General features: G+C 60.7%; 49 protein-coding genes, 1 tRNA gene and 1 riboswitch (1 of these 51 running past the window's edge). Of the genes, 11 read left to right on the top strand and 39 right to left on the bottom strand.

Annotated features, from left to right (window positions below):
* Together AAAX73_RS01995 and AAAX73_RS01990 are read right to left on the bottom strand one after the other, a co-directional pair.
* Positions 1-565, bottom strand: the 5' portion of a protein-coding gene (locus AAAX73_RS01995; protein WP_118081037.1) for an HAD family hydrolase. Its footprint begins 347 nt before the window's first position; only the first 565 of its 912 coding nucleotides appear in the window; its start codon is at positions 563-565; its stop codon lies off the left edge, out of view.
* A 30-nt stretch (positions 566-595) separates the two neighbouring features.
* Positions 596-2,080: a UDP-N-acetylmuramoyl-L-alanyl-D-glutamate--2,6-diaminopimelate ligase gene (locus tag AAAX73_RS01990; protein WP_349124886.1), complete on the bottom strand. Its 1,485-nt coding sequence runs from the start codon at positions 2,078-2,080 to the stop codon at positions 596-598.
* 432 nt (positions 2,081-2,512) lie between these two features.
* On the opposite strand from AAAX73_RS01990, the gene asnB reads away from it, so the two are divergent.
* Together asnB and AAAX73_RS01980 are read left to right on the top strand one after the other, a co-directional pair.
* Positions 2,513-4,381, top strand: coding sequence for an asparagine synthase (glutamine-hydrolyzing) (gene asnB / locus AAAX73_RS01985; RefSeq protein ID WP_215694626.1), 1,869 nt, complete (start codon positions 2,513-2,515; stop codon positions 4,379-4,381).
* Positions 4,382-4,438: 57 nt separating this feature from the next.
* Positions 4,439-4,514: transfer RNA gene (locus tag AAAX73_RS01980), tRNA-Val, on the top strand.
* 696 nt (positions 4,515-5,210) lie between these two features.
* Here AAAX73_RS01980 and AAAX73_RS01975 read toward each other — a convergent pair.
* The 12 genes from AAAX73_RS01975 to AAAX73_RS01920 form a co-directional block, all read right to left on the bottom strand.
* Positions 5,211-6,494, bottom strand: a complete 1,284-nt coding sequence (locus AAAX73_RS01975) for an aminotransferase class III-fold pyridoxal phosphate-dependent enzyme (protein ID WP_118081043.1) — start codon at positions 6,492-6,494, stop codon at positions 5,211-5,213.
* Positions 6,495-6,562: 68 nt separating this feature from the next.
* Positions 6,563-7,543, bottom strand: coding sequence for an acetylglutamate kinase (argB, locus tag AAAX73_RS01970; protein WP_118081045.1), 981 nt, complete (start codon positions 7,541-7,543; stop codon positions 6,563-6,565).
* An 80-nt stretch (positions 7,544-7,623) separates the two neighbouring features.
* A complete protein-coding gene (argJ, locus tag AAAX73_RS01965) occupies positions 7,624-8,892 on the bottom strand; it encodes a bifunctional glutamate N-acetyltransferase/amino-acid acetyltransferase ArgJ (RefSeq protein WP_118081047.1) in 1,269 nt (422 codons plus the stop codon).
* 135 nt (positions 8,893-9,027) lie between these two features.
* On the bottom strand, positions 9,028-10,098 hold the full coding sequence (gene argC / locus AAAX73_RS01960) for an N-acetyl-gamma-glutamyl-phosphate reductase (protein WP_118081049.1): 1,071 nt from the start codon (positions 10,096-10,098) through the stop codon (positions 9,028-9,030).
* Between the two features lie 257 nt (positions 10,099-10,355).
* Entirely contained in the window at positions 10,356-10,766 is a 411-nt protein-coding gene (locus AAAX73_RS01955; protein WP_118081051.1) for a pyridoxamine 5'-phosphate oxidase family protein, read from the bottom strand.
* Between the two features lie 54 nt (positions 10,767-10,820).
* Positions 10,821-11,267, bottom strand: a complete 447-nt coding sequence (locus AAAX73_RS01950; protein WP_118081053.1) for a pyridoxamine 5'-phosphate oxidase family protein — start codon at positions 11,265-11,267, stop codon at positions 10,821-10,823.
* Between the two features lie 30 nt (positions 11,268-11,297).
* Positions 11,298-12,098 (bottom strand): energy-coupling factor transporter transmembrane component T, encoded by an 801-nt coding sequence (locus tag AAAX73_RS01945; protein WP_118081055.1) that lies wholly within the window; start codon positions 12,096-12,098, stop codon positions 11,298-11,300.
* Positions 12,098-14,002 (bottom strand): energy-coupling factor transporter ATPase, encoded by a 1,905-nt coding sequence (locus AAAX73_RS01940; protein ID WP_118081057.1) that lies wholly within the window; start codon positions 14,000-14,002, stop codon positions 12,098-12,100. Before AAAX73_RS01940 ends, AAAX73_RS01945 begins: the two co-directional genes overlap by 1 nt.
* A complete protein-coding gene (locus AAAX73_RS01935; protein ID WP_349124885.1) occupies positions 13,999-14,589 on the bottom strand; it encodes an ECF transporter S component in 591 nt (196 codons plus the stop codon). The genes AAAX73_RS01940 and AAAX73_RS01935 overlap by 4 nt, the downstream gene beginning before the upstream one ends.
* Before the next feature lie 5 nt (positions 14,590-14,594).
* A riboswitch (FMN riboswitch) is annotated at positions 14,595-14,787 on the bottom strand.
* 369 nt (positions 14,788-15,156) lie between these two features.
* The gene (gene groL / locus AAAX73_RS01930; RefSeq protein WP_349124884.1) at positions 15,157-16,794 is read right to left on the bottom strand and encodes a chaperonin GroEL; all 1,638 of its coding nucleotides are present in this window, start codon (positions 16,792-16,794) and stop codon (positions 15,157-15,159) included.
* A gap of 96 nt (positions 16,795-16,890) precedes the next feature.
* The gene (gene groES, locus AAAX73_RS01925; RefSeq protein ID WP_022094351.1) at positions 16,891-17,184 is read right to left on the bottom strand and encodes a co-chaperone GroES; all 294 of its coding nucleotides are present in this window, start codon (positions 17,182-17,184) and stop codon (positions 16,891-16,893) included.
* A gap of 423 nt (positions 17,185-17,607) precedes the next feature.
* Positions 17,608-19,251, bottom strand: a complete 1,644-nt coding sequence (locus AAAX73_RS01920; protein WP_349124883.1) for an amidohydrolase — start codon at positions 19,249-19,251, stop codon at positions 17,608-17,610.
* 162 nt (positions 19,252-19,413) lie between these two features.
* On the opposite strand from AAAX73_RS01920, the gene AAAX73_RS01915 reads away from it, so the two are divergent.
* Positions 19,414-20,877: a M20 family metallopeptidase gene (locus tag AAAX73_RS01915; RefSeq protein ID WP_195403850.1), complete on the top strand. Its 1,464-nt coding sequence runs from the start codon at positions 19,414-19,416 to the stop codon at positions 20,875-20,877.
* Positions 20,878-20,983: 106 nt separating this feature from the next.
* On the opposite strand, the gene AAAX73_RS01910 is transcribed toward AAAX73_RS01915, so the two are convergent.
* From AAAX73_RS01910 to AAAX73_RS01850, 13 genes are all read right to left on the bottom strand, one after another.
* On the bottom strand, positions 20,984-21,481 hold the full coding sequence (locus tag AAAX73_RS01910) for a DUF2752 domain-containing protein (RefSeq protein ID WP_158550119.1): 498 nt from the start codon (positions 21,479-21,481) through the stop codon (positions 20,984-20,986).
* On the bottom strand, positions 21,474-22,082 hold the full coding sequence (locus AAAX73_RS01905) for a DUF4234 domain-containing protein (protein ID WP_118081062.1): 609 nt from the start codon (positions 22,080-22,082) through the stop codon (positions 21,474-21,476). Before AAAX73_RS01905 ends, AAAX73_RS01910 begins: the two co-directional genes overlap by 8 nt.
* Positions 22,083-22,277: 195 nt before the next feature.
* Positions 22,278-23,618, bottom strand: coding sequence for a zinc-ribbon domain-containing protein (locus AAAX73_RS01900; RefSeq protein ID WP_349124882.1), 1,341 nt, complete (start codon positions 23,616-23,618; stop codon positions 22,278-22,280).
* Positions 23,619-23,768: 150 nt separating this feature from the next.
* Entirely contained in the window at positions 23,769-24,791 is a 1,023-nt protein-coding gene (locus AAAX73_RS01895; RefSeq protein ID WP_118081066.1) for a YitT family protein, read from the bottom strand.
* Between the two features lie 223 nt (positions 24,792-25,014).
* Positions 25,015-25,536 (bottom strand): Asp23/Gls24 family envelope stress response protein, encoded by a 522-nt coding sequence (locus tag AAAX73_RS01890; protein ID WP_349124881.1) that lies wholly within the window; start codon positions 25,534-25,536, stop codon positions 25,015-25,017.
* Between the two features lie 44 nt (positions 25,537-25,580).
* Positions 25,581-25,958, bottom strand: coding sequence for a DUF2273 domain-containing protein (locus tag AAAX73_RS01885; RefSeq protein ID WP_233502694.1), 378 nt, complete (start codon positions 25,956-25,958; stop codon positions 25,581-25,583).
* Positions 25,951-26,496 carry a hypothetical protein gene (locus tag AAAX73_RS01880; RefSeq protein ID WP_349124880.1) on the bottom strand — a complete coding sequence of 182 codons (546 nt, stop codon included), beginning with the start codon at positions 26,494-26,496 and terminating at the stop codon, positions 25,951-25,953. The genes AAAX73_RS01885 and AAAX73_RS01880 overlap by 8 nt, the downstream gene beginning before the upstream one ends.
* A 166-nt stretch (positions 26,497-26,662) precedes the next feature.
* A complete protein-coding gene (locus AAAX73_RS01875) occupies positions 26,663-27,469 on the bottom strand; it encodes a YebC/PmpR family DNA-binding transcriptional regulator (RefSeq protein ID WP_349124879.1) in 807 nt (268 codons plus the stop codon).
* 165 nt (positions 27,470-27,634) lie between these two features.
* Positions 27,635-29,818, bottom strand: a complete 2,184-nt coding sequence (locus tag AAAX73_RS01870; RefSeq protein WP_349124878.1) for a DUF6020 family protein — start codon at positions 29,816-29,818, stop codon at positions 27,635-27,637.
* Positions 29,819-29,898: 80 nt separating this feature from the next.
* Complete coding sequence (gene lgt, locus AAAX73_RS01865) at positions 29,899-30,720, bottom strand: prolipoprotein diacylglyceryl transferase (RefSeq protein WP_118081072.1); 822 nt, start codon at positions 30,718-30,720, stop codon at positions 29,899-29,901.
* Positions 30,721-30,829: 109 nt separating this feature from the next.
* The gene (locus tag AAAX73_RS01860; protein ID WP_099432127.1) at positions 30,830-31,108 is read right to left on the bottom strand and encodes a NifU family protein; all 279 of its coding nucleotides are present in this window, start codon (positions 31,106-31,108) and stop codon (positions 30,830-30,832) included.
* A gap of 177 nt (positions 31,109-31,285) precedes the next feature.
* Positions 31,286-31,810: a dCMP deaminase family protein gene (locus tag AAAX73_RS01855; protein WP_118081074.1), complete on the bottom strand. Its 525-nt coding sequence runs from the start codon at positions 31,808-31,810 to the stop codon at positions 31,286-31,288.
* Between the two features lie 83 nt (positions 31,811-31,893).
* The gene (locus AAAX73_RS01850) at positions 31,894-32,745 is read right to left on the bottom strand and encodes a type III pantothenate kinase (protein WP_118081076.1); all 852 of its coding nucleotides are present in this window, start codon (positions 32,743-32,745) and stop codon (positions 31,894-31,896) included.
* 202 nt (positions 32,746-32,947) lie between these two features.
* Here AAAX73_RS01850 and AAAX73_RS01845 point away from each other — a divergent pair, with 202 nt between their 5' ends.
* Both AAAX73_RS01845 and AAAX73_RS01840 read left to right on the top strand, forming a co-directional pair.
* On the top strand, positions 32,948-34,651 hold the full coding sequence (locus tag AAAX73_RS01845) for an OPT/YSL family transporter (RefSeq protein ID WP_349124877.1): 1,704 nt from the start codon (positions 32,948-32,950) through the stop codon (positions 34,649-34,651).
* A 215-nt stretch (positions 34,652-34,866) separates the two neighbouring features.
* Positions 34,867-36,006 carry a DUF389 domain-containing protein gene (locus AAAX73_RS01840; protein ID WP_349124876.1) on the top strand — a complete coding sequence of 380 codons (1,140 nt, stop codon included), beginning with the start codon at positions 34,867-34,869 and terminating at the stop codon, positions 36,004-36,006.
* Between the two features lie 125 nt (positions 36,007-36,131).
* Here AAAX73_RS01840 and AAAX73_RS01835 read toward each other — a convergent pair whose 3' ends face one another.
* The 12 genes from AAAX73_RS01835 to AAAX73_RS01780 form a co-directional block, all read right to left on the bottom strand.
* Entirely contained in the window at positions 36,132-36,482 is a 351-nt protein-coding gene (locus tag AAAX73_RS01835; protein WP_147350663.1) for a hypothetical protein, read from the bottom strand.
* 369 nt (positions 36,483-36,851) lie between these two features.
* Positions 36,852-37,811, bottom strand: coding sequence for a 3-hydroxyacyl-CoA dehydrogenase (locus AAAX73_RS01830; RefSeq protein WP_118081084.1), 960 nt, complete (start codon positions 37,809-37,811; stop codon positions 36,852-36,854).
* A gap of 210 nt (positions 37,812-38,021) precedes the next feature.
* Complete coding sequence (locus AAAX73_RS01825; RefSeq protein ID WP_118081086.1) at positions 38,022-42,803, bottom strand: 2-hydroxyacyl-CoA dehydratase; 4,782 nt, start codon at positions 42,801-42,803, stop codon at positions 38,022-38,024.
* Positions 42,804-42,814: 11 nt separating this feature from the next.
* Entirely contained in the window at positions 42,815-43,525 is a 711-nt protein-coding gene (locus AAAX73_RS01820) for a TetR-like C-terminal domain-containing protein (protein WP_040358972.1), read from the bottom strand.
* A 528-nt stretch (positions 43,526-44,053) separates the two neighbouring features.
* On the bottom strand, positions 44,054-44,911 hold the full coding sequence (locus AAAX73_RS01815; protein WP_349124875.1) for an HAD family hydrolase: 858 nt from the start codon (positions 44,909-44,911) through the stop codon (positions 44,054-44,056).
* Positions 44,912-45,013: 102 nt separating this feature from the next.
* On the bottom strand, positions 45,014-45,382 hold the full coding sequence (locus AAAX73_RS01810) for a hypothetical protein (RefSeq protein WP_349124874.1): 369 nt from the start codon (positions 45,380-45,382) through the stop codon (positions 45,014-45,016).
* Between the two features lie 38 nt (positions 45,383-45,420).
* The gene (locus tag AAAX73_RS01805; RefSeq protein WP_349124873.1) at positions 45,421-46,281 is read right to left on the bottom strand and encodes an MFS transporter; all 861 of its coding nucleotides are present in this window, start codon (positions 46,279-46,281) and stop codon (positions 45,421-45,423) included.
* A 107-nt stretch (positions 46,282-46,388) separates the two neighbouring features.
* On the bottom strand, positions 46,389-47,048 hold the full coding sequence (locus AAAX73_RS01800; RefSeq protein ID WP_118081090.1) for a TetR/AcrR family transcriptional regulator: 660 nt from the start codon (positions 47,046-47,048) through the stop codon (positions 46,389-46,391).
* Between the two features lie 74 nt (positions 47,049-47,122).
* Positions 47,123-47,461, bottom strand: a complete 339-nt coding sequence (locus AAAX73_RS01795; protein WP_118081092.1) for a P-II family nitrogen regulator — start codon at positions 47,459-47,461, stop codon at positions 47,123-47,125.
* A gap of 191 nt (positions 47,462-47,652) precedes the next feature.
* A complete protein-coding gene (locus AAAX73_RS01790; protein WP_118081094.1) occupies positions 47,653-48,930 on the bottom strand; it encodes an ammonium transporter in 1,278 nt (425 codons plus the stop codon).
* A 198-nt stretch (positions 48,931-49,128) separates the two neighbouring features.
* A complete protein-coding gene (locus tag AAAX73_RS01785) occupies positions 49,129-50,148 on the bottom strand; it encodes a putative ABC transporter permease (protein WP_233543017.1) in 1,020 nt (339 codons plus the stop codon).
* A gap of 3 nt (positions 50,149-50,151) precedes the next feature.
* Positions 50,152-50,709, bottom strand: coding sequence for an HD domain-containing protein (locus AAAX73_RS01780; protein WP_118081096.1), 558 nt, complete (start codon positions 50,707-50,709; stop codon positions 50,152-50,154).
* A gap of 228 nt (positions 50,710-50,937) precedes the next feature.
* Here AAAX73_RS01780 and AAAX73_RS01775 point away from each other — a divergent pair, with 228 nt between their 5' ends.
* From AAAX73_RS01775 to AAAX73_RS01750, 6 genes are all read left to right on the top strand, one after another.
* On the top strand, positions 50,938-52,719 hold the full coding sequence (locus AAAX73_RS01775) for a 1-deoxy-D-xylulose-5-phosphate synthase (protein ID WP_118081098.1): 1,782 nt from the start codon (positions 50,938-50,940) through the stop codon (positions 52,717-52,719).
* Between the two features lie 471 nt (positions 52,720-53,190).
* Positions 53,191-54,183 carry a glutamate ABC transporter substrate-binding protein gene (locus AAAX73_RS01770; RefSeq protein ID WP_118081100.1) on the top strand — a complete coding sequence of 331 codons (993 nt, stop codon included), beginning with the start codon at positions 53,191-53,193 and terminating at the stop codon, positions 54,181-54,183.
* Between the two features lie 138 nt (positions 54,184-54,321).
* Positions 54,322-54,981, top strand: a complete 660-nt coding sequence (locus tag AAAX73_RS01765) for an amino acid ABC transporter permease (protein WP_118081102.1) — start codon at positions 54,322-54,324, stop codon at positions 54,979-54,981.
* Positions 54,978-55,811 carry an amino acid ABC transporter permease gene (locus AAAX73_RS01760; RefSeq protein WP_118081104.1) on the top strand — a complete coding sequence of 278 codons (834 nt, stop codon included), beginning with the start codon at positions 54,978-54,980 and terminating at the stop codon, positions 55,809-55,811. The genes AAAX73_RS01765 and AAAX73_RS01760 overlap by 4 nt, the downstream gene beginning before the upstream one ends.
* Before the next feature lie 36 nt (positions 55,812-55,847).
* Positions 55,848-56,612: an amino acid ABC transporter ATP-binding protein gene (locus AAAX73_RS01755; protein ID WP_035137613.1), complete on the top strand. Its 765-nt coding sequence runs from the start codon at positions 55,848-55,850 to the stop codon at positions 56,610-56,612.
* Between the two features lie 87 nt (positions 56,613-56,699).
* Complete coding sequence (locus AAAX73_RS01750) at positions 56,700-57,509, top strand: gamma-glutamyl-gamma-aminobutyrate hydrolase family protein (RefSeq protein WP_349124872.1); 810 nt, start codon at positions 56,700-56,702, stop codon at positions 57,507-57,509.
* Positions 57,510-57,671: the final 162 nt, after the last annotated feature.

Raw genomic sequence — 57,671 nt, 5'->3', positions numbered from 1 at the left:
TGCAAGCCCAGACCAGACCGCAGCCGGCCTCGTCCAGGATGGCCTGGACCTCATCGTCGGGCACATCGCCGCGCATGCCGACGGTGACCTCACGGTACTTGTAGCCGGTCGACATGTCGTTGTGGTATTCGATCTTGTGCGGCCAGCGGGCAAGGATCTTCTCGCACACGCCGGTCTGCTCGATCACCTGGTGCGGCGTGAGACCGCAGGCGGGGTCGTAGGGCATGTCGCCCGTCAGGTACTCCCAGTCGTTGGCCTTGAGGTCGTACATGACCAGGCCGCCCATCTCGCCGATGTAGGAGTTGAGGCCGAGCACGCGGGCGTCCTCATGGATCATGGTGCGATTGCGACCCGAGGTGGGAACCACCTGGATGCCGGCACGGGCGAGCGCGACAACCGCCTCGACGAGCTTGGTCGAGGGATTGCCGTCGTTATCGCGCAGCACGCACGAGCCGGGGGCGAGCATCGTGGCGTCCAGATCGGTAAAGACATACTTGACCTTGGCAAGGCGCTCGCGCATCTCGCCCGAAAGCTCGGCAACGGTCGGCAGGATGTTGTGGGACATGGTCACTCCGTTTACATAGAAGGGGCTGGTCTAGGCGTCGTACGCCGCAAGGGTGCGCTTGAGAATCAAACCGTCGCGCTCACAAGGCTCGGGTCCGTTCTTGCGCAGCATACACTCTTCCTCGCCCTTACCGGTCACGATGACCACGGCAGGACGGACAGTTTCGCGCACGGCAGTCTCGATAGCGGCAACGCGATCAGTCACGATTTGCCAGTTATCATTTCCCTGCGCTTGAACGTTGCGCGCGATCTCGGCGCAGATGTCCTCGACATCCTCGGGGCCGGGGTCATCCTCGGTAATCACGATTCGGTCGGCATACTTGCCAGCGGCGATGCCCATCGTGGTGCGTCGATCGACACCCTTACCGCCCGTAGCGCCAAATACAACCGCCAGCTCGCGCTCGGGATAGTTCTCGCGCAAGTCGCGCAGGAGTGTCTCGAGGCTCATGCCGTTATGTGCAAAATCGACGATGCCCAGGATTTTGCCCGATACGGACGGATAGAGCTCCATACGACCGGGAACGAAGACGCCCTCAAAGCCATGGACGATACCCTCTTCGGAAATGCCCAGGGCCTCGGCGCAGGCAATAGCGGCAAGCGCGTTGGACACATTGAACTTAACCGGCGTGGGAATCACAATGTCACGCGTAAAACGGGGCGTGCGCACCGTTGCCACCACGCCGCAGTCGCCATTGCGAATCGCCAGCGCAAGCACGTCGGCACGCTCGTCGGTCAGGGAGAACGTCACCGTACGTTCGCAACGAGATGCCGCCTCGAGCACGCGATCGACCTTATCCATATCGAGATTGACCACGGCAAAACGGCTCTGCAAGAAGATTTTGAGCTTGCTGGCAAAGTAATCCTCGAGCGTCGGATGCTCAATCGGCGAAATGTGATCCTCGCCGATATTGGTAAAGGCGCCGACTTCAAAGTCAATCTTGCCCGTACGCTCGTATTTGAGGCCCTGACTCGATGCCTCCATAACCAGCCACGGGGCACCCGCCTCCGCAGCATGCGCGATGCGAGACTGCAGCAGGAAGGATTCGGGGGTCGTCAGCTTGGAAGGGCCCGTCTCGATGCCGTCGTCGAACTCAATGCCCGTATTAAGAGCGGGTCGATGACAGCCCGTAAGCTTGGCCTCGTTGGCGAGGATGCCGCGCAGATAAAAGCTGCAGGTCGACTTGCCCTTGGTGCCTGTAAAGGCGCAGACCTTCACCTTACCCGACGGGTGCCCATAAAAGGCATCTGCCACCACGGCGAGCGTGCGACGAATATCGCTCACAATCACCGCGGGAAGATCAACATCGTAATCGACCTCGGAAACGTAGGCCACGGCGCCATCGGCGATTGCCGAAAGCAGGTACTCGCGCTTAAACGCACGGCCTTTGCAGACAAACAACGTGCCCGGACGCACCTGGCGCGAGTCATCAGTCGCAAACTCAATGCGCTGGTCGCACGAAGCGCTCGGTCTGGAAACAACAAGGTCATCTTCCTCGAGCAACTCTATATAGCGCATCAGAGTTAGCTTCTCTTGTGTCGGACTCGACATACAAAGACCTCTCTCGCTAAATTCAGCCTTAAAGGGCAGAAGACGTCCCGCGGCAGAAACGATGAAACATTCTGTATTATCAACCATCCTAATATGCCACCTGACCTTGCGCGCATCACAGCCTTCTAAAAAATTGCATGGACTGTGCCGTGGTCTAATAAATGGCAACAGTGTTCACCCCGTGTAAAACCAAGGAAATCTGGGTGCTGTTCTTTAACATAGCGTTCGCAACCACGTCCCGCCGCTTCGCCTGAAGATCGGGACGTGGTTTTTTCGGTTCGCTCGGCGCTTATGCCCTATCACGAAACAAAAGATTGGCATGATAGTAAAGATTATTTGACATCAGCTGCCGCAATCCTTGCGGCAGTACACCTGAGCCGTCAGCAGAAAGGATCTTGCATGTGCGGTTTTGTCGGTTTTACCGGTACAGATGAACAGAGTGAGCTGGTTCTCACGGCCATGATGAATCGCATCATCCACCGTGGTCCCGATATGGGCGGCCAGCATATCGTCGACAACGTTGCCCTTGGTTTTCGTCGTCTTTCGATTCTCGATCTTTCCGAAGCTGGAGCCCAGCCCATGTCGAGCGACGACGGCAAGGTCACGATTGTCTTCAACGGAGAGATCTACAACTTCCAGGAGCTTCGCGCCGAGCTGGAGGCGGCCGGCTACGCCTTCCACTGCAACGCTGATACCGAAGTCCTGGTACACGGTTACGAGGAGTGGGGCGAGGACCTGGTCAACCGTCTGCGCGGCATGTACGCGTTCGTGATTCACGACCAGAACAAGAACAAACTCTTTGGTGCTCGTGACATCTTTGGTATCAAGCCGTTCTATTACTACCAGGCATCCGATGGCTCGCTGCTGTTTGGCTCCGAGATCAAGAGCTTCCTGGACCATCCCAAGTTTGAGAAGGCTGTCAACCACGACGCGCTGCGTCCCTACCTGACGCTGCAATTCCCCGCCACGGAGGAGACCTTCTTTAAGGGCGTGTTCAAGCTTGCCCCGGCGCATTGCTTTACGTATGACCTGACGACCAACACCATGGACATCAAGCGTTACTGGAGCTGTGACTTCACCGACGACAACTCCAAGACCTTCGAGGAGTACGTGGACGAGTGCGACAAGGTCGTGCACGAAAGCGTCGCTGCGCACCGAATCGCCGATGTTAAGGTGGGCTCGTTCCTTTCTGGCGGTGTGGACTCCAGCTACATTGCCGCCTGTCTCATGCCCGACACCACGTATTCTGTCGGCTTCGATTACAAGAACTTCAACGAGACCAACTACGCCGCCGAGCTTTCCGACAAGCTGGGCATCAAGAACGTGCGCAAGATGATTACCGCCGACGAGTTCTTTGATGCACTGCCCGATATCCAGTACCACATGGACGAGCCGCAATCGAACCTGTCCAGCGTGCCGCTGTACTATCTGGCGCAGATGGCTTCCAAGGAGGTCACCGTCGTCCTTTCGGGCGAGGGTGCCGACGAACTGTTTGCCGGCTATGAGTGGTACGAGGACACCCCCGAGATGCGCACCTTTAAGAAGCGCGTGCCGCTCGGCGTACGTCGCGCCCTGGGCTCACTCGTTCAGCATCTCCCCTACTTTAAGGGCCACAACTTCCTGACGAAATGCGCCGAGGTTCCCGAGCGCTGGTATGTGGGTCAGGCAAAGGTGTTCGATCCCTCCGAGGTCGACGAGGTGCTCAAGCCCGCTTATGACACCGGCAAGAACGCCGCCGAGATGTGCGCCGAGTACTACAAGCAGGTTCCCAACTGCTGCGAGCTTTCCAAGAAACAGTATCTGGATATGAACATGTGGCTGCCGGGCGACATTCTGCTCAAGGCCGACAAAATGTGTATGGCGCATTCTCTGGAGCTTCGCGTCCCGTTCCTGGACAAGAAGGTCATGGAGTTTGCCGAGCACATCCCCGCCAACTACCGTGTTAACGAAGAAGGCTGCAAGCTCGTCCTGCGTCACGCCGCCAACCGCACGCTGCCCGACGAGTGGGCAACGCGCAAGAAGGTGGGCTTCCCTGTACCGGTCAAGTTCTGGCTGCGCGAGCAAAAGTATTACGACTACGTAAAGGAATACTTCACCGCGCCGTGGGCTGCTGATTTCTTTGACACCGATGCGCTCATGAAACTGCTCGACGATCACTTTAAGGGTCGCGCGCTCAACCAGCGCAAGATCTATACCACGCTGACGTTCCTCATTTGGTACAAGCGCTTCTTTATCGACGAGGACAAGGGCGCTAAAGTCGCCGCTTAGTTTTCGTTATGAATTAGCGGTGAACAGCGCAGGGTTTCCGCTATACTCAATCCCTGCGGGCGATTGGCGCAACGGTTAGCGCAGGTGCTTTACACGCACAAGGCTGGGGGTTCGAATCCCTCATCGCCCACCACTGATTTGTTAGGCTCCCAGCTATGGGGGCCTTTCTTTTTTGGGCCCATCGCAGAGGGATTCGAACCCGACAGGGTGCGGAGCTGAGGAAACGCGAAGCGTTTTCCAGCGCAGCACGCGAGGAGCGGAGCGACGAAGCGGGGCGCGGACGGCGCCAGCCGCACGCGGACATCCCTCATCGCCCGCCATTGAATTGATAGGCCCCCAGCGATGGAGGCCTTTCTTTTTTGGGCCGGTGCATGGGATTCGAACCCGCAAGAGTGCGGAGCTGAGGAAACGCGAAGCGTTTTCCAGCGCAGCACGCGAGGAGCGGAGCGACGAAGCGGGGCTCGGGCGGCGAAATGGACCCTTGGCGAATACCCGTGTGCAAAAAATGCCAAATATGAGTACTGCTACCTTTTTAGTAGCAGCGTTTTCGAAGTCATAAAAGGCAAATCCGGCATTAGAACGACGATCGATAGTCCAGTTAAGCCAATTTGCCAACTACAAAACTGGACATATGTGGCCCAACTCATCTAAAAGTGCCTAATTTATATGTTACGAAGTTAGTGCCCGTACTCATATTTGCCACTTTTTGCACACGGCCTATCCCAGCCATGGTAAATCGATAGCAAAACGGGCTCCAGACCGCTGAATCGTGCCGCATATGGCACGTCCGCAGTCCGGAACCCGGTCCAAATTAAGTTATTGCGCCGTGTTAGGCCAAAACACCCGCCAGGATCTCGATCAGGTTGTCCACGTCGGCCTCTTCGCACACGAGCGGCGGAAGGAAGCGCAGCGTATGTGCGCCTGTAGCGTTGATCACGGCACCAGCCCCCAATGCACGGGCCACGACGTCGTGTGCATCACCCGCGGCAGCATCCAAATCGCAGCCGAGCATCAGGCCGCGACCACGCACCTCTACCACATGCGGAAGCTTAGCCAGCGCCTGCTCCATATAGGCGCCAACCTTGGCAGCATGCTCGGCATAATCGCCGTGCACAAGCGCGGAGAGCGTCGCGGCACACGCCGCGATGGCCAAGCAGCTGCCACCGAAGGTCGAACCATGATCGCCGGGCTTAAAGACGTCGGCGATTTCCTTCTTTGCCACCACGGCACCCATAGGCACACCGTCGGCAATGCCCTTGGCAAGGCTCATGATGTCGGGCTCCACGCCATAGGTCTGGAACGCAAACGGCTTACCCGTACGAAAGATTCCGCACTGGACCTCGTCGGCAATAAGCACGGCACCCACCTCGTGCGCCAAGTCGCGCGCCGTAGCCATAAACTCCTCGGTCATGGGGTGCACACCGCTCTCGCCCTGAATCGGCTCGAGCATCACGGCGCAAATTTCACTGCCCAACTGCTTAAAAATTGCACGCAGTTCATCTACATCGTTGGGTGTGCAGGCCACAAAGCCACCCGGCAGCGGACGGAAACTGTCCTGTAGCCAATCCTGCATGGTGGCGGCAATGGTCTCGAGCGTACGGCCGTGGAAGCCGCCACGCATGCATACGATGGTGTTGCCGCCGTTACCAGCACGCTTGGCGTACAGACGCGCAAGCTTCATCGAGCCCTCGTTGGCTTCGGCACCAGAATTGGCAAAGAACGTCTCCCACACCTGCTCGTCCGCAGCCGGGGCACCGAGCGCAGCGGCCGTGGTCTCATCGCCGGCGACAATGGCATCGGCCAGCACGCACGCACCATCTACGTCGTCGTTGGCAAGCTTGGACAGCAGCGCCGCGACCTGTCCACGCCGCTCGATGTAGAAGTAGTTAGACACATGCAGAAGCTTTTTGGTCTGAGCCTCGAGCGCCGACAGCACTGCCGGGTTGCCGTGGCCCAGGCTGCACACGCCGATGCCGGCAAGAAAATCGAGGTATTCGCGGCCATCGTCGCCGGTGAGCTTCATGCCGCGGCCTTCGACAAACTCGACCGGAGAGCGACCGAAGGTGTGCATGACGTAGTAGGATTCGAGCGATTGTTGTGCTGCAAGTGACATGAGATACCTTTCGTTAAGCGCCAAGTAGCGCGGAGTTTGGGCGTAATGGCGTAGCAATTTTGAGCCGGCTAGACCGTTTGAAGCTTCTCGACCTCGTCGAGATTCTCGGTCAGGCGCGCCGCAAAGGTCGAAAGCGGGTGCGGGTGCGTATCGAACTCGTAGGCCGTCTCGGTAGAATGGATCACGGTGCCGACGCCGGCATCGGTCAACAGCTCAAGCAGCAGCGAATGCGGCGTGGTACCGTTAATGATATGGGCGCGGAACACGCCACCGGCAAGCGCGTCGACGGCCGCACGTAGCTTGGGAATCATGCCCTTATCGACCTCGCCACCGTAGAGCATCTCGTTAACCTCGTCGAGCGTTAGGTTAGAGATAAGCGAATCCTTATCGCTAAAGTCCTTGTACAGGCCATCGACGTCGGTCAAAAAGATCGCCTTATGCGCGTGAAGCGCTGCCGCGACGGCACCGGCGGCGGTATCGGCATTGATGTTGAAGAAACCGCCGTCCTCCCCCGCCGCGACGGTAGCGATGACGGGGATGTACTCGCTATCGAGCAAACGCTCGATATAGTCCGTGTTGACGTTCGTCACTTTGCCCACGCGACCGAGCTCGGGGTCGAGCGGCTCGGCGATGAGCGTGCCGGCATCGCTGCCCGACACGCCCACGGCCAGGTTGCCGTGGTGGTTGATAGCAGCAACCAGCTCCTGGTTAACCTTGCCGCCCAGCACCTCGCGCACGATATCCATAGTCGCCGGCGTAGTCACGCGCTGGCCGTTCTTAAACTCGACGGGAATATCGTAATGGCTCAACGCCTCGTTGATGGCCTTGCCGCCGCCATGCACGATGACGGGGCGCATGCCGATAATCTTGAGCAAAACGATGTCGCTCATCACGTCGCGGCGCAGTTGCTCATCGACCATGGCGGCTCCGCCATATTTGATAACGACCGTCTTGCCGGTCAGGTTTTTAATCCACGGCAGCGCTTCGAACAGCAGCTGCGCGGTTGCTTCGTTGGATTCGCTCGAACGACAGTCGCGTGCGAATTTCATAATCTGCCTCATCTTTCGTATCGTTATCACGCCGTGCTTCGCTGTCCGCAATGCGGCAAGATGCGCAGCGTGCCTGGAATCTAGGAACGGTAGTCGCCGTTGATGGAGATGTACTCGTGCGTGAGGTCGCAGGTCCACACGGTCGTTGCCGCGTCGCCTGCACCCAGGTCGGCCGAGATCACGATCTCGGACGCCTCAAAACGTCGCAGAGCCTCGTCCTCGTCAAAGGGAACAGTCAGACCGTCGCGGCAGACCGGCATGCCCATCATGTCGATGGAAACGTCTTCCTGATGAAACTTCACGCCGCACTTGCCGAGCGCCATGGCGACGCGGCCCCAGTTGCAGTCGTGACCGGCGATGCAGGTCTTGACGAGCGGCGAGTTGGCGACGGCACGGGCGGCGATATCGGCTTCCTCGTCGGTGGCGGCGCCGGTAACGTTAACCGTCACGAGCTTTGACGCGCCCTCGCCATCGGCCGCGATGTTGCGCGCCAGGCTCTCGCACACCTCGTGCACGGCAAAGGACAGTTCGTCAAAGGCATCAGTGCCCTCGACGATAGCCTCGGTATCAGCGGCAGCAGCGCCAGAAGCAAGCACGATGCAGGTGTCGTTGGTCGAGGTATCGGAATCGACCGTCACCTTATTAAAGGTCTGCTTAGCGATCGAGAGCAGTAGGGTGTGGAGCGCCTCCGGCTCGACGGGGGCATCGGTAGTAATGACCGCGATCATGGTAGCCATATTGGGCATGATCATGCCCGAGCCCTTGCACATGCCGCCCACCGTATAAGCGTTGCCCGCATGGCCCGCAGCCTCGCTGCGATAGCGAACGGCATACTCCTTGGAATGCGTATCGGTCGTCATGATGGCACGGGCCGCATCGGCACCGCCATGGGCAGAGAGCGCCTCGTAGGCGGACGGGACGGCTGCCTCAAACGTGTCGATCGGCAAAATCTGTCCGATCACACCCGTCGAGGCAACCAGGATCTGCTGGGGCTCGCAGCCAATAACCTGCGAGGCGATGTTGCACGTCTCGCGCGCGCAGGCTAGGCCGGTCTCGCCCGTGGCAGCGTTCGCGTTGCCGGAGTTGATTGAAACGCCGGCGATGATGCCATAGCCCTTGTCCGCACCGCCCAGGTTGGCACGGCTCACCTGCACGGGCGCCGCGCAAAAGCGGTTGGTCGTAAACACGCCGGCGCCTGGACAGGGCTTATCGGGCACGACGAGCGCATAGTCCAAGCGCTCGGGATTCTTCCGGAATCCTGCATGGATGCCTGCGGCCTTAAAGCCGGCCGCTGCCGTAACGCCACCCTCGACGGCGCGTATCTTGATATCAATCAGGTCGGTATTCATCGTCCCTACGACTCCTTATATCAGACAAAAAAGCGGGCATCGGCTGGCACGCCATACCGGTCACAACTACTAGACCAGCTTGAAAGCGGCGCCCAACTCGATACCCGACCACCAAATCGTTAACAATCGAATGTGCTACACCGGGCACGCCACTGTGGGCAAGCCTCGTCGCTCGTCAAAGCCAAAAACGATGTTGGCGCACTGGACCGCCTGGCCTGCTGCACCCTTGCACAAATTGTCGATAGCACCCGTCGCCACCAGCACGCCCGCACGCTTGTTGAGCGCAAGGCCAATCTGGGCAGCGTTGGTGCCGACGACCGAAGCCGTCTTGGGCTGCTGGCCGACATCGAGCACGCGCACAAAGGTGCGACCGGCGTAGAACTTCTTGTAATGGTCGACGACGTCCTCAAGGGCCAACGTGTCGAGAGTCTGCGGCGCGAGCGGCATCGTCACCGTGGAAAGCAGGCCGCGCTTGAGCGGTGCCAAGTGCGGAGTAAAGACGACGCGATCGGTCAGGTCCAGGATCTGCTCAATCTCGGGCGTATGGCGATGTTTGCCTACGCCATAGGCCTCCAGGTTCTCGTCCGCGCTACAAAAATGGGTGCGAGCGTTGCAGGACTTACCGGCGCCCGTCACGCCACTAATGGCATCGACGATTACGGGGCCGTTCTCTGCCACCCAGCCCGCACGCACGGCAGGAGCGGCAGCGAGGCTCGTTGCGGTGGGATAGCAGCCGGCGCAAGCGACCAAAACGGGCTTTCCGGCGGCATGGCTGGAAGCAGCGGTCTCTAAGTCCTGGCAGAACAGCTCGGGCAGGCCAAAAGCGCGGGTCTTGAGCAGCTCGGGGCTCGTGTGCTCGGCGGCATACCATGCCTCAAAGACGGACGGGTCGCTCAGACGGTAATCGGCCGAAAGATCGAAGCAGGAAACGCCCGCGGCAAGGAGCGCGGGCACCTGCGCCATGGCAGCCGTGTGCGGCACGGCAAGAAAAACCGCATCGCAGCTTTTGAGCTCGGGGGCGTCATGCGTGGTGAAAACCAGATTGCTTACGCCAGCAAAGCTCGGATACACTGCGGACAGCGGCTGGCCGGCATCGGCGTTGGACGTAATGGCAACAAGTTCAAACTCGGGATGGCCGAGTACGAGGCGAATGAGCTCGGCTCCGGCATATCCAGCCGCGCCGACGATTCCAACCTTCAAAGACATATCAGACTCCTTGTCTGCGATTTATGCACCGATGCGCATTTCGCAGCGGTCATTATGAGGTGGGTTGAAACTTTAGCACCAAAAGATGCATGAATACGTAAATAGCTTGCATGTTCATGCATTGAAACATTCCCGACACATTCGCTTGAAGGAATTGACAAATAGAGCGGGCCCCGTATTGACCGGCACTCCTTACGGTGCCGGGCAACACGGGGTCCGCCCATGCGAAAACTAAGTTGTTAGGATGAGCCAGCTGGCTAGAGCTCAACCGGCACCCATTCGTCATGATTGCAGATAAATGCCTCAGGATCCTCGACGCTAAAGAAGACGAGCGCGGGGTCGTTAGGCCCCTCATAGTGCTCGCTCAAGCGCTCAAGATGCTTCCATCCGGCCTCGCGCATTTCGCTCGAAGCCCGGTCTTCCAGCCCCGCACGCCCGCGCAGGATCAACCAACCATGGCCCGGCCACCAACTCGTGACCTCAAAGCGCTGGTTTTGCAGCAGCTCCTGCCACACATCTTTGGTGCGCGCTGTCACAAACCACAGCTTGCCGTCCTGAATCTGCGCAAACGAGAACGGACGCACATGCGGCTGCCCGCCCACGCTCGTCGCCAGATACCACGCCGGCACCGACGTCAGATACTCCAGCACCGTATTCAATCCGTCCACGTTTCCTCCTGTCGCCTGACCAGTCTTTTTGGAATGGGTAGTCAATTTGGGAAATTAGAGCTCGAGGCGCTCTTCGCTGCCGTCGATATCGCAGAACCGTGCGGCGATGTTGCGGACCGAGAAGAATGCAAGGCGACCATCGTTGGCGCTATCGTGTTGCTCGCCAATGCCCACCATGTGCTTAAAGCCCGCTTGGCGCACCTTGTCGCTCACGAATGCATCGTCCTCGAGCGCGGCCTCGCCAGTTAACACGATCCAGCACTCCCCCGGCTTCCAGCCCGATACCTCAAACTTGGGATTCGCGCTCAACTCCGCCCACACGTCCTTGTCGCGCGACGTGCAAAACCACAGCTTGCCATCATCGACCATGGCAAACGAAAACGGCCTCACGCGGGGCTGATGCCCGTCGCTCGCATCGGTCGTGGCAAGATACCACGCCGGAATGCGCCTGAGATACGAGCAGGCGCGCTCGAGCTGAGCCGTGCGATCGGTGTCGGTCATAGAGACCCCTTTCTTGCGCTCGAATCGAGCTTAGACGAGTTGAAGATTGATAACGACAACGCATGTCACCAGCAGCGCCATCGCCAGCGCTGCCAGTACATCCCCCCGGCCAAACGCAAGCGCATGCAGACGCGTGCGTCCCTGCTCGCCGTGATAACAGCGCGCATCCATGGCGGCCGAAAGCGTCTCGGCATGACGGAACACGCCGGTGAACAGCGGAATCGCCACACTGCCGAGCATGCGCACACCGCCGAGCGGACCGCCCGTCACGCGCGCGCCGCGACTTGCCTGTGCATCGGCCGTCTGTTTCATCTCGGTGGCAAATTGCGGCATAAACCGCAGCGCGATACCCATAATCATGCCGAGCTCGTGCGCCGGAAGCCCCACGCGCGCAAATGGTGCGAGCAGACGTTCAAAGCCCGCGGTGAGGTCGAGCGTCGGCGTGGTGAGTGTAACGGCGCTCATGCCGGCCATCATCAACGTCAGGCGGCACGCCACAAACGCCGCAGAACGCAGCGAGCCCTCGCTCACCTGCAAAAAGCCAAGCTGCCACAGGATGCGGCCACTCTGGTCGGAAAACAGGTTGAGCACCGCGACCACCACGACAATCGCCAGCAATGGTGCCATCGATGATAGGACCCGGCGCAACGGCACCCGGGCTGCGAGATAGACCAGCACGACAAAAAATGCGACCGGAACCAGCCCGCAAAAGCTTCCGACGGTGAGCACGGTGACCAGAAATGCAAAACCTAGGAGCAACTTAGTACGCGGATCCAGGCGATGCACCGCGCTATCCCCGGGATAGTAGCTGCCAAATGAGAACGCCTCCATTAGCAGCCCTCCTCTCGCGTGGGCGCCTTGGAACCAGCCTGACACGGAACCCTCAAAGGCACGTCCGCGCAGCCCAGCAGCAAGCCGGCCAACTCGTCGGCTAGCGCCTCAACCGTATAAAGCTTGTCGCAGCGGAGCGGCACACCGGCTTGTGCAAGCGCCAGCGCCATGCGCTGGGCGGCAGGAACGCCCAGGCCGATCGATTTGAGCTCGTCCGCGTGCGCAAACACCTGCGCGGGCGTTCCCTCGGCAAACACGGCGCCCTCGTTCATCACAACGATACGGTCACAACAATTTGCCAGGTCATCCATGCTATGCGAAACCATGACAACAGTCAGGCCCTCGCGATGGAGTCGATCGATGAGCCCCAGGAAATCCCCGCGCGCAGCCGGATCGAGCCCCGCCATGGGCTCGTCGAGCACCAGCACCTCGGGCTCCATGGCGAGCACGCCGGCAAACGCCACGCGGCGCTGCTGGCCGCCCGAAAGCTCAAAGGGGTTCTTGTCGCCTATCGCGGCAAGGTCGAGGCCCACGCGCGCAAGCGATGATGCGACACGGCGTGCAACCTCGTCTTCTGGCAGGCCAAGGTTGCGCGGGCCAAACGCCACGTCCTGCGCCACGGTCTCGGCAAATAGCTGGCGCTCGGGATACTGAAACACCACGCCGACCTTGGCCTTAACCGCAGCGGCGTCTTTCTTGCTTGATAGGTCGAGCCCCAGCGCGCAAACGCTTCCCTCCTGCGGACGAATCAACCCGTTGAGATGCTGAACCAGCGTCGATTTACCCGAGCCGGTATGACCCGCCAATCCCAGAAACTCGCCGCGGCGCACCGTCAGCGAAACATCACGTAGCGCCCAGGGGCTGTTTGGATCGTTGCCCCAAAGAGCCTGTTTGCTCGATGCGTCCGCAGTGGTCGAGCGCTTGCGCCATCGACGGCGCTCGCGGGCGCTCAGCGAGTAACTATGCGAGAGGTGCGAAATCTCGATAACGGGCTCCGATGCGGCCGCCTCGTTAGTCGCGAAGGATGCATTGTCGAGCATACGAGAATCGGATGCAGAAGGCTGCACTGCGACGTCCGCCCCGCCCCGCTCGGCGTAAACCCGCGCAATCTCGGCGACCATATCTGCCTCGCGCACCTGCGCGCAAACGGGCACGCCCTTCTCACGAAGTGCCCTACCTAGGCAGCACGACGCCGGCATATCCAGGTTGAGCTGCGCAAGTTCGTCCGCCCGCGTCAAGATTTCCTCGGGCGTACCGATCATGGCAACGCGGCCCGCTTGGAAGACAGCAACGCGATCGGCCTCGGCGGCCTCTTCCATAAAGTGCGTAATCATCACGATGGTCATGCCGCGATCATGCAACGCACGGCAAGCCTTCATGAGGCCCTTGCGTCCACGCGGATCGAGCATCGAGGAAGCCTCGTCCAATATGAGCACGCGCGGTTCCATGGCGAGCACGCCGGCAAGCGCCACGCGCTGCTTTTGGCCGCCCGAAAGCGCGTGGGTCTCGTGGCGCTCAAAGCCCACCAGGCCCACGCCCTTCAGTGCCTCGCGTACGCGCTGCGCAATTTGCGCCGATGGCACGCCAAGGTTTTCAGGACCAAACGCAACGTCATCTTCGACAAGCGTTGCTACCAGCTGATCATCGGGATTCTGGAATACCATGCCCGCGGTCGAACGAATGTCGTAGACCAGCTCGGGGTCGGACGCATCCATGCCGTTGACGCGTACCGTGCCCGCATCGGGCTGCAACAGTGCATTCAGATGCTTGGTAAACGTCGACTTGCCCGACCCATTGCCACCGAGGATGCAGAAAAACTCGCCATCCTCGATGTTCAGATCGACGCCGTCGAGTGCCGGTGCGGCACCGTCATAGCTAAAGGAAACGCCCCGACACTCAATCATGCGCGGCCTTTGACCTGGTCCTTTTTAGGCGTGATGAGGTTGGAGACCGCTTTGTACACTGCAAGCGTCAACACCGAGTTAAGCACGGTCTTGATAAGGTTGAACGGCAGCACGGCAGGAATCATGAGCGGGGCGATCACATCGACCGAGCCATACCAGAACCATACGCCAATGGTAAGGTTTGCGACCATAGACAACGCCGTAGCAGCAATAACGCCGAGCACCAGGCCAATCACGGCACCCTTATAGGTATGCATCTTCTGGTAGACGATAGCCGCGGGCAGAATGTAGCCCAGCGTGGCAACCAGGTTCATAAGCGCGCCGACCCAGTCACCCGTGGTGAGTGCATGGATAACGATCGCCATGGCGGCAACGGCGGTACCGGCACCGGGGCCATATGCAAACCCACACACCATCGCCGGCACCAGCGACGGATCATAGGTCAAAAACGGCGCCGAAGGAAGGATGGGCAACTGCACGTACATAAACAGGGCACCCAAGGCGCACATCAACGCCATGGTAACGAGCTGTTTGGTGCTCCACCTATTCGAGTTCTCAAAATGGATATGCTGCGACTGTTCAGACATAAGATCACCTGCCTCTTTCATCCGGACTCTAACCGTTGGTACTGGGGTCTCACCAGTTCAGCCGGCATGCGAACCAACACACGCACGGGTCGCGGACTCATCGGCTCGGTCGCAGACGCCTCGTCTGCGCCACGGCACCCCTTTGGCACCGCCCGATTTACCGCCAGTGGGGAATTCCACCCCGCCCTGAAACAGCAATTGCAAGTGTAGCACCAGCAGGCTTTTGCGCAAGTATGCCAAGGGTAATTTATGGCGGGGACCAGTTGCCGCAACTACCACGTTCCCCATCCATCCCAAAGTAGCGCGCCTTTCGCGGCAAAGCCGCGAAACAGCGACCGGGACACGTATCCCCATCAGCCACGATCTCCGCCCACGCCGACCTCAAGGCCGTAAACGCAGGGAATCCGGGGGCGTGACGGGGCTTCTCTCCGGAATATTCCGCAGGACGCAAAGAGGCTCCGCAGCGCGAAGCGCGATGCGGAGCCTCTTTGCATGTCCGAGGACGTTCCGGAGAGAAGCCCCGTCACGCCCCCGGATTCCCGGTGGGAGTTCTAGACCTTGTCGGCCTTAGTACATACCGCCACCCTGCTGACCAGCGGTAGCAGCAGCGATAGCGTCCTCAAGCTGAGTGTTCTTGGGCACATCGGAGACGGTGGCCTCGGTGATGAGGATCAGGCTGGCGACAGAAGCAGCGTTCTGCAGGGTGACGCGGCTTACCTTGACGGGGTCGAGGACGCCCATCTCGATCATGTCGCCCCACTCGCCGTTGGCAGAGTTGAGACCCTGGCCGGCGGGCAGCTCGGCAACCTTGTCGACCACGACAGCGCCCTCAAAGCCAGCGTTCTTGGCGATGGTAGCGACCGGAGCGGTCAGAGCCTTCTTGACGATGTCGACGCCGATCTTCTCCTCGGGGTCGTCGATCTCGACAGCATCGAGCGCAGGAACAGCGTCCATGAAGGCGACGCCGCCGCCAGCGACAATGCCCCCCTCGACAGCAGCGCGGGTAGCCTGCAGGGCGTCCTCGACGCGATGCTTGATCTCCTTGAGCTCGGACTCGGTAGCAGCGCCGACCTTGATGACGGCAACGCCACCGGAGAGCTTGGCCAGGCGCTCCTGGAGCTTCTCGCGGTCGAAGTCAGAGGTGGTGTTCTCCATCTCGCCCTTGATCTGAGCGATGCGGGCGTCGATGGCCTCCTTGGAACCAGCGCCGCCAACGACGACGGTGTTGTCCTTGGAGATGGTGACGGACTTAGCGGTACCGAGCATATCGGCGGTGATGTCAGCGACCTTCACGCCCAGCTCGTCCAGAGCGGCCTGGCCACCGGTAAGGACGGCGATGTCCTCGAGGATGCGCTTGCGGCGATCGCCGTAGCCCGGAGCCTTGACGGCGCAGACGTTGAGAGCGCCACGGATCTTGTTGAGGACGAGGGTGGGCAGGGCCTCGCCGTCGATGTCCTCAGCGATGATGAGCAGGCCACGGCCGGCGCGCTGGACAGCCTCGAGAACAGGCATGATGTCCTGAACGCTGGAGATCTTCTGGTCGGTGATGAGGATGTACGGATCCTTCATCACGGCCTCCATGCGGTCGTTATCCGTGACGAAGTAAGCGGAGACATAGCCCTTGTCGAACTGCATGCCCTCGACGGTGTCGATGGTGATGTCGAACGTCTGGGAATCCTCGACGGTGATGACGCCGTCCTTGCCCACGACCTCCATGGCCTCGGCGATCTTCTCGCCGACCTCGGGGTCACCGGCGGAGATGGTACCGACGGAAGCAATCTGCTCCTTGGTCTCGACCGGCTTGGCCTGCTTCTTCATCTCGGCGACGGCGGCGTTGACGGCCTTGTCGATGCCGCGACGGATGGCCAGCGGGTTGGCGCCAGCGGCGACGTTGCGCAGACCGTCGTTGACGATGGCCTGAGCGAGCAGGGTTGCGGTGGTGGTGCCGTCACCCACGGTGTCGTTGGTCTTGGTGGCGACCTCCTTCACCAGCTGGGCGCCCATGTTCTCGATGTTGTCCTCGAGCTCGATCTCCTTAGCGACGGAAACGCCGTCGTTGGTGATGGTCGGGGCACCGAACGTGCGCTGCAGCGCAACGTAGCGGCCCTTGGGGCCCATGGTGACGGTAACGGCGTCGGCCAGGGTGTTGACGCCCTTGGCGAGCTTAGCGCGGGCATCGGTGTTGAACGTAATGTTCTTTGCCATAGTGGGTAATCCTCCAAAAGAAATGTGACTCGCGTCGCCGCTTCCGAGTCCTATGCGACGAGCGCGTTCAAAGACGAATCAGAGATTCTGACGAGACTAGGCCTCGACGACAGCGTAGATGTCATCGGCGCGCATGAGCAGATACTTCTCGCCGTCGACCTTAACCTCGTTGCCACCGAACTTACCGTAGATGACAACGTCACCGACCTTGACGTCCATGGGAATGCGCTCACCCTTGTCGTTGACCTTGCCGGCACCAACGGCAACAATGGTGCCGCGCTGCGGCTTCTCCTGAGCGTTGCTGGCGATATACAGACCAGAAGCGGTCTTCTGCTCGGCCTCGTCGGGCTTGACCAGAACACGATCTGCAAGCGGCTTCAAAGACGACATGCTTGTCTCCTCCTTTTTGGGCCGCGCGGTTATACCACGCGAATTAACCCTTTTTGTTTGCGTACGCGTTGAATGGTACCCACGAATGGCGGGTTATACAACACGGAGTCAAAAAATCTTATTTTTTGGCACTTAGATTTTCTGAATGCCGGGGGATAACTTAGCGGTGGCTCCCGGGGCGGACCGGAGGGCATGAAGTTTACTGCTCTACAGTCCTGCGCAAGACGGAAAGCACATTAAGTGCTTTCCTTTGCGTGCGGAACTCGCGACAAACTTCATGCCCTCCGGTCCGCCCTGGGAGCCAGGTTGACTAACTAGGGCCCGGCATTCAGAAAAGTCAGTGCAGCAAAATGGCGATGCGGATGGTGCGAATAAGAAAGGGGCACGTTGCTGAAACGTGCCCCCTATGAGTGAGGTATGAGGCTAGCGCTCGTAGATTACGTTACCTGCCAGGTAGGTGACCTGGACCTTGGTGGCTTGGAGCTCTTGGGGGTCGATGGTGAGCGGGTTTTGGTCCAGGACTACCAGGTCGGCGTACTTGCCAGGCTCCAAGCTGCCGAGGTTTTGCTCGTCGCCCGCTGCATAGGCGCTGCCCAGGGTGTAGTTGCGCAGAGCCGTTGCTGCATCGATGCGCTCGCTCGGCAACCAGCCGCCCTCGGGCCAGTGGCTTTTGGGGTCCTGGCGCGTGATAGCCGTGTAGAGCACGTTCATGCTGGTAACGGGCGTGATAGGGCTGTCGGTACCGAAGGCTTGGCGAATGCCGCGCTGCTTATAGGTTGCGAACGGCCACATGATGCGGCTGCGCTCCAGGCCCAGATCGCGCTCCGGTCCACCCGGATCGAGCGTAATATGGCAGGGCTGGCTCGAGGCGACCACGTTGAGCTTGCGCAGGCGGTCGATGTCCTCGGGCAGAAGGTTCTCTAGGTGCTCGAGCGTGTTATGGCCGTGCTGGGGCAGGCCGTACAGGTCGGCCGCTTCCTCGAAGATATCCAGCGCGGCATGAATCGCACCGTCACCAATAACGTGGATGCGTACGGTATGACCGCGCTCCGCGGCCGCCAGAACCAGTTTGCGCATGCGCTCAGCCGGGACCGTCAGACGGCCCCGGTCGCCCGGGAAGCGCGGATTGGTATAGGGCTCGGTGAGATATGCCGTGTGTTCGCTCGACACGCCATCGAAGAACTGCTTAAAACCTGGCGCCGAAAGCAGCGCGTTGTTCGCGTAACGTACCTGGAGCTCTTCTAGACGCGACTGGTCATCCAGCAGCGTGGGGAACAGATGGGCACGAATGCCCAGCTTGCCGGTCGTCTGCAGCTTGTCGTAGACATCGTCGCGGATAAAATCACAGCCCAGCATGGGCATGAGCGACATATCGCAGATCGAGGTGATGCCCTGCTCGGCCATGCGCCTCATTTGATCGGCGTAAGCGCTTGCGATGCGATCTTCGCCCAGCCACTCAAGACAGCGCGGCAACAGCTGCATGGCAGCCGCTTCGTGAGCAATGCCCGTGAGCTCGCCGTTTGCGTCCTTGTCGTAGCTGCCGCCCGCCGGCGGCTCGCTGTCGCGCGTGACGCCGAGCGCCTCGAGTGCGCGGCTGTTGAGCCACAGCGTGTGGCCGTCGCCCGAATACATAACGCAGGGACGATCGGGGAATGCCGCATCGAGCGACGCCTTGGTAGGATGCTCGGGCGGGTCCCAACGGTAGTCGCGCCAGCCCTGCGTCACAACCCAAGCGTCGTCGGGCAGGTCCTGGGAAAACTCGAGCGCGTGCTGTACCAGCGCCGCCTCGGACGTGCCCATATCCATGAGCATGTACGGCGAGGAACCGACCGAGGTATGGAAGAAGTGCAGATGAGCGTCATGGAAACCGGGGCAGACAAACTGCTCGCCGTAGTCGAGAACCGGCGTGGCGGCGGGAGCGGCGGCGATCACGTCATCGGGCTTGCCGACTGCGACGATACGGTCACCTGCGATGGCAATCGCCAGCTCACGAGCAGTATCGATGCCGTCTTGCGCGGTAAAGACGTTCTTGGAGCGGATAATCCGATCGATATGTTGCATGGGCATCCCCATCTCTGGCAGGAAATTCAACACCCCCGAGTGTACTCCCCCGTCTCGGTTACAAAATGCCAAGCGGCAAACGGCAGCTTTGCCAGCCCTAGCGGCAGGTGGCATACTGGAGAGAGCCTGTACGATTTTGCGATCAACCCAGCAAGGAGCAAATCGATCATGACGAAGACCAAGGCACAGCAGATTATGGCGGCGACCGAGGCTCGCGCGGCAGACGACGTCACCGCGGCCATCCGAGATATCGCCGCCGAGTTTGAGCCCTATATCATCAAGCAGCGCCGGCACTTCCATAAGCATCCGGAGCTGAGCCTCGCCGAAGAGCGCACAACCTCCGACATCGCCAACCAGCTCGACGCCATGAATATCCCCTATGAGCGCCCCCTTAAGACGGGCCTGGTGGCGACCCTCCGCGGCACCGCACCCGACGCCTACCGCGAGGACGGCACGCCGCGCCGCCGCATCCTGCTGCGCGCGGATATTGACGCCCTGCCCGTCACCGAGCAGACCGGCGAGGAATTCGCCAGCGTCAACGAGGGCTGCATGCACGCCTGCGGCCACGACTGCCACATCGCCATGATGCTCGGCACGCTGCAGATCCTGCGCCATATGACCGACGACATCCACGGCGAGGTCCGCATCGTCTTCCAGCCCAGTGAGGAAAACGGCCAGGGCGCCAAACTCATGATCGGCACGGGCGTGCTCGACGGCGTCGATGGCGCTTACGCCGCGCACATCTGGAGCGAGGTCGACGCCGGCACCGTAAGCTGCGAGCCTGGCCCGCGCATGGCCAATACCGACTGGTTCCGCATCGATGTCCGCGGCACCTCGTGCCACGGCGCCATGCCCCAGCGCGGCCACGACGCCGTCATGGTTGCCGCCGAGATCGTCAATGCCCTGCAGACCATCGTCTCGCGCGAAATCAGCCCCTACGAGCCGGCCGTCATCACCGTCGGCGAGCTGCATGGCGGCACCGCGCGCAACGTTATCGCCGGCACGGCCTACCTCGCCGGCACGGTGCGCACCTACGGCGATTCGACCCACGAGGAAATGCCGGAGCTTATGCGCCGCATCGTGGAGCATACTGCGGCCGCCTTGGGCGCCGAGGCAGAGCTCACCGACTACACCATCGCCAACTACAAGGTCGAAAACGACGCGGGCTCGAGCGAGCGCTGCCGTCAGGCTGTAATTAAGTGTCTGGGCCCCGCCGGCCAAGGCCATTATCGTGGCACGCTTTCGGGCGAGGATTTTTCGGAGTACCTGCGCCGCGTACCGGGCGTGCTCGCCTTTGTAGGTACGCGCAACCCCAAGATTGGCGCCACGTACGCCCAACATTCCTGCTTTTACAAGATCGACGAGAGCGTGCTGGCCAAGGGCTCCATGGTGGCAGCCCAGTATGCTATCGACTTTTTGGCCGAGCCCACGCAAGAGGAGCTCGACGGCCCCGCGATTACCGCGGTCGCCGAAACCAACCCCGACTTGGCCGCCAAGCTGCGCTCTGCCAAGGCCACGGCCGCTGAGGCGCGCGACGCCATGCACGATGCTCGCACCGCCCGCCATGCTGCAATCAAGGGCATCCACGATGCGCGGGCTGCCGCTCGCCACGAGGAAAAGCGCGACGAGTAGCCGTCACGCCCATCCATAACAGCCTGGCTAAAGCAAAGCGGGGGCGGACGTTATCTCAACGTTCGCCCCCGCTTATGTGTCGACCGTTTTTCTAGCGCGTCCTCCGTCACGCCAGGTAAGAGCGAAGGATGGTGAGCCAGCGTGGGGGTTCGAGGTGGATGATATCGTCGGGAACTCCGGCGGGCGCATAGCCGCCAAAGAGCAGACCGGCATCTGCCGGATTGATGAGGCGCACGATCCATACGACGACGACCAGCACGCACAACACGGTGACCGCAATGTCGATACCACGCTTTAGCTTGCTCGATGCCACCTCCTCGCGCACGAACGCGAGCACAAACGCAATCGGCACCACCCAAAACAGCGGATGGTAGGCAAAGGCAGCCGCATAATCGAGGCGCAGCGCCGCCAGCCACGCCCTCGTCATGCCGCATCCCGGACAAGGAATGCCCGTCATCAATCGAAAAATGCAGCCAATGTCGAGCAGGTAGAGCGCGAGCCAGGCGACAAAGAGCGCGCCGGTGCAAAAAAGGGCGCGGCGAAGGAGCTCTGCCGTGCCCCTATGTCCCTGGGAGCTGTTCACGCCGCCCTTATTGTTAGGCACGAGCGCCAAGGCGAGTGTTGTAAGCCGTTGCCATGGCATTGGTATTATTGATGACGATGTTCATAGCGAAGATGGGACCAAGGCCGCACAGGAGCGCGCCGAAGATCTGCCACAGAAGAACGGTGGTGCCGTTTTCCTGGAACACCAGGCCGTAGCGAGGAGCGTTGGCCTGCAGGCGGTTGCCAATCTTGTAATACCAGTAGTACGCGTAGAAGCCGCAGGTCACAAACGATAGAAGGATGAATTCCGCCAGACCCGGCGTGTAATCGCCGTCATCCTGACACAACGTGTTGACGTCGCGTGCCAAGCAATACAGGAAGTAGAACGAATAGATACCGCAGGTCACAAGAGAGAGCAGCAGCCAGCCGATCAGGCTGCGGTCAGCCTTAATGGGGCCATAGCCCATCGGAGCGGATGCGGACTGTTGGGCGTATTGACCGGTGTACTGCTGCTGAGGCTGGGGCGCGGGCTGAATAGCCTGGGCCGGAGCGGGCTGGGGCTGCGGGGCCGCAGCGGCAGAAGCGGCACCAACGGCGGATCCGCAAACAGGGCAGAATTTGGCATCATCCGAAATGGGAGAACCACAAGTGGGACAGAACATGAGCCTCTCCTTTTCCTAAGGCGTCGCACGCCTTCAAACCTTACACGTCTACGTTCTCAACAATAGCCGCGACGTTGTTGCGCAACATTGACCAATTTCCGAGAAATTTTGCTGCAACCGTTTTCCCAGGCATTTTCTTGCTTTCGCAGTAGAAAAAGGCACCCCGGGCTCAGTTGCCCAGGGCGCCTCGACCGGCTATTCGGTTTGATTGTTTTCGGCAGCAGGATTATCGCCCGGCTCATCCGCCGGCGTGGCAACGGCATCCCAATCGGGCTCCGCAGGCGTCGCCTCGGACGCCGGTGCGGGGACAGGAGCAGGTGCCGGGGCAGGGGCAGGCGCGGGTGCCGGGGCAGGTGCAGGCGCGGGTGCCGGGGCAGGTGCAGGCGCGGGTGCCGGGGCAGGCGCAGCACCAGTGGCTGCCGTGGGATTGAATCCCGCAGGAGCAGGCTTCTTCTCACCCGGGAGCACAAAAGTCAAAACGTCGTCCTTGTCCTCATCGGCCCATTCGCTTGCATAACGTGCAGCCCAATAGCCAACGGCACGGTGCTTGAGCATCTTGCCAAAGACCGTAAGGAACACCGTGACGAATGCAATCAGCACCAGGAACAATACGAGCGTGACACCACCGGCGGTAACAATCGCCTCGATACCCGTGGGGCGATAGTAATAGCCGTACGCGCCAATTCCGGCGATGGCACCAAAGACAGCTGTCAAGATCCACGTAATGGCGTTGGAAACCAGGCCCGTCAAAAACTCGGGAAGGAACGAAGCACAGAACAGCTTGGTCTTGTTGTGCTTAAAGGCCGCCCAAACCTTATCGAGCGAAAACGCGCTCTCGACGCGACCGGTCACCGCAAAGTGCATCACGGCGATGTCGGCGAACATCTTAAAGAAGACACCCAGAATCGCCGAGGCAATCAGAGCCAGGACAAGCAGGCCGAGCGAACCGAACAGCGCTGCCTCGAGTGCATAGGAGCCGTAATAAGAATACGAGCCCGCGGCGCCAATTACCACGCCCTCCACCAGCGAAAGCACTACACCGATAACGGGAATGGCAGCGATAACCTCGAGCACCACCGAGATGACGCTCGAAAAGACTCCGAGACCAAACGACGTGGAGCGCATGAGTGGACGGTCCATGCCGTCATCGACCTTGAGCGAAAGATCACGTCCCCACTCAATACCAAAGCCGGAACCGCACACGCTCGCAATGCAAGCTGCCAAAAAGCCGATGGCAGCCGCAATGCCGCCAATAACGGGAATAAACAACACGAGCACCGACACAACGCAAATCAGCGCCGGCAAAAACGCGATTTGGCATACACGCTGAAGCACGCCCGGAGTCTTTGTCATATCTTGGAACGCCTGAGCCGTGCAGCCCTTTGGCGCATTCGCCACGGGCGGTTGCGGAACAAACTGCTGAGGCTGAGGCTGACCCTGAGGGGCGGAGGCTGCAGCGCCGGCATTGGGGGCACCGCACACGCCGCAGAACTTGTCGTTATCGCCCATGGGGGCGCCACACTGCGAGCAGAACATCGAAATCATCCCTTCGTATCTTGAGCGAGTCACCTGGATCGCAAACGATGTCTTTGGCATCATTATCACCCAATGTGAGTTCAAATACTCAAAGATGACCGATTTGCAAGGTACACGGCGCCAGCAGGCGGTTCGTTGAATGCGTTCGCGCTAGTTCGTACCGCGGAAACCCTTGCCGACGATCTCGGAACTGTCGACAATCGTGATAAAGGCACCCGGATCGACTTCGCGCGCATAGCGGCGCAGCTGCACGGCCTCGCGACGGCTCAGCACGCTCATGATCACCGTCACGCACTTGCCCGAGAAGGCACCGTAGCCGCGACTGATGGTCGCCGTACGGTTGAGATGCTTGACGATAAACTCCTCGACCTTAAGGGGCTCGGAACAAATGACCGTGCAGACCTTACGAAGGTGAATGCTCTCGATGGCCTTGTCGACCACGAGCGTCTTGGCAAACAGGCCGAGCACGCAATACAGGCCGACACGCGGACCATACAAAAAGGCCGCGATGGCCACGATGCCGATATCAACCAACAGCAGCGCGCGGCCAATCTCGAGCGTGGTGCGGCGCTTGAGGATCATGGCGAGGATGTCTGTGCCGCCCGTCGAGGCGCCAATATCAAAGACGATGGCGCTGCCGAGCGCCGGCAGTATCACGGCAAAGCACAGGTCGAGCCACATATCGCCCGTCATCGAAACATCAGTCGGAATAAAGAGCTCAAAAAACGAAACATAGGCGGACAGCGCAAACGAGGCGAAGACGCTCCACAGGATTGCCTTGCGCTCCAAAAAGATAAAGCCCAAAACGACGAGAACCGCGTTGATAATCCACATAAAGACGCCGACGGGCAGGGTCGGGAACAGCGTGGACAGAATGACCGACACGCCCGAGGTGCCGCCAAAAGCAAAGTGATTAGGGGTTTTAAACGCAACGATGGCAAAGGCCGTAAGAATCAGGCCCAGATTGAGCTCGGCGAAAAAGCGCGGGAAGCCCGGCTCCTGGCTGCGCTTTTGGCCGGCACGCTCGCCGCGCTCAATATCGGTGCGATCAACCACGCGCTCCATCGGCACCACGGGAGGACGATGCACCTCCTCGGCAGCTCGCGATGCCGCCTCTGCCGCGGCAGCCTCAATTGCCCATGCCTGGCTTTCTGTTTCGTGCTCGTCAGCCATTACGGCAACCCCTCGTTAACAATTTGGAAACAATGCGCCCATTAGGGTAACGCGGAACGCGACGATTGCAACCCCTAGTTAGACGAGCGGTATGCCTACATCGGGGGCATACAAATAACGGCCGGCCGCACATACATCCGTGCGACCGGCCGTTTGACGTTTTCGCAGATAAAACCTGCCAAAATAAACCTGTCCCTTTTTGGCAGGTTACCTTTTTGGTAGGCTACTCGTGCTGGTTGGTGCGGTGCTCGTACTCCTCGGGGGTGATGACATCCTCGATGCGCAGGTTGACGCCCGCCACCTCAAGGCCGGTCATCGCAGCCAGACGCTCGGTCACGCGTGCCTTAACGTCGTCGAAAATCGCGGGCGCGTAGGCGCCGTACTCGATAATGACGGAAATGTTGACGACCACGCGGTTGTCATCGGTGACCTCGACCGTCACGCCCTTGGTCAGATTCTCGGCACCAAACTGCTCCTGCACAAAGTGCATGAGGTTGCCCTTCATGCCCAGAACGTGCGGCACCTCGCGGGTGGCCATGGCGACGATCTTCTCAATCACGCCGTTGGAATAGGTCAGCGAGTCCTCGGACTCGTCCGCCTCCTCGTCATCCTCGTCCGCCTCGTCTTCGGACTCTGCCTCGACGAGCGCCTCGTCCTCGAGCGTTACGTCCTCCGCCTCGGCGGCGACGGCCCCGTTCGTCTCGAGCTCGGTATCGGCCACATCGACCTTCGTGTTAAAAGCCATGGTTCCTCCTTATGCCTGCCACGGATGCGACAGTCGAATACATATTAGCGGCCGCTAAACAGACGGCCGAAGAAGTTAACGATACCGTTCTCGCCGTCGCGAATCTGGCCGATCACGGCGCCGATCAGCACAAAGAATGCGATGACGAGCGTGTCCCACAGGCCCAACGTAAGTACCAGCACGGCGAGGATAAAGCCTGCCACGGCGCCGAGCGTAGTGTTGGGGTGGCGCACGGCGTAGCTCCAGATAGCAGCGCCCGTGCCCTTGATGAGACCCATGGCTTCGTCAAAGTCGTTGGCGGCACTGTCGTGCTGCTCGCCGGCCTCGGGCTTGGTGTCGGCGGACTCGCCTGCCGGCATAGCGTTCTGATCGATCGTCAGGCGCGGCGTGCGGGCGGTCTTGTCTTGGTTGGTATCACTCACCGGAAACCTCCACGGTCTGGACGGTAGTCTTGGACGGCAAAAAACGGACGCGCGCGGTCGTACCCGGCGTGCCGAGCATGGTGTCACAGGCCACCTCGATGCGCTGCTGCATCGAGGTGGCAAGAGCGGCAACGTCCTTATCATCGAGCGCGATGGCCTCGACCTTAAAACGAACGTGCGACTCGTCGGAGCCTTGAACGCGCGCCTCGATATGTTCAACCATCACGCGATCATCGCACTCCGCCGCGGCACGGGCGCACGAGGAGAGAGCCGCGAGCGTGACCTCGATATTGCGCTCCCCTGCCGGATGCACGCAGGACGGCTCGCGGCGAGCAAACATCAGGCGGAAGAAGACCGCCAGCACGCCAAGCGCCACGACACCGCCGCACACTGTAACGACAATGCGCGGCATGGGGTCACGCATCAGCAGCATAAAGCGGTAGGTATATGGCCCCCAAAACTGGCAGACCAACGTGCCCAGCGCCACGACGGCGGCGGCAAGATATACGATCGCTAGGGCTCGTTTGAGCACGCGCATGCGGCGCTCCCTTCAAATCTCGATCCACAGAATGGAAAACAATTCGCATCATTATAAAAGAGCCGGGTCCGGTGCTGTACGCACGCGGATCCGGCTCATCTATTCCACGAGGCTTGCATGCTCGTTTCATTATGCCCAGATATGCGCGGCTTAACCCGCGCGGGCGCTACTCCTCCTCGAGGGCAGCGATGACCTCGTCGGTCATATCCATGGTGCTGTAGACGTCCTGGACGTCGTCGAGCTCCTCGAGACGGTCGATGAGGCGCTGAACCTTCTTGGCGTCGGTACCGGAGACCTCGGTCGGGGTGGTCGGAACCATGGTGGTCTCGGAGCCCTTGACCTGGATGCCCTGCTCCTCGAGTGCCTTGGAGACAGCCATGACGTCGTTGGCAGCGGTCCAGACGATCCACTCCTCGCCGGCGTCCTCGTAGTCCTCGCCACCGGCCTCGGCGATTGCCATCATGAACTCATCCTCGTCACCGGCAGCACCGTTGGCGATCATGGTCTCCTTCTTGGCGTTCTCGTCCAGGACCTCCTTGGCAACGACGATCTGGCCCTTGCGCTCAAACTGGAAGGCGACGGAACCGGAGGTGCCCAGGTTGCCACCAGCGTGGGAGAAGGCGGAACGGACATCGGCGGCGGTGCGGTTGCGGTTGTCGGTCAGGCAGTCGACGTAGACGGCAACGCCGGCGGGACCGTAGCCCTCGTACACGATGTTCTCGTAGACGGCGGCATCGGCACCCGAACCAAAGGCCTTATCGATAGCGGACTTGATCTTGTCCTTAGGCATGGACTGAGCCTTGGCCTTGGCAACGGCAGCGGCGAGGCTGGCGTTGTTCTCGGGCAGCGGGTCACCGCCGAGACGGGCAGCAACGGTGATGTTGCGGCTGAGCTTGGAGAAGAGGGCGGAACGCTTGGCGTCCTGCGCGCCCTTACGATGCTTGGTTGTGGCCCACTTAGAGTGTCCGGACATACGTGTCTCCTATCGGTTTCGACCTAAAGCCCAGCGTGAATGCTCGGGCAATATAAACAAACGTCGTTATGATATACCTACCGGCCTGCAAGATAAACCCCAAAATGAAGGCGTCGTGATGATGCCACCCTTTGGTGCAAAGTAACCTGACCCCAATGTACCAAATTAGGACCAGAGGAGGTCGCTGCGGGTGATCGTGGCACCGATGGCAAAAGGCATGCAGGCGATAACCGGATACAGGTAGCGCATGTAGGTCGAGCCGTTGCAGGGACCGATCAGACACACGGCGAGCACGCCCAGCAGCGGCACCCAAATGGCCAGCCCGCGCCACGAATGGCGGCGCAACAGGTAGACCACCACGGCGATCATAATCCACACGTAGGTAGCCGAGCTCATGGTGAGCGAGATAAACGGAATGCGCTGCACCGCCACGCGATACAGGTTGATCAGGTGGTCGCACCAGCGCACAACCTTGCTATCGACCGGATGGAAGTCAAAGTACTTGAGGTTATCGGGCTTCGCCATAATCTCGGCACTGCGCGCCGTGCTGTAGACCCACGCATCGCGGGCACTCGGATAAAAGTAGCCGTAGTAGTTATTGATGAGCGCCGAGATGTAGCACTCGGGATCCTTTTTGAACATCTGCGCCCAGACCTCAAAATAGGCCTTGATGTCCTCCTGCGAGGCGTACTCGTTAAAGCAATTTTTGACGGCGTCCGACTTATCCGGGTTGTAGCGGCGGCCCAGATTGTCGTACTTGAGCACACGGTCGATCACGGCACGCTCATCGTCGGTCACCAAGCCGTCGCAAGGAGCCTCCACGATAGTGCCGTCCTCCTTAACCGTAGGGTTGACACCCGAGTTGAGGCCGTCGTGCTTTTGGACGAAACGAGCCGTCTGCTGGAACGGAATCGAGAGGATTTCGCGCTTGGAACCAGGCGTGATGTCGTGCGCCGGCATAAAGACCTTGGTGAAGTACATATTAGAGGCAAGGCAGAGTCCAAGCACCGCAAGAACTCCCACCCAGCGGAAACGCGAGATGGCGCCCGAAGGCGCAGCACCGGCCTGCTTGACTGCACGACGAGCCACATGCGCGTCCCATGCGCAAAACGCCGCCGCGATTACGCATGCCGCCAGAGGAAACACCAGGCCGCCGTTGCGCAGAAACGTGGAACCCATGGCACCCAGAGCGAGCAGCAGCCAGTCATGGCGCGCAAAGAGCACGGGCCTCTGTTCGCCCGCACGCTCGGCATTGGCATCGCGACGGGGCAGGCCGCAGGCCACGAGCTTCACGGTCTGCACCAACAGCACCAAAAACGCGTCGGCAAACAGCACATCTTTGGTAAGCAGGGCCGCGTAGTTGGAGAACATGGGCATAAACACAAAGAACAGCAAGATCACGCCGCGGATCGGCAAGCTCACGCCCAGCTTGCGCAGCGACGAGATGGAATAGGCCATGCAGGCGGCCGTAATGACGAACTGAGCGCAGGTGTAGATGGCAAGTCCCGCATTGGCGCTGTTGAACAGTGAAAGCCCCAGCTGGACGCACGAACCGATGATAGCCGTGTGCACCACGGGGTGATGTCCGTTGAGCAACACGTTGGGATTGAGCAGACGCAGGTAGTCACTCGTGCCGTTGGGGTAGTTGAACCACTGGCGAATCTGCGCACCCGTATCCCCCATAAAAAGGCCGGGCAGCGAAGCGATGAGCGTGGGCGCCCAGGCGATCATAAGCACCAGAAAAGGCCCGGCAAAGGGATGGACCGAGAGCACGGCGTGAGCCACACGCCATACACGGCCAAAGTGCGCTTCGGAAAACGGAATGCGCCGAGAGCTCAGCCAATCTAGGCACTCAAAAGCCAGGTAGAAGGCAACGACCGCCAAGAGCATCCAGCCCACACCGCCTATCCAGGCGCAGATGATGCGGGCCTTGTCGCCGAGCACGATCTCGGCCGAATCGGTGAGGTCGTAGCTGCGACCAAACACCATGCAGACGGCAAAGAACAGCGACGGAAGGATCACCGAAGGACGCCAAGCATCGCCGCGGCCAAAGAACACGTAACGAAACGGCAGCGTGAGCAGGCAGGCAAGCGCAAGCAGCATGACCGCGTCGGTATGGCCGGCAAACGAGAGGAGCACCTCGTAGCACACGTACAGCATGCCCGAGGCTTTGGGATCAATCGCCAAGACTGCGTTGCTCGACACCGGGGCGGGATCGATGGAAAACGCCGTGGTCGCCAACAGCGCGAGCAAAAATGCGATGAGTGTCTGCTTGGCGGGGTAGCGCTTAAACCAGACGATGCGGGCAGCGTCACGCGCAGCCGTTGTGGAGAGGTCGGAATCCTTCACAGTCCGAAAGCCTTTCTAGAAACCTATCAAACTCGGCAAAACCACCACAAAGGTGCCTGTCCCCTTTGTGGTGGTCTTGGCTAGGCGTCCAGGTAGACGCGCTGAGGCTGGTTGCGGTGTCGGGCGAATATGATGAGCGCCAGGCCTGCAATCACAAGTGGCAGACTCAGCAGCTGACCCATGGTGATGACGCCGCCCAGCAGATAGCCCAGCTGGGCATCAGGCACGCGCACAAACTCAATGAGGAAGCGGACGATGCCGTAACCCATCACAAACACACCCATAAACGTACCCTGGGGCAGCAGCGGCTTTTTGCGGCTGAGCACCTGCAAGATGCAAAAGAGCACAATGCCCTCGAGAAATGCCTCGTAGAGCTGGGAGGGATGGCGCGGCATATCGCCTGCGGTGCCGCCAAAGATCACGCCCCAGGGCAGATCGGTCGGCTTGCCCCACAGCTCGCCGTTGACAAAGTTGGCACAGCGCCCCAGGCACAGGGCCAGCGGAGCACCGATGACCGCAAGGTCTGCCAGAGTCCACGCATCGAGCTTGTACATGCGGCACACGAGCACGCCGCCGATGATGCCGCCCACCAGGCCGCCATGGAAGCTCATACCGCCCTCGTTGGTGGCAAAGATCTCGAGCGGATGCGCCCAGTAGTATCCGTCGCCGTAAAAGATAACGTAGAACAGGCGGGCGCCGATAATGAGGCCAAAGACAACACCGACCACGACACTCGTCAGGTCGTCAATCGTGATATCGAAACCCCAACGGCGCTGCGTGCGGTACATGACGACTGCTGTGAGCAGAGCTCCAACCACATAGGCCAAGCCGTACCAGTAGATGGTGATGGGCCCTGCCGAAATGGCGACGGGATCAAGCATATGGTAGAAGTCGTTGAGCATGTCGACCCTCCTACTCCCTACATACAAATGCGGCCGCGGGCCTTGCGCTCGCAGCCGCATATTTGGGCGTAACGTCTATGCGGAGTATGCCGTCCGCAGTTTTCGCATCTTAGAACGGCGCATACTCGTCGTACAGGTCATCGGTCTCGCCGGAGGCATTGACCTGCTCGACACGGGTAACGCCGGGCACATGCTCCTTCAGGATGCGCTCGATACCCATGGACAGGGTCAGCGAGCTCATGGGGCAGCCGGCGCAAGCGCCCTGCAGCTCCAGTTTGACGACGCCCTCGTCGTCAACGCCCACATACTCCATATCGCCGCCGTCGGCCTGCAGGTTGGGGCGGATCTCCTCAAGAACCTTCTTAAGCAGCTCTTCGTTAACAGCCACAGGGGCTCCTTTCTCACAATAACGCGGGCGCGCCCGCGGACAGGGGCTATGTTACTACAGCCATGTACCCGCTCACGAGCCATCCATGCGCGTGGACACGACTTTCACGAGCAGTCAATTTGGGACGGGGCTCTTTTAGCTGCTTTTGCCGGCGCCCGGCGCTAGCACACGTTGCCGCTACTGCTGAGTTTGTTCCCCGGTGCCAATGTGGACATCGACGATGACCTGGCGGTAGCTAATGCCGCAGGAGTCGAGAATACGGCGACTGATGCGGCCGTCGTCGGTGTCGGCATACTTATTGTCCAGGTAGACAACCTCGCCCACACCTACCTGCGCCAGGATCTTGGCGCAGTCGTGGCACGGGAACAGCGTGACGTAGACTGTGGAACCCTCAAGGTCTTTGAGCGAGCCGCGGTAGTTGAGCACGGCGTTGGCCTCGGCATGGACTACGTAGTTATGCTTGTCCTGCAGCGGGTCATCGCTCGTGCCCCACGGGAAAAAGTCGTCGTTGAGTGCCGAGGGCGTACCGTTGTAGCCCACCGAAAGGATGCGGTGGTTGGTGCTGGCGATGCACGCGCCCACCTGCGTATTGGGGTCCTTGCTGCGGCGCTGCGCGGCGATGGCCACGCTCATAAAGAACTCGTCCCAGCTAATAACGTCGCGGCGCTTGCCCGACGTGGTTTGATGAAGATCGTCCGACATGGCAGACACCTCCGAAATCGCAATAGTTTGACCCATTGTAGCAGGTGAAAGGTGGAGACGTTTTTGTCCCACCGCCCCCATCGCTACGCGCGACGAGGCTTTTGGTTGATGCGGTACAGTTCGGCGAGACCCCGCAGCGTCAGTGCGTCGTCTACCGTCAGGCTGTGGCCGAGCAACGCCGCGAGCGCCTCGGCATCGTCGCCAGTGATGACGATGGGCACGCTGCCCTCGCCCGCCGCCTTGGTCGAGCGCATCTCGGCAAGCACCATGTCGAGCATGCCGTCGATGCGAGCCACCTCGCCCAGAACCACGCCCGAGCGCATGGCCTCGCGCGTGTTGCGACCGATCACATGCGTTGGTGCCGAGGGCTCGACCTGCGGCAGGCGCGCCGCAGCGGCCGAAAGCGAGCGGGCGCCAAGTGCCAGACCAGGCGCGATGACGCCGCCGACAAAGGTTCCGCGCGCATCGATGACCTCGATATTGGTCGTAGTGCCCAGGTCGATCGCGATGCACGGAGAGCCGTAGACGGCACGGGCCGCCACGGCGTCGGCGATGCGGTCGGGGCCGATCTCGGCCGGGTCGTCGTAGTGCACGGGCATGCCGGTCTTGAGGCCCGGCCCCACGGTGAGCACGCGCCCCGTGCAGGTGCGGGAAAGTGCCGCCTTCCACGGGCGCTCGAGCGCCGGCACCACGCAACTCAGCACGGCCGCCGCGGGAACGAGTACACCCGGCATGCCCGCATCGATTGCCAGCGCGCCCATGACCTGCACGAGCCTCATGCGCGCCTCGTCGGCCGTGATGCTCGACGGCGTCGTGATCTCGCACGTCGCAAGCGGGCATTCCTGCGCCGCGGCCGAATCCTCGGCAAACAGGCCAAAGCGAATGAATGTGTTGCCCACATCGACCGTCAATATATATGCGCACCCATTAAGCATCGTCGGCGCTCCTTTCGTCTGCCCAGCAGTATATCGCCTACCCAAACCAGCTAAAAAGCCCCGTCCCAAATTGACTACCTTGCGGCTATACTGATGCGCGGTCGCGCGCGAGCTCACGCGGCGGCCCTTGGTAACCCGACTTCCCGCGCCGCATCCGTAGCGGCGCTCCCGGGGGAAGCGGATATACGCAAAGGAGTTTTATATGAGCAATCCCTCGAACCGCACTTCGATGCGCGGGCAACTCACGCTGCGCGGCGTCGTCATCGGCGTCCTTGGCTGCGTGATCATCACGGCAAGCTCGGCCTACACGGCCCTCAAGATGGGTGCGCTCCCCTGGCCGATTATTTTCGCTGCCGTCATCTCGCTGTTCTTCCTGAAGCTCATGGGCAACGCCAGCCTCAACGAGGCCAACGTCACCCACACCATCATGTCCGCGGGCGCCATGGTCGCCGGCGGCCTGGCGTTTACCATCCCGGGCGCCTGGATGCTGGGCTATGCCGACCAGATCAGCTGGCTCGACATGTTTATCGTGGCACTCGTCGGCACCATCTTGGGCCTGCTGGCAACGGCGCTCATCCACCGCCACTTTATCGTGGACGCCGCGCTGGAGTTTCCCACCGGCAATGCCGCAGCTCAGACACTGCGCGCCACCGAGGCCGGCGGCAAGACCGGCAAGCAGCTCTTTGGCTCCATGGCCATCGCAGGCATCTACAGCGTGCTTCGCGACGCTCTGGGCGTGGTGCCCAGCATGCTGTGCACGCTCAATATTCCCGGCGTGACCTTTGCCATCTATAACTCGCCCATGCTGCTCTCCATCGGCTTTTTGGTTGGCTTCGCCCCGGTTGCCTTCTGGTTTGCCGGCGCGCTGCTAGGTAACTTTGGCATCATCGTGGGCGGCACCGCTGCCGGTCTATTCGACATTGTGACTGCGCAGGGCATCGTCAAATCGCTCGGCATGGGCCTCATGATGGGCTTTGGCGTCGCTGTCGTCCTCAAGGACATCCTGCCGCAGGTCACCGGCATCGCCCGCGGCCTCGCCGCCGACAGCTCCAGCGACACCGACGAGCAGTCGCTCATCTCGGGCTCGCTTAAGCTCGACGCCGGCATCATCGGCCTGGGTACTGCCGCCATCGCCGTGATCGTCGCCATCGCGCTCGACCTTGGCCCCGTCCCGGCCGTCATCGTCACGCTGTTCACCTTTGTCACCACCATCATGAGCGCGCAGAGCTGCGGCCAGACGGGCATCGACCCCATGGAGATCTTCGGCCTCATCGTCATGCTCATCGTGGCTGCCTTCGCACAGATCGCCCAGGTCAAGCTGTTCTTTATCGCCGGCATCGTGGCCGTGGCATGCGGCCTTGCGGGCGACGTCATGAACGACTTTAAGGCCGGCGCCGTGCTGGGCACCAACCCGCGTGCGCAGTGGATCGGCCAGGCCATCGGCGGCATCGTGGGCGCCCTGGTCGCCGCAGCCGTCATGGTCGCGCTCGTCACCGCCTATGGTCCGGACGCCTTTGGCCCCGACAAAAGCTTTGTTGCCGCGCAGGCAAGCGTCGTCGCCACCATGGTCTCGGGCATCCCGAGCGTGCCGTGGTTCGCAGGTGGCTTTATCGCCGGCATCGTCATGTACTGGCTCGGCATTCCGGCCATGATGATCGGCCTGGGCGTGTACCTGCCGTTCTACATGTCGCTCACGGCCTTCTTGGGCTCCTGCGCCAAGCTCGCCTACGACAAGTGGGCCGCACGCCGCGACGCCGCTGCCGGTCTTTCGGACGAGGAGAAGGCCTCCAAGGATGCCGCCTTCCAGGAGCAGGGCCTGGTCGTCGCCAGCGGCCTGCTCGGCGGCGAGTCCATCGTCGGCGTTATCCTGGCGTTTGTCTCTGTTGGTCTGAGCCTGCTGGGGTAGGCCGAACAACAACGCACCAGCGCAGAGCGCGGGGTCGGAATCAAACCGGCCCCGCGCTTTTTTGTCTATTTGACTCTTATGATCCTCACGGCGTTTTAGCCATGTCGATTGTCCTGACTTCCAGGTCAACAAACCTTGTCTGACACCTCGCCTAACGCGGTGTAGAGTAAAGACGACAGACGCAAGAAGCGGCTCAGAAGCTAAACGAGGTAAGCATGGAACTCGACAAACAACAGATCAAGCGGCTGCGCGAGCGTCATCATCGTCGTCACGGTATACGCCCTGCACACAGCGAGGCCATGGAGAATGCCACCCGTTTCCTTAAGCAGGCGTTCAACATACGCGAGGGACGCGCGCCCTATCACGTGATTCGCAAGCGCTTTGTAAACGGGGCGCGCCTGACTGGCTCGCACTTATGCATCCTGATCATTGCCATGTTGATCGCGAGCATCGGCCTCGATATCAACTCGGATATCGCCATTGTAGGTGCCATGCTCATCTGCCCGCTCATGGGCTCGGTCCTTGCCATGGCATATGGCATCGCCACGCTCGACCGCGAGATTACCGTCGAGGCCATTGCCGGTCTCGCGTTGCAGATGGCCTTCTGCCTGATCACGTCCACGCTGTACTTTAAGCTCTCGCCCCTTGGCACCACCACGGCCGCCATCATCGACAACTCGACACCGACTGTGTGGGACCTTGCCGTCGCGCTCGCGGGCGGCTTTGCGGGCGGACTGGGCAACTCGCGCGACCAGGAACCCGCCACGCTCATCGCCGGCGTGGCCGTGGCGACCGCGCTCATGCCGCCCCTGTGCGCGGCGGGCTATGGCATCGCCATCGCAAGCGGGGCGCTGTTTCTTTCAGCCCTCTACGAGTTTGGTATCAACGTGGTCTTTATCGCACTGGCGGCCGAATCCGTGCTGCTTCTTTTGCGCGTGCCGCTCAAGCGCGACCTCAACGGCGACGGCATTGTGACCGCCGAGGAAAACGCCGAGGTCAACGAGCTATCGCGCAAGGTGCGCCGCCACATCATCGTGGGCACGGTGATCTTTGCCATCCCCTGCATCGTTATGACCGCGGGGTCCATTGGCTCGGCGCAGGCCGGCGTGCAGGACGGCTACGGCGTCACCGAAACCACGCGCGAACTTGCCGCGGTGCTGCCGGGCTTTAAGGATTACACCGTCGCCGTCGAGACCTCGGCTACCGAAGGCGAGGAAGAGGGCATGGTCGAGCGCGAGGTTGTCGCTCACGTGACAACAAGTGAGGCGCTCGGGGCACACGACCGCCGCGTTGCCCGCAAGCTCATCGATCTCAACGTGCCAGAGCTCGATCGCGTGGAGTTTGACGTGAAGTGATGCCGGCGCGGGATGAGCGCTCGCACGGACGCAAGTTATGACGAGGCGCAGACGCGATACGGACGCGAGCAAATAGCGTGGTGCAGTTCACACCCGCGCCCCGCTCGCCGTTTTATTGCCGTGAATCAACTGTCCACATCGACATCGCCAGACTCCACCATAAACGCCGGATCGGTGCTCACCAGATAAAAACGGGTCACCTTGGTATCTCTAAATAGGTAGAGCAAGCCCTGATCGCGTCGGCGCGAAATATGCGCCACGTGGACCGTACCGAATATTTCGCCGTTTTCATTCTTTAATATCAGAATGTTGGGGTCATCCGTACGCTTAAACTGCCCGTCTGTGCAGATTCCGTCTTGGTCAACCAGCTGCCATCGACAGTTGTCCTCCTCAAGAAAAGCCAGGGTTTCCCGACTCGTTTTGTCATCCCGATAGTAACCATCAATGGCGAAGCCTTCGGAAGCACATTCCTGCATATAGGATGTTTCTCGACTTATAGCGAACTGCCCCATAGCGCCCAGGAGCACAGCTAGGCAAACCACTGCAAGGGTTATCGAGATAGTACGGCGGCCCATATTAACCAGCCCGATACTTGTTTAACGGAGCGTGAAACATACTTGGCACCTCCGATATCAGAGCAAACGTCACCCGCAGCCCGGCGGCAGTCATATGTTTCCAACATCAAACCATATGGCAACCACTCGCGAGAGGAGTATCGGCGAACGGTGCATTTTTGCGCTCCATTGGTCAAACGTCAACGCGCGCTACAGCTCTTGCCCGATCAATTCAGATTTTGTCGCATACTACCGTAGATCCCCAACGCTTCCACCCCCAAGAGATCATTTTTAGTACGTAAAGAAGCCCTCGCCCGAGCTTTCGCCCAGCTTGCCTTCGTCGAGCATTTTCTTGAGGACGGACGCCATAGCCTTAAAGTTGTAGGGCATCATCATTTTTTTGAGCAGCGGGCTCACCAAGCCCGGCACCTTCTGATACTGCATGACGATGTTGTAGGCCGTCTGGATACCCACCGTGTCGAATACGCGAAACGGACCCTTGGGGGCACCGGTGCCACGCGTCCACGCGAGGTCGATGCTCTTGGGATCGCTCACGCCCGAGACATACAGGTCAAGGCCCGAAAGCAGCCACGGCACCAGCATGGAATTGAGCAGGTAGCCGTTCTTTTCCTTGTTGACGGGCAGCGCCAGCATGCGGATGTCGTTGGCAAAGTCGACGAGCTCGTCGAAGTAGCGTTTGTCGGCCTGGTCCTGCGCCATGACCTCGGTCATGTTGTTCTTCCAGATGGAGTTGGCAAAGTGCAGCGACAAGTACTTCTCGGGGCGGCCGGTGTACTTGGCAAAGGTGCTCGGCAGCAGCGTGGAAGAGTTGGTAACGATGACGGTCTTTTGCGGTAGTACCGGGGCGAGCTTCTTGTAGAAGTCGATCTTTGCCTGGGTGTCCTCGGCCATAGACTCGATGACCAGGTCGGCGTCGGCCACGGCCTTGGCAAGATCGAGCTCCAGCTTGAGCGTGGAGTAGGCGCGCTCAACGGCAGCGAGCGCCGCCTCCTTGTCGAAGGGCTTGCCGCTATCGGCGATACCGGCACACCACTCGCCCGTGCCGTCCGCCATGCCCTCGATAGCAGCGATGTACTCCTTGCGCACGTGATCGATCTTGGGCTGGGTGCGGCCGATGCTGCCCTCGCTGCGCAGCCAAATCGTTACATCAAAGCCGCAGTAGGCAGCCTGAAAGGCAATCTGGCTTCCCAACACGCCGCCACCGGCAACACAAACGGTCTTGTAGCTCATGGAACGGTCCTCTCTTGCGTAATTCCATAGATGTGTATTTATTCAACCGTAAGAGGACTGCACGCCGGGCATATGTTCTATAAACGGACAGTAATTTGCGGCGAGCGGCAACACCTGTTCATTATCTCAGGGTTCCATGTCCAGCAAAAACGGGTGGTAGCCGGTACGGCTACCACCCGTTTGTCTCATATCTAGCCCAAAGCAGGCCAGTTACTTCTTAATGCCACGTCCCAAACGCTTGGCGACCGATGCAACGGCCTCCTCGCTGGCCGGCCCGCAGCTCACGCAGCCATCGTGGGCACGCATCTGGCCGGTGACCTCGTCCATCGCGAGCGGCGCCACCTTCTCGAGCTTAAAGCCCTTGCCGGCGCGCATGTTTTCCTTGGCCACGCTGATCATGAGCTTAATGCGGTTGAGCTGGTTGACCTCGGACGCGCCGGGGTCGTAGTCCACCGCGACGATGTTGCTCTCGGGGTGCTGGCGGCGCAGCTCCTTGATCACGGCCTTGCCCACCACGTGGTTGGGCAGGCACGCGAAGGGCTGCGTGCAGATGATGTTGGGCGCGCCGTGATCAATCAGGTCGAGCATCTCGGCCGTGAGCAACCAGCCCTCGCCCATGTTGTTGCACACCGAAAGCACCGTGCGGGCCTTGTCGGCCATGGTGCCGATGCGCTCGGGCGCCTCAAAGCGGCGGGACTTCTCGAGCATCTCCTCCACCGGCGTACGCATCCAGTCCACGAGCTTAATAAGCGCTTGCATGCCCGCGCGCGTAGTGGCAGAGCTTCCCAGCTCGTCCTTCTGCAGCTCGGCATTGCTCATGGAGTACAGGAAGAAGTCGAGCAGGCCCGGCACCACGGCCTCGCAGCCCTCGCGCTCGATCACGTCGACCACATGGTTGTTAGCCGTGGGGTGGAACTTGACCAAGATCTCGCCGACCACGCCCACGCGCGGCTTGGTGCCCTCGCCCACAAGCGGCATGGTGTCGAACGCGTGGATGGCCTCGCGGCACAGCTTGGTGTAGTTGTGGCGGTTGAACTTGGGCGCCAGCTTGCGGGCTCGTGCCATGTACTCCTCGTAGAGCGCGTTGGCGGCACCGGACGTGGCCTCGTACGGGCGGCAGCGATAGAGCATCTGCATCATCACGTCGCCAAAGAGCACTGCGTACACGGCCTGCTTAAGCAGCGCCGGCGTAATCTTAAAGCCGGGGTTGTCCTCGCCGAGCGCCACGGCCGAAAGCGAGATCACCGGGATCTCGGGGTGACCGCTCTCGCGCAGGGCCTTGCGGATGAGCGCGATGTAGTTGGTGGCACGGCAGCCGCCGCCGGTTTGGCTGATAACCACGGCCGTCTTGGACAGATCGTACCGACCGCTCTCGATGGCCTCCATAATCTGACCCGTTACCAGGATCGACGGATAGCAAATGTCATTGTTCACATAGCGCAGGCCAGCCTCGACGGCGTCGTGATCGGTTGAGGGCAGCAGCTCCAAGTTGTAGCCGGCACCGCGGAACACCTCTTTGACCAGGTCAAAGTGAATCGGCGCCATCTGCGGGCACAGGATGGTATAGCCCTCGTCACGCATCTGCTCGGTAAAGGGCACCTTGGGCCATGCGGTCGAGGCGCTCTCACGCTGCGCCTCGAACGTGTACTTGCGGCTCGCGAACGCGGGGGCATCCGTGGAAGGCGCCACCGGCGCGGCATCGCCCTGCTCGTAGGCCTCGCCCGCGGCCGTGGCCTCTGCCAAGCGCTCGGCCTCCTGGTCCTTGAGCGCCGCCATGAGCGAGCGGATGCGGATGCGCGCGGCGCCCAGATTGGACACCTCATCGATCTTGAGCACGGTGTAGATCTTGCCGCTGGCCTCAAGGATTTCCTGCACCTGGTCGGTGGTCAGGGCGTCCAAGCCGCAGCCGAAGGAGTTGAGCTGAATCAGGTCCAGGTCGTTGCGCATCGTCACAAAACGGGCGACGGCGTACAGGCGGCTGTGGTACATCCACTGGTCGACGACGCGAATCGGACGCTCGGGCTTCACCAGGTGCGCAAGCGAATCCTCGGTAAAGACCGCAAAGCCAAAGCTCGAGATAAGCTCGGGAAGGGCGTGGTTGATCTCGGGGTCGTTGTGGTAAGGACGGCCGGCGAGTACGATGCCGTGGCCGCCGTGGTCCTCGACCCACTTAAGGGCCTCCTCGCCCATGGTCTGGATATCCTCGTGGAAGCGCGCATCGGCCTCAAAAGCAGCGTTGACGGCGGCATCGACCTCGGAGCGCGTGATCTTGGGACCGCGCACACGACCGCGACCGGCTTGCGCATCGGCCACACGGTCGACGGCGAGCACCTGGTATAGACGGCGCTTGAGCTCGGTCTTGTCGTGATAGGGCACAAACGGGTACAGGAACTCGATGTTCTGCTCGCGGATCTCGTCGATGTTGAGCGCCAGCGCCGTGGGGTAGCTCATGACGATGGGGCAGTTATAGCAGTTGCCGGCGGTCGGATCCTCCTTGCGCTCCCAGCGCACGCACGGCATCCAGATGAAGTCGACGTCACGGTCGATGAGGTTCATCACGTGGCCGTGGCTCATCTTGGCCGGGTAGCACACACTCTCGGACGGCATGGACTCGATGCCCGCCTGGTAGGTCTTTTTGCTCGACTGATCGGACAGCTGCACACTAAAGCCCAGGCGCGTAAAGAACGCATGCCAGAAGGGGTAGTTCTCGTACATGTTGAGTGCGCGCGGGATACCCACGGTGCCGCGCGGGGCCTCGTCGGGGCTCAGCACCTCGCGGTCAAAGAGCAGCTCGTTTTTCTTTTTGAAGAGGTTGGGGGCCTCGGTCTTCTGCTTTTTGTGACCGGCGCCCTTCTCGCAGCGGTTGCCGGTAATGAAGCGCCTGCCGCCGCCAAAGTCGTTGACGGTAAGCTGGCAGTTGTTAGAGCAACGGCCGCAGCGGACATGCTTTTGCGTCACGGTGAGGTGCGCGATGTCTTCGGCAGAAAGAATGGTCGAGGTGCCGTTCGCGCCGGCGCGATCGCGGGCGAGCAGGGCCGCACCGTAGGCGCCCATGCAGCCGGCGATGTCGGGGCGCACGGCGTGAACGCCGGTGAGCTGCTCAAACGCGCGCAGCGTGGCATCGGACATAAAGGTGCCGCCCTGGACGATCACCTGGCTGCCGATCTCCTTGGGATCGCGCAGCTTAATGACCTTGAACAGAGCATTCTTGATGACGGAATAGGACAGGCCGGCCGCGATGTCGCCCACCGTGGCGCCTTCCTTTTGCGCCTGCTTGACGCGCGAGTTCATAAAGACCGTGCAGCGACTGCCCAGGTCGACCGGGGCCTTGGCATGGATGGCGGCGTTGGCGAACGCGTGCACGTCCATGTTCATAGAGACGGCGAAGCTCTCGATAAAGCTACCGCAACCCGACGAGCAGGCCTCGTTGAGCATGATGTGCTCGATTACACCGTCCTTGACGCGCAGGCACTTCATGTCCTGGCCGCCAATGTCCAGAATAAACTCGACGCCGGGCAGGAACGCCTTGGCGCCGCGCAGGTGCGCAACGGTCTCGATCTCGCCGGAGTCGGCCTTGAGGGCTTCGATGAGCAGTGCCTCGCCATAGCCGGTAGTGGTCACGTGGCCGATGGTGCAGCCGGCGGGAATGTGGTTGTAGAAATCGGCCATGATGACCTTGGCCGTGCCCAGGATGTCGCCGTTGTTGTTGCCGTACCAGGTGTGCAGCAGCTGACCGTCCTCGCCCACGAGCGCGGCCTTCATGGTGGTGGAGCCGGCGTCGATGCCGATGAACACGCGTCCGGTGTAGCCTTCGAGCTTGCCCTTGGGGACGACCTCTGTGTCGTGGCGGGTCTTGAACTCGGCAAAGTCCTCGTCGGTGGCAAAGAGCGGATCCAGACGCTCGACCTCGGCACCCTGCGTGTCACCCAGGGCATCGATGGCCTCGATGAGCTGCGGGAACGTGCTGAGCTTATTGGACTCGTGCGCCATGGCGGCGCCGCTCGCCACAAACAGGTGAGCGTTTTGGGGCACGATACGGTGCTCCTCGTCCAGGTTGAGCGTGAGGTAGAAGCGGTGGCGCAGCTCGGAGAGGTACTGCAGCGGGCCGCCCAGGAAGGCGACGTTGCCGCGGATGGGACGGCCGCACGCCAGACCCGAGATGGTCTGGGTCACGACAGCCTGGAAGATGGAGGCGGCCACGTCCTCGGGGCGGGCGCCCTCGTTGAGCAGCGGCTGGACGTCGGTCTTGGCAAAAACGCCGCAGCGGCTGGCAATGGGATAGATGGTGGTGGCGTTGGCCGCGAGTTCGTTAAGGCCGCTGGCGTCAGTGTGCAGCAGGGTTGCCATCTGATCGATGAACGCGCCCGTGCCGCCGGCGCAGGTGCCGTTCATGCGCTGCTCAATGCCATTATCGAAGTAGATGATCTTGGCGTCCTCGCCGCCCAGCTCGATGGCGACATCGGTGGCCGGGATGAGGGTCTCGACGGCACGCTTGCTGGCGATGACCTCCTGGACAAACTCCAGGTCGAGCCACTGGGACAGCAGCAGGCCACCCGAGCCGGTAATGGCGCAGGTCATCTGGGCCGTCGGCAGCACGGTCACAGCGCCCTCGAACAGGTCGCGGGCGCAGGCACGGACGTCGGTGTGGTGGCGCTGGTACTTGGCGTAGACAATCTGGTTGTCGTCGTTGAGCACGGCGAGCTTAACGGTGGTGGAGCCCACGTCGATGCCCAGGTGCAGGTTGCCGTGGGCGTTGCCGGGGTTGAAGATCGCGCCTTCGGGGGCGTGGGCGGCGGCTACGGGCTCAGCGGCGGTGGCGGGCTCGCTGGCAACGGACGTCTCCCCTGCCGCGTTCTTGGCATCGGCAACTGCCTCGGCGACCTTCTCGGCAGCGGCAGTCGCGGCCTTCTGCGCGGCGTCCACCACGGCGGGCGCGGCCTCGCGTGCGGCAGCGACCATGCGGTCCTTGATGCCCTCGACGAGTTTGCTCATTGTCTCTCCTCTTAGTTGTTGGACTCGACGGTTGCGGCGGTGTCGGCCGCGTCCTCGAGCTGCAAGTTCAATAGCTTCATGCCGTATTCCGGCACGTTGATATCGATGGGTTGGCCATACAGGTCACCGGGGCGCACAAAAGCGAGCACCGTCATAATGCGCGCCATGGCCTCAGGCGATTCGGTGAGTCCACGCTCAAACCAGCGCTGAATCATGCCGACCTCGGCACTTACGACGTAGGTAACGTAGTAGTCAAAGAACGTGCCCAGCGCCAGGCCCAAAATGCCCGTCTGCGCACGCGGCACCACAGCCTCACGAGCGGTGTCGATGATCCTTTTAATGAAGGCCTGGTCGCCGCCCGGACCCAACAGCGCACCGATTAAGTCGCGGTTGGCCGCAAGATAACGCAGCAGCTCAACCGAACCGGGCGCCGGCTCGAGCTCATCTATGTTGTGATAGAGATCGGGCAGCTGAGCTGCGGTGATGAGCTCAATGCGCTCACGGATCTCGGCCAGCAAGCCGTCCTCGATTTGATTGATAAAGTCAGGGATATCGCGGTAGTGCGAATAGAACGTGCGGCGCGTAAGACCGGCGCGCTCGGTGAGCGACGCGACATTAATGCGCGAAAGGTCGCCGCTTTCGGCAAGCTCGCTGGCAAGTGCCTGGCGAAGGGCACGCTGCGAGCGAAGGGACCGGCGATCGCATTTCTCGAGCTGGGACAAGCGTCCTCCTTGTTACTCAGCCTGTGCGCTATTGCACAGTGCGAGTATTATTGCACACCGTGTGCATCAACACGTAAAGGCAATATTTTGGATGTGATAAAGGGACAGCCCCTTTGTCCCTTTGTCCCAGCCTGAAGCGACATTGCCGATTGTCCAAAATGTCATTCGTGGGTAGAATAGTGTCGACGGCAGCCCAAGTTCTGGAAAGCTGGGCAGCGCCGTTGCTTGTTTTAGGGGGTCAACGCCTTAGCGGCGGCGACCCCTTCTGTTACGCTTCGAGCGTTGCTTGAGTGCCTCGGAAAGTCCGATAAGCGTCGTAAGAAGCGAGACCAATGCGGTCAGGAGCCTCACGAAATCAATCAAATCGGTCATGGGCATCACCTCCCATCAGATGGAGGGCGCTGCCCGGCACATGGAACTGCCGCCAACGATACCGATTCTATCAAAGCGCAGTTAAATATGCGAATATATGTTCGTGTTTAAAGAAGCTCGTCCCCACTGTGACAAAGGGACAGTCCCTTTGTCACATTATTCGATGACGGTGCAGGAGTTCTGCTTGCGCATGGTGGCGAGCATGTGTTTGGGGACGGCGTGGACCATGCAGTTGCCGATAGTTGCGCTCGCGGCGGCCTTAGCTGCATCGCTTGCGTTTTTGGTCGCGTAGCTGTGGCGGAAACGCTTGAGCATGGCGATATCGTTGCCGCCGTCGCCGTAGACCGCGACCTCGTCCTCGGCAATACCGTAGTAGCCCGCCAGCCAGGCAATACTCTCGCCCTTGTTGCACGTCACGTCCGTGATTTCGAACATCACGGGGTCAAACGGCGCGTTGACCACACGGTCCGAACGCTCGGCAAGATACGCCTTAAGGTCGCGCTCCAGCTCGCGCGAGGTCACGCGACAGTTGATCTTGCACACATCGTGGCGCAAGATGTCGCCGATCGACTGGTCGAAATACTGCTCCTCGTGATAGCCGCCACGTGCACGCATGCCACGCATCACGATACGCTTGATGGGGCTGTCCTTTTTAAAGCCCGCCTGGTGCATCTCGAACGAACCACTCGAGAACATGCCGTCGGGCGTGGAGCAGTCAAAGCAGATATCCGGAAACTCCTTGAGTAGCTCCTCGGTGATCTGCGGGTCGACGGTCCAGGTTTTGAGCACCTCGCCATGACTGTCGCGCACGATGGATCCGTTGGAGCAGCAGGCGTCAAGCGCCAGGCCTGTAAAGCCATGCTCGCCGATCGGCAGCGTCGAGCGTCCGGTCGCGGGAACCACATGCAAGCCAGCCTCGGTCAGCTCGCGAATGGCGCGGCGGATAGTCCCATCTGCCTCGTGCAGGGCGTTAAGCAGCGTTCCGTCTAAATCACTCGCGAACATCTTGATCATGGACATACCTCTCTTTCGTCTGCACGATATTGTAGACGAGCAGGAGAACTGGAAACGGCGGGGTAAGCAAACCTTACGCGAGGGCTTACACCGCCCAAGGCCTTACTCGCCCGCCCCTTTGCGTTCAAACATGCCGAGCAAAAGAGCGACGAGCACGCCGGCAGCGACCATCGCCGCCATAACGACCGCAGGCGTTGCCATGTCGTAAGCGTAGCCATAAACCATCTGCCCTATCGGAGTGGTGCACGAAAGCAGCAGGTGAACAATCGAGAGAGCCTTTCCTCTCACCCCTCTTGCAGCCTCGCGCTGCACGCGCCCAATAAGCTCGATCGAAGCGATATTGGCCCACAGCATCACCCAGAACATGCCGAGCGAATAGGCGATGCATGCGGCCCATGCGGGCGCGCCGATCGCCAACGATATCCAAACCGGAACGACCCCAAGAGTCGACAACAGGATGTATCGCCCCATGTGCCCCGCGTTGAACCTATACGGTGACATACCGACCATTAGTCCGCCAACGAGTCCGCCGGCCCCGGCCGTCCCCTCAATGAGGCCAACCCATTGAGCGGACGCCCCGAGATGCACTGAAACGACAACGGGGTACCCAACGAGGCGCCCGCGAGCGCCAGGTTGAACAACGCTACCAGCAAAACTGTGAGCAACAGCGTTTGTTTAGCCCCAAAGAAAGCAATCGCATTACGTAGGCCAAGATCGGGGCCCTGGCCCTTTTTCGCATCTCTTTCTTTGTTGCATGAAGGCGCCCGAGAAAACAGCGTGCCAACAATTGCGGAGAAGGCAAAGCCCAAAGATGCCACGGCTCCTGCGCCATCGATTCCAGCCCAGCCGTAAAGGGCCGCCCCGGCAAAGGGGCCCAGGATGTTTGCCCCCATCGTGACTTGAGAAGCCCAGGCGCACCCTCGCTCAACCTGATCTTCACCCAACAGCTCGGGAATAGCGGCCTGAACCGCAGGTTTGCAGATTGCCTGAGCGGCATAGTCGGTACACAGCAACACTATTGTCGACGAGACGCAGCCAAACGCGTTCCGGCACAGGGGCATGCAAGCAGTCACCGCCGCGAGCGCCATCCCAAGAACGCTGAAGATGCGACCGCAATCCGCGCGGTCCGCAAGCACACCGCCCAAAGGTGTTGCCGCAAGATAAGGAAGAAAAGACACCGCCCCCACAAGGCCATATGCGGTGGCAGAGCCCGTCTCGTCCAGCACATAAAGTGGATAAGCAAAGCAGAGAACGACACTTCCCAGAAGCAAGCATGCCTGGGCCAGCAGCAAGGCGGCAAACCGCCGTGTGCTCGCGCGACGGACTGTATCGGCACCCGCCGCGTCAAGTCTTTTCCGCTCGATGGACATGCAAAACTCTCCCCAGATACATACTATTGGTATGTATTATGTACAGCCAACTTTCTCCGGGTAGCGCCGGCGCGTTCCTCCACACAATACATACCGTTGGTATCTATCTAGATGTCTGCCGTCCAGGCATTCCAGACCTTCTTGGTAGTCTCGCAAACGTCCTGCCCCAGGTCGATTCCAAGCGCACGGGACATCCTAGAGAGGCACTCTGCCCTCGCGAGCATCGCCTCAAGCGAATCGTTTGGTCTGAATAGCGGAATCAGCCAAAGATTCGCAAGGAGCGCTATGGCCTCTGCCGCCTGCTCCGGGTACTCGCATGTGAGAGAGCCATCCGCCGCGCCTTCCCGGATGATGGGCAATAGGCAGCGATTGGCTGACTCATCAAATGTGCCCTGAAACTGAATCGCCAATAAGCGCGAGCTCTTGATGGGGTCGGCAGCGGGGCTCATACGTCGCCACAGCTCTACCTGGGGAACGATCGAATCCGCAGAGTACAGGCGCTGGAGCTTCTGCGCCCCGTCAAGGCGCCGGTCCTCGAAAAGCTTTTGACGAGCCTCGACGACGGGAGCCATCGCCCGATCAAACGCGGCGTTGAAAATCTCTTCTTTGCTCTTGAAGTGATGATAGACAGCGCCCTTGGTCATGCCATCGAGACGGTCAACGATATCTTGAATGCTCGTCCCCTCATAACCCTGTGCACAGAATAGCTCCAGTGCCGCGTCGAGAATCTTCGCGACCGTCTCCTCGGGATATTTATTGCGACCCATAATCCGTCCATCCGCAACACAAGCCTTATGCCTCACTGCAGTATTTTAACGTTGCAGATGACAGACGGTCGGCCCTACACCGCGGCGGGGCCGTGTTCGCCGGTACGGATGCGGATAACATCCTCGACCGGCTCGACCCAAATCTTGCCGTCGCCGACGGCACCGGTGCGAGCGGCGCTGCAGATAATGTCAACGATACCGTCGACATGCTCGTCGGCGCAGATGAGGGTGAACTGCACCTTGGGGATCGTGTTGACGAGCAACTCGTTGCCGCGCACGTATTCCTTCCAGCCATGCTGCGCGCCGCATCCCTGCACCTGGTTGATAGTCATACCGCGAACATCAGCAGCAAACAGCGCATCTTTAAGAACCTCAAGCTTCTCAGCACGAACGATCGCCGTAATTTTCTTCATAGTGAATTCCTCTCTTCAATAAAAGAAATGAGTTGCCATTCAATGAGGCGGGTTTCCCAGGTGCCGCAGATTGGGTTGAAAGAGGAGCGCCGCGTACTTTTGTACGCAAGCGACGGTTTGAAACCCAAGGTGCGGTGCCTGGGGAAGCCGCGCGACGATTGAACGGCAAGGTGCGGAGCCTGGGGAAGCTGCTAATCGAGTCCCGAGAAGGAGGGGTACGCGCTCTCGCCGTGCTGACTGGCATCCAGGCCCAGCGCCTCGTCGGCCTCGCCCACACGCAGGCTACCGTGGAACAGCGCTTTGACCACCGCGGCGATTGCCAAGTCGAGCACCAGCACAATAGCGACCGTCACCACAATGCCCAGGACCTGCGAGATGAGCAGCGACACGTCGCCCGTGTAGAATAGGCCGCCCTTACCGGTCCACGAAAGCCCCGGCACGCAGAACAGACCCGTGAGCACGCCACCCAAGATGCCGCCAATGCCGTGGCAGCCAAACGCGTCGAGCGCGTCGTCGTAGCCGAACTTGGTCTTAAGATGGCTGATGGCCAGGTAGCAGACGGGCGATACGATCAGGCCCATGACCAACGCTGCCCACGGCTCGACAAAGCCCGCGCCCGGCGTGACCACCACAAGGCCCGCAACCAGACCGGTGCTGGCACCCACCAGCGTGGGGCGACCGGTGTGCACGCGCTCGACGGCAAGCCACGAGACCATGCCTGCCGCGCTGGCCGTCACGGTGTTGAGGATGGCGAGTGCCGCCACGGCGTCGGCCTTAAACTCGCTGCCGCCGTTAAAGCCAAACCAGCCAAACCAAAGCAGGCCGGCGCCCAGCGCCACAAACGGTACGTTATGCGGACGATAGCTCACCATGCCAAAACCGCGACGACGGCCGAGCATTAAGCAGAGGACCAGGCCGGTAAGACCAGACGAAATGTGCACCACGTCGCCGCCGGCAAAGTCGAGTGCGCCGATGATGTCGCCGATAAAGGAGCCATCGCCGCCCCAAACCATGTGGGCGAGCGGCGCATAGACCACAAGCAGCCAAATGCCCAGGAAGGCCGTCATGGCACCAAACTTAACGCGACCGGCCAGGCTGCCCGTGACGATAGCTGCCGTGATCATGGCAAACGCCATCTGAAAGGCGATGTTGATGATCTGAGGGTAGACGGCACCGTCCGCGGCATTGCCCTCGGCCGCCTGCAGCACCTGGTTGAGCACCGGCAGGCACAGCAGCTGGTCAAGGCCTCCAATAAACGGGCTGGAACCGTCGCCGCCGTAGGCCAGCGACCAGCCGGCAACAATCCACAGCACACCAACCAGGCCAATGGCGCCAAAGCACATAAGCATGGTGTTGATGACATTTTTGCGCCTGGACAGGCCGCCATAGAAAAACGCCAGACCCGGTGTCATTAAAAACACGAGCATGGTGCAGATGAGCATAAACGTTGTCGATCCCGTATCGTACATTCGCTCCCCCTTGGTCGCATGGACGTTGTCGGCGCCCATAATGCGGCCGAGGGGCAACTGGTGTAGACCAGATACGGCGTTGTTAAACGCCGCGTTGTCGAATGGAAACGGTGCCGCAATCTTGGAAACGGCGCGGCAACGGGCGCGAAACGAACGGGAAACGTGCGAACGAGAAGGGCGCGCTTGGCCCCGCTCTGGCTAGCGCCGGAACAGCTCGCGGGCTCGATCGCGGAGGTCGGTAGCTCGGATGACGCCCTCGTAGCGATTGATGCGCAGACGCGGGAAGGCGTTAAAGAAGCGCAGGTCGCGACGGCTGAGTGACACGCTCGGCACCGGACGGCTCATGCGCTTGCCGGCAAGGCGACGACTGAGCGACGGACGCGACATGCTCGGCGCGGCATCGGCAACGCGGCGGGCAGCAAGCGCCAGGCCGCGAGCACCATCCGAGATAAACGTCGGCATCGAAGCCTTCTCGCGCAGGGCATCGAGCGCGGCGTCACCCAGCTCGGCCAGCCACGCGTTAACGGCGCGACCGCGGATATGCGTCTGCGCCACCGAGTCGATCGCCGAATCGGGAATACGTTCGAGCATTGAGTCCGAGGCATCGGCAAGCGACTCGTTGATGCGGTCGGCAAGGTCGGCACGCACACGCTCAAGCTGATCGGACAGGCGGCGCCAGCTGGCCAACGAGCACACCGCGTCGACCATCATCGCGACCGCGACGATAAAGGCGGACAGCCGCACAATCGGCACCGGCAGATGGCCAAGCAGCCCCAGCAATGCCGGCTCCACTAAACGGCAAATGCACAACGCACCCAAGCCAAACGCGAAGGCCCAGTACAGGCAGATGCGTCCGTGCAGGTTAAACGGCAGGTGCGAGTAATCCCAAAAGCGCGCACCTGTTGTTTTTTCCAACAAAACGCCTACGCCGTACTCAATCACGCTGCATACGAGCGCCGCGGCAACAAACTGGCTCGAGGCATCCGGAATCCCGCGCAGCAAAAGCCAGCAGGCTATGCCGCCCACACCATAGATAGGACAACACGGCCCCAGCAAAAAACCGCTGTTGGCAAAGCGTCCGTGGTTGAGCATGGCGCAGACTGTCGACTCCCACGCCCAGCCGCAAAACCCGTAAAAGGCAAACGAGAGTACCAGCGCTGAGAGTGGGCAGGCGGCAAGTGTCGCGCCGTCAAATGCCATATCAATCGCGGTTCCCACCGTCTACCCTCTCCTCTTTTCGCTCGATTCTTTACTCGAGCCGTCACTCGAGCCCTCGTTCAAATCGTTCGCGCCGCCTTTGCGCGGCAGACGGCCGGCGACCGTCTCACGCAGCGCGCACCACTTATCAGCCAGGCACACAATCCATGCCTCGCGACACGTCGGCGGCACTGGCACCAGCGGAAACATATGTCGCGCGATAATATTCCGTTCGCGCGGCGTCAGCTCAAAATCCTCTTCGGCACGTGCCAAGGCAAAAAATGGATGCCGAAATCCGTGCAGCCGATGGCTCGGATCAGAGTCATGCCAATCGTAGAGAAAGTAATCGTGTAACAAGGCTCCGCGCAGCAGCGAGGCGCGGTCGACCGAAATGCCAGCACGGCCCAGGCGCTCGGCAAAGGACAGACTTGCCCGCGCCACCGAGGTCACATGCGCATAGACCGTCACATCGCCATGCTGGATAAACTCGCGCGTCAGGTCCAGACGGCCCGCCTGCGCCAGTTGACGGGCAGCATGGTCTACTTCGCGCGCGATGCTCTCGGCACGAACGGTTTCGGACATGCGGCCTCCTTCCAGCGGCTCTCGACGGCAAGCCACAGCCTGCACGCAATGAATAAAATCACCATGGAACTTATCAGTATGGCATCGGGCAAAACGTTTTGCCCCGCCAGTTGGCGAATTACCGCGCCGCCGTCACATATCAAACGCCAAAATGTGCGAGACTGTCTTGTGCAATTGTGCCGGCCGAGGGAGCGCCGGTGCTCGATTCGCATGGAGTAACCCACAACGATGCTGCTTACGCAAACGACAACGCCCGAGGACGTCAAGGCTCTCGACCGCGCCGAGCTTCCGCTGCTCTGCGGCGAGATCCGTCAGGCAATCCTCGAAAGCTCCGCCGCCGTCGGCGGGCACGTTGCCCCCAACCTGGGCGTCGTTGAGCTTACGGTTGCGCTTCATCGCGTGTTTAGCTCCCCCATCGACAAAATTGTCTTTGACGTTTCGCACCAGACCTACGCCCACAAGGCGCTGACTGGGCGCGCGTATACCTATATCGACCCGGCACGCTACGGCGAGGCCTCTGGCTTTGCCAATCCCGACGAGTCCGAGCACGACCTGTTCGCCATGGGCCATACCTCCACGTCGGTGAGCCTGGGCTGCGGCCTGGCGCACGCGCGCGACCTGGCAGGCGACATCTACAACGTCATTACCGTCATTGGCGACGGCTCGCTTTCGGGCGGTCTAGCGTTTGAGGGCTTCAACAATGCCGCCGAACTCGACAGCAACTTGATCATCGTCGTCAATGACAACGACCAGTCCATCGCCGAAAACCACGGTGGCCTGTATCGCAATCTGGCCGAGCTGCGCGCCAGCAACGGCACCTGCGAGCGCAACGTTTTCCGCGCGATGGGGCTCGACTACCGCTATCTGGACGCCGGCAACGATGTGTTGACCCTCGTCGACGCGCTGCAGGAGCTGCGCGATATCGATCATCCCATCGTGCTGCACGTCTCCACCGCCAAGGGCAAGGGCTTTGAGCCGGCCCAGAGCGACCCCGAGCGCTGGCACCACGTGGGTCCGTTTGACATGGCAACCGGGCGCAAGCTCTGCCCGGGCCATCCGAGCGAGCCTGCGCCGCGCACCTATGCCGACATTACGGGCGAGGCGCTCAGCGCCGCCATCGAGCGCGATCCGCAGGTCGTTGGCATCACGGCCGCCACGCCCTACATCATGGGCTTTACACCCGAGCTTCGCGCCGCGGCAGGCAAGCAGTTTGTCGATGTGGGCATTGCCGAGGAGCATGCCGTGACCTTTGCCACCGCGCTTGCGCGCTCGGGCGCCAAGCCGGTCTTTGGTGTGTACGGCACTTTTTTGCAGCGCGCCTACGACGAACTGTGGCACGACCTGTGCCTCAACGACGCCCCGGCGACCATCCTGGTATTTGGCGCGTCGATCTTTGGCACCACATCCGAGACGCACCTCTCGTTCTTTGATATTTCCATGCTGGGCGGTCTTCCCAACATGCACTACTTGGCGCCGACCTGCATGGAGGAATATCTGTCCATGCTGAGCTGGTCGCTCGATCACCGCGAGCATCCCGTGGCGATTCGCGTGCCGGGCATTGGCTTGGTAAGCCGCCCCGACTTGGCGCCTGCCGAGGACGCCGATTACGGCGCCGTTCGTTACAACGTGGTGCGCCAGGGTCGCGACGTAGCAGTGCTCGCGCTCGGCGATTTCTTTGAGCTGGGCGAGCGCGTAGCAAACCGTTTGGCAGCCGAGTACGGTATCGAGGCCACGCTCGTCAACCCGCGCCATGCAACTGAGCTCGACCGTGAGTTCCTCGACAGCCTTGCCGCCGAGCATCGCGTTGTCGTCACCCTCGAGGACGGCATCTTGGACGGCGGCTGGGGCGAGCGCGTGGCGTGCTACCTGGCCTGCACACCGCTGCGCACGCGCACCTTCGGCATCGCCAAGGGCTTCCCCGACCGCTACGACCCCAACGAGCTGCTCGCTCAGAACGGCATGACGGTCGAGAACATGGCCGCCGAAGCCGTAAGGCTACTCAACGAGTAAGAAAACCTCCGCAAGGAAAGCACCCCTGCGGAGGTTTTTATTTTCGCGGCGCGATTATCTCAATCTGTAACATCTATGGCCCGAATTCCCGTCTAACTGTTACAGATCGAGACAAACCGTCTTTGCCCCTGACCTTTGTCTCAATCTGTAACAGATAGAGACCTTTTGCCCGTCTAACTGTTACAGATCGAGACATTCGAATTCCGCTGAAGAGAAAATCTCAATCTGTAAATCTCAATCTGTAACAGTTACTCGGCAAAAATGGCTGCAGATGTTACAGATTGAGACAAAACAGTAAGGCATGCCGCCGCACCCGCCCAAACCACCGCAAAGGTGCCTGTCCCCTTTTGGTGGGTACAATAACCCATAAGGTAAGTATGTTTCTGAGTTATTTCGTGTTGACCCGTCTGAGCGCGATAGGGTATAACTCTACTCAACCGCTAGGGATTTTATTGAGAAAGGTGTTCTACCATGAGCAAGAACCTCTCCCAGCAGGTCGTTCTCGACCGCCGCGGCTTCGTTGCCGCCACCTTCGCAACCGTCGCCGGCCTTGGTCTTGCCGGCTGCTCCGACACCAGCGCCGAGGCCGACAAGGGCTCCGCCGCCTCCTCCAAGAACTCCGAGGATACCGAGGTTTCCGCCACGCTCGACGCCAAGGCATTCGACAATCTCGTCAACGATGGCCCCAAGGCCGATGACGACGCCATCGCCGCCAGCAACTGGGCCACGGCCGTCAAGGACGCCGGCGTCTTTAAGATCGGTGGCGTTCAGACCTCCACACTCTTCTCCCTCCTCAACGAGAAAGACGGTCAGACCCGCGGCTTCGACGCCGGCATCGCACAGCTCCTGTCCAACTACATCCTGGGCGAGAACAAGGTCGAAATCACCCAGGTGACCTCGGACACGCGTGAGTCCGTCCTGCAGAACGGCCAGGTTGATGCCGTCTTTGCCACCTACACCATCACTGACGAGCGTAAAAAGCTCGTCTCCTTCGCCGGCCCCTACTACTACACCCAGCAGGCCATCCTGGTGCTCGCCGACAACGACGACATCAAGAGCGTCGACGATCTGGCCGATAAGAACGTCGCCGTCCAGTCCGGCTCCAACGGCCCCGCCATCCTGGAGGAGTTCGCCCCCAAGGCCAGCCAGCAGGAGTTCAAGACCGACGAGGAAGCCCGCCAGGCACTTCAGCAGGGCCGCGTTGACGCCTACGTCATCGACAACAACATGCAGCAGAGCGCCCTAGTCCGCGAGCCCGGTAAGTATAAGATCGCCGGCAAGCCCTTCGGCAGCAAGGAGCCCTATGGCATCGGCCTGCCGCTCGATTCCGACGGCGTCGCCTTTGTCAACGACTTCCTTAAGAAGATTGAGGACGACGGCACCTGGACCGAGCTGTGGCAGATCTGCATCGGTGACCGCACGGGTGACACCAATGTTCCCGAGCTGCCCGAGATCGGCGCCTAGGCAACGCGCCTAGTAACGGCCGCAACGAAACCATACGGAAACGCACGGTGCGCTTTATTGCGCTAAACTGTTTCCTTACTGAGTTGTCGGGGCTTCCGTACACACGGGAGCCCCTTTCCTTATCGGCGGGAGGTCCGCATGAGTCTCTCCGAGCTCTGGTCGCTCTATGGCCAGAACTATATCGACGCGCTGCTAGCAACCTGGGGCATGACGCTTGAGTCGTTTGCCATCGCCATGGTGCTGGCCGTCGCCGTCACCGTGATGCGCGTGTCGCCGCTCAAGCCGCTGCGCGTCTTTGGCGACCTGTATGTCCAGGTCTTCCGTAACATCCCCGGCATCGCGCTGCTCATTATCGTCGTCTATGCGCTGCCCCCGCTCAAGGTCGTCCTGCCCTACCGCACCTGCGTCATCGTCGCCACAGTGCTCTTGGGTTCTGCCTTTGGTTCCGAGAACTTTATGAGCGGCATCAACACCGTCGGTGTCGGCCAGGTAGAAGCTGCCCGCTCGCTCGGCATGAGCTTCAACCGCATCCTCGCCAAGATCGTGATTCCGCAGGCACTGCGTTCGAGCGTACTGCCCATGACCAACCTCTTTATCGCCGTCATGCTCACCACCGCGCTCGGCAGCCAGGTACCCCTTAAACCGCAAGAGCTCACCGGCGTGGTGAGCTACATCAACACGCGCTCGCTCGGCGGCGTCGCCGCGTTCTTTGTCTCGGCGCTCGGCTACCTGGGCACGGCCTTTGTGGTGAGTCACATTGGCAACTATATCGATAAGAAGGTGAGGATCCTCCGATGAGCAAGCACTCCTCCCCCGCACTCACCATGCGCGACGCGCTCTACGAGGCTCCCGGCCCCAAGATGCGCGCCAAGATTCGCGTCGGCACCGCCATCTCGCTTGTCGCTGTGGCCGCACTTGTCGCCCTCGTGCTGCAGCGCTTTTATGTGACCGGTCAGCTTTCGGTCCACTATTGGTATTTCTTTACACACCTCACCACCTGGAAGTTCCTGCTTGCCGGCTTTGAGGGCACCGTTAAAGTCGCACTCACCGCTGGCGCCATCGCGCTGGTGCTGGGTCTGACCCTCATGCTCGGCCGCACGAGCGACATTAAGCCGCTGCAGCTGGTCTGCCGCGTGCTCACCGATTTCTTCCGCGGTGTGCCGAGCCTGCTGTTCATCTACTTCTTCTTTTTGGTGCTGCCCCAGTACAAGATCGCGCTGCCGTCGTTTTGGATGCTCACGCTTCCCGTCGCGCTCGCTGCAGCCGGCGTACTTGCCGAGATCTTCCGTGCCGGCGTCAACGCCGTGCCGCGCGGCCAGGTCGAGGCCGCCCAGGCGCTCGGTCTCTCCAAGGCTAAAATCACCTTTAAAATCGTGCTGCCGCAGGCTATTCGATTTATTATTCCGTCGTTGATTTCGCAGCTTGTGGTCGTCGTCAAAGACACCACCGTCGCCTACGTGGTGAGCTACCCCGACCTTATGCAAAACGCCCGCGTGCTCATTACCAACTACGACGCCCTCGTGTCGGTCTACCTGGTCATCGCGGTCATCTACATCCTCATCAACGTCGCAATCAACAAGGCCGCTGTCTACGTTTCGCACAAGACCGGCGCGACCATCATTCGCTAACGATTTACCATTTCGAGTCATAAGGAGCCGAGCACCATGGCACAGAGCACTTCTTCTACCGGCAATCAGCCGCTGATTGAGCTCAAGCACGTCGATAAGCACTATGGCGATCTGCACGTCCTCAACGACATCAATCTCTCGGTCGACCGCGGCGAGGTCGTCGTTGTGATCGGCCCCTCGGGCTCGGGCAAGTCGACCATGTGCCGAACCATCAACCGTCTGGAAACCATCGACTCGGGCGAGATCCTCATCGAGGGCGAGCCTCTGCCGCAGGAAGGCAAGGATCTTGCCCGCATGCGCGCCGAGCTAGGCATGGTGTTTCAGCAGTTCAACCTGTTCGCACATATGACCGTGCTGCAGAACGTCATGCTGGGACCGGTCGACGTGCTGGGCGTGTCCAAGGACGAGGCCCGCGAGCGCGCCATGGACCTGCTGAGCCGCGTGGGCGTTGCCGAGCAGGCCGATAAGGTGCCCGCACAGCTCTCGGGCGGCCAGCAGCAGCGCGTAGCCATCGCCCGCTCGCTTGCCATGCAACCCAAGGCCATGCTTTTTGACGAGCCCACGAGTGCCCTTGACCCCGAGATGATCAACGAGGTGCTCGAGGTCATGGTCCGTCTGGCCCAGCAGGGCATGACGATGATCGTCATCACACACGAGATGAACTTCGCCCGCCGCGTGGCCGACCGCGTCGTGTTTATGGCCGACGGCCAGATCGTAGAAACTGGCACGCCCGACGAGTTCTTCGACCACCCCCAGACCAAGCGCGCCCAGGACTTCCTCAACTCCATCAAGGGCCACTAGCCCAATTGCCACGCGGGCAAATTCATCACCAGCGTTTGTCCCACGTCACCCCTGTGCCATGTCCACCCGGATTCGAAAGCCACACCCATGATCGGAACCCGCACCTCATCGTCCTACACTCCGCACGTCGACGTCAATCCCGCCGACCGCCCGCTCATCCTGGTAGCACCACGCTGGGAAGAAGCGAAACCCTATTTGAGCGAGACGCTCTCCCCCAACGAGGAGATTGCGAGCGTCTTTGTCGATGCCATCCTTGCCGCCGGCGGCCTGCCGCTGCAGATGTCCATTACCGAAGACGTCGATGTCATCCGTCATTACGTGGAAATCGCTGACGGTATCGCCATTCCCGGCGGCCCGGACGTCAACCCCAAACGCTGGGGCGACGAGCGTCCGTACGACCCCACGCTGTGCTGCGAAATTCGCGACCGCTTTGAGTTTAAGCTGGTTAACGAGGTGCTTCGCGCCAAGAAGCCGCTCTTTACCACCTGCCGCGGCACGCAGTTGCTCAATGTCGCCACTGGCGGCACCCTGTGCATGGACGTGCCGAGCCTGGGTGCGCGCGAGGGCCGAACGCAGTGGCGCCACACCCACGTGCTCAACGACCCTGTGCACCCTGTCGAGGTCGTGCCGGGCTCGCTGCTGGAGCGCGCGGTTGGCGGGCACGGGCTGATCCAGACCAACTCGGCACATCACTGCTGCGTCGATCGTCTGGGCAAAAGCACGCGCTTGGTCGCCAAGGCAACTGACGGCGTTCCCGAGTGCATCGAAGTCGAAGGCCAGCCTTTCTGCCTGGGCGTGCAATGGCACCCTGAGTACACGTGGAAGACGCTCGAGACCGACTTTAACCTGTGGAAGTCGTTTGTCGAGGCAGCGACCAAGGTTAAGCAGGCCCGCTAGCTTACGAACCACACCGGCTAAAACCATCCATGCCAGGGGGGTGTTCCTATAGTTTTGTCAACTGGGCAATGCTGTTTTCGAGATTGAATCGCGACATGCTAACGCCAGGCCTTTCGGCCGATGGGCTCCAATCTGTTCGGAGCGCTTCGACTAGGCGGCGTA

The sequence above is a fragment of the Collinsella sp. CLA-ER-H9 genome (assembly GCF_040092295.1).
Classification (GTDB): Bacteria; Actinomycetota; Coriobacteriia; order Coriobacteriales; family Coriobacteriaceae; genus Collinsella.
Note: the sequence above shows the minus strand (reverse complement) of the source record. Positions and strands in the feature narration are given on the sequence as shown.

Bases quoted from the DNA above. Each gene is read 5' to 3' on its own strand.
- asnB (WP_215694626.1), top strand. From the start codon at position 2,513: ATGTGCGGTTTTGTCGGTTTTACCGGTACAGATGAACAGAGTGAGCTG.
- AAAX73_RS01830 (WP_118081084.1), bottom strand. From the start codon at position 37,811: ATGAGCTACAAGACCGTTTGTGTTGCCGGTGGCGGCGTGTTGGGAAGC.
- AAAX73_RS01935 (WP_349124885.1), bottom strand. From the start codon at position 14,589: ATGTCTGAACAGTCGCAGCATATCCATTTTGAGAACTCGAATAGGTGG.
- argB (WP_118081045.1), bottom strand. From the start codon at position 7,543: ATGAAATTCGCACGCGACTGTCGTTCGAGCGAATCCAACGAAGCAACC.
- AAAX73_RS01875 (WP_349124879.1), bottom strand. From the start codon at position 27,469: ATGTCCGGACACTCTAAGTGGGCCACAACCAAGCATCGTAAGGGCGCG.
- lgt (WP_118081072.1), bottom strand. From the start codon at position 30,720: ATGCTCAACGACTTCTACCATATGCTTGATCCCGTCGCCATTTCGGCA.
- AAAX73_RS01800 (WP_118081090.1), bottom strand. From the start codon at position 47,048: ATGGGTCGCAATAAATATCCCGAGGAGACGGTCGCGAAGATTCTCGAC.
- AAAX73_RS01990 (WP_349124886.1), bottom strand. From the start codon at position 2,080: ATGCGCTATATAGAGTTGCTCGAGGAAGATGACCTTGTTGTTTCCAGA.
- AAAX73_RS01950 (WP_118081053.1), bottom strand. From the start codon at position 11,267: ATGACCGACACCGATCGCACGGCTCAGCTCGAGCGCGCCTGCTCGTAT.
- AAAX73_RS01765 (WP_118081102.1), top strand. From the start codon at position 54,322: ATGAGTCTCTCCGAGCTCTGGTCGCTCTATGGCCAGAACTATATCGAC.
- AAAX73_RS01945 (WP_118081055.1), bottom strand. From the start codon at position 12,098: ATGGAGGCGTTCTCATTTGGCAGCTACTATCCCGGGGATAGCGCGGTG.
- AAAX73_RS01915 (WP_195403850.1), top strand. From the start codon at position 19,414: ATGACGAAGACCAAGGCACAGCAGATTATGGCGGCGACCGAGGCTCGC.
- AAAX73_RS01815 (WP_349124875.1), bottom strand. From the start codon at position 44,911: ATGATCAAGATGTTCGCGAGTGATTTAGACGGAACGCTGCTTAACGCC.
- AAAX73_RS01780 (WP_118081096.1), bottom strand. From the start codon at position 50,709: ATGTCCGAAACCGTTCGTGCCGAGAGCATCGCGCGCGAAGTAGACCAT.
- AAAX73_RS01855 (WP_118081074.1), bottom strand. From the start codon at position 31,810: ATGTCGGACGATCTTCATCAAACCACGTCGGGCAAGCGCCGCGACGTT.
- AAAX73_RS01900 (WP_349124882.1), bottom strand. From the start codon at position 23,618: ATGTTCTGCTCGCAGTGTGGCGCCCCCATGGGCGATAACGACAAGTTC.
- AAAX73_RS01895 (WP_118081066.1), bottom strand. From the start codon at position 24,791: ATGGCTGACGAGCACGAAACAGAAAGCCAGGCATGGGCAATTGAGGCT.
- AAAX73_RS01920 (WP_349124883.1), bottom strand. From the start codon at position 19,251: ATGCCCATGCAACATATCGATCGGATTATCCGCTCCAAGAACGTCTTT.
- AAAX73_RS01850 (WP_118081076.1), bottom strand. From the start codon at position 32,745: ATGCTTAATGGGTGCGCATATATATTGACGGTCGATGTGGGCAACACA.
- argC (WP_118081049.1), bottom strand. From the start codon at position 10,098: ATGTCTTTGAAGGTTGGAATCGTCGGCGCGGCTGGATATGCCGGAGCC.
- groL (WP_349124884.1), bottom strand. From the start codon at position 16,794: ATGGCAAAGAACATTACGTTCAACACCGATGCCCGCGCTAAGCTCGCC.
- AAAX73_RS01880 (WP_349124880.1), bottom strand. From the start codon at position 26,496: ATGCGCGTGCTCAAACGAGCCCTAGCGATCGTATATCTTGCCGCCGCC.
- AAAX73_RS01750 (WP_349124872.1), top strand. From the start codon at position 56,700: ATGATCGGAACCCGCACCTCATCGTCCTACACTCCGCACGTCGACGTC.
- AAAX73_RS01775 (WP_118081098.1), top strand. From the start codon at position 50,938: ATGCTGCTTACGCAAACGACAACGCCCGAGGACGTCAAGGCTCTCGAC.
- AAAX73_RS01845 (WP_349124877.1), top strand. From the start codon at position 32,948: ATGAGCAATCCCTCGAACCGCACTTCGATGCGCGGGCAACTCACGCTG.
- AAAX73_RS01790 (WP_118081094.1), bottom strand. From the start codon at position 48,930: ATGTACGATACGGGATCGACAACGTTTATGCTCATCTGCACCATGCTC.
- AAAX73_RS01890 (WP_349124881.1), bottom strand. From the start codon at position 25,536: ATGGCTTTTAACACGAAGGTCGATGTGGCCGATACCGAGCTCGAGACG.
- AAAX73_RS01805 (WP_349124873.1), bottom strand. From the start codon at position 46,281: ATGTCCATCGAGCGGAAAAGACTTGACGCGGCGGGTGCCGATACAGTC.
- AAAX73_RS01975 (WP_118081043.1), bottom strand. From the start codon at position 6,494: ATGTCACTTGCAGCACAACAATCGCTCGAATCCTACTACGTCATGCAC.
- groES (WP_022094351.1), bottom strand. From the start codon at position 17,184: ATGTCGTCTTTGAAGCCGCTTGCAGATCGTGTTCTGGTCAAGCCCGAC.
- AAAX73_RS01770 (WP_118081100.1), top strand. From the start codon at position 53,191: ATGAGCAAGAACCTCTCCCAGCAGGTCGTTCTCGACCGCCGCGGCTTC.
- AAAX73_RS01810 (WP_349124874.1), bottom strand. From the start codon at position 45,382: ATGGGGCGATACATCCTGTTGTCGACTCTTGGGGTCGTTCCGGTTTGG.
- AAAX73_RS01905 (WP_118081062.1), bottom strand. From the start codon at position 22,082: ATGTTCTGTCCCACTTGTGGTTCTCCCATTTCGGATGATGCCAAATTC.
- AAAX73_RS01760 (WP_118081104.1), top strand. From the start codon at position 54,978: ATGAGCAAGCACTCCTCCCCCGCACTCACCATGCGCGACGCGCTCTAC.
- AAAX73_RS01825 (WP_118081086.1), bottom strand. From the start codon at position 42,803: ATGAGCAAACTCGTCGAGGGCATCAAGGACCGCATGGTCGCTGCCGCA.
- argJ (WP_118081047.1), bottom strand. From the start codon at position 8,892: ATGAATACCGACCTGATTGATATCAAGATACGCGCCGTCGAGGGTGGC.
- AAAX73_RS01940 (WP_118081057.1), bottom strand. From the start codon at position 14,002: ATGATTGAGTGTCGGGGCGTTTCCTTTAGCTATGACGGTGCCGCACCG.
- AAAX73_RS01840 (WP_349124876.1), top strand. From the start codon at position 34,867: ATGGAACTCGACAAACAACAGATCAAGCGGCTGCGCGAGCGTCATCAT.
- AAAX73_RS01835 (WP_147350663.1), bottom strand. From the start codon at position 36,482: ATGCAGGAATGTGCTTCCGAAGGCTTCGCCATTGATGGTTACTATCGG.
- AAAX73_RS01755 (WP_035137613.1), top strand. From the start codon at position 55,848: ATGGCACAGAGCACTTCTTCTACCGGCAATCAGCCGCTGATTGAGCTC.
- AAAX73_RS01795 (WP_118081092.1), bottom strand. From the start codon at position 47,461: ATGAAGAAAATTACGGCGATCGTTCGTGCTGAGAAGCTTGAGGTTCTT.